We start from the raw sequence: 54,396 nt of genomic DNA on the forward strand, positions 1-54,396 counted from the left end.
ATTTGAAGGGGCGGGGGCACCCCGTAGGCTCGGGACATGCAGAGCCTGCGGATGATCGAGAACTGGCCGGTGCCCACCGCTGCGGCCGCCGTCGTGGAAGAGCACCGTCGGCCCGTTGGTCAGCTCCCCGCGCACCGTCGCCTCGATCGCCGCGACGCTGCCGCTCTCGAAGTCCTTGCTGTCGATGTTCCAGCCCAGCGGGCGCATGCCGTGGTCGGCGGCGAGCTGCCGGCTGTAGGGCGTGAAGGCGCCGCCGGGCGCGCGGTAGTACGCCACCTTGGCTCCGCCCGCCGCCTTCTCGATCATCTTCTGGGCGCCGAGTATCTGCTGCGACTGGTAGCTCTGCGGGCGGTGGTCCATGGCCGTGTTGTGGGCGACGGTGTGGTTGCAGAGCCGGTGTCCGGCGGCCACCACCTGCCGGACGATGTCGGGGTGGGCCGCGGCCTGCGGGCCGATCATGCAGAAGGTGGCCTTGACGCCGTGCTTCTTGAGGACCTCGAGCACCTTGGGGGTCCAGACCGGGTCGGGGCCGTCGTCGATGGTGATGTTGAGGCTGCGGCCGGGGCGGTCCGAGGCGTGCACGATCGACGACTTCACCTTGACGGTACGGGCCGCCTGCCGGCCGTCCTTGCCGGCCGAGTCGGCGCTGGCCTGTTCGGAGCCACCGAACTGGACGAACGCGAGAATCCCCGCGGCGGTCAGCGACACGGCCGCCGCTGCGACCACTCCGATGATCCCGCCCTCGATGCCGAAGCGCCGCCGTGCCATGTGAATCCCGTCCCTCACCCGATGCTCATGTGCGTACCGAAGACGGCGGTGCCGTCGCACACGCCGCCTTGCACCACGACAGATGCAGGGGACCGGGGGCAGGCTGCTCCTGTTACGGATCCATCATGAAACTCTTTGATACTGGACCCATGCCACGTGTACTTCTGATCGAGGACGACGCCGCCGTACGGGACGGAGTGACCCTCGCACTACGGCGGCGCGGCCACGAGGTGGCGGCCGCGGCCAGCGGCGAGGAAGGCCTGGACGTGCTGCCGGGCTTCCGCCCGGACATCGTCCTGCTCGATCTGATGCTGCCCGGCAAGGACGGCTTCGAGATCTGCCGGCTGATCCGTGCCGACCGGCAGCTGCCGATCATCATGCTCACCGCCCGCGGCGACGATCTGGACGTGGTGCTCGGACTGGAGGCCGGCGCGGACGACTACATCGTCAAGCCCGCCCGCGGCGAGGTCCTCGAGGCACGGATCCGTGCGGTGCTACGCCGTACCGCGCTGCCCGCCAACGGGGACTCGCCCGGTACGGAGCCGGGCCCGACGCCCGTGGAGACGTACGGCGAGCTGGCCATCGACCGGGCCGGCCTGGTCGTCGGCAAGGGCGGCCAGGACCTGGCGCTGGCCCCCTCGGAGATGAAGCTGCTGCTGTTCCTGTCGGCCACGCCGGGGCAGGTCTTCAGCCGCCAGCAGTTGCTGGAGCATGTCTGGGAGCACAGCTACCACGGCGATGCCCGGCTGGTCGATGCGTGTGTGATGCGGCTGCGGACGAAGATAGAGGACACCCCGCGCAGCCCCCGTTACGTCCAGACCGTGCGGGGCTTCGGCTACCGCTTCGGGCCCCTGTGAGCCGCCTGGGCCGGCTGGTCCCCACCCGTCTGCGCGGGCTGCGCGCCCGGCTCGTCGTCGTGTTCGTGCTGGTGGCCGCCGTGAGCGCGCTGACCACCGCGGGCCTGACCTACCGCGAGGCCCGTAACGCCATCCTCCAGCGCTCCCAGGACATCGCCGTCAACGACCTGCGGGCGCAGATCAATTCGCTGGCGCCGGAACTCACGGTGCCGCCCTCCCAGTCGGACCTGGACTTCTTCCGGGTCCAGCTGGAGCGCTCGGGCACCTCCCGGGACTGGGACATCTCGGTGCACTACAACGGTGTCCCGGACAGCGAGGACAGCGGGCTGCGCGGCGGTGTGGTGGTTCCGCCCGGTCTGCGGGAGTCGGTGGAGAAGCGCCATGTGCCGGTCTTCCAGCGCACCGACCACAGCGGTGCCCCCTGGCTGGTGATCGGGATGCCGGTGCGGCAGTCCGACGGCAAGGCCTCCGCGCTGACCGTCTACGCGCAGCTGCCGCTGAACGCCGAGGAGGCCAATGTCGAAGCGCTGGTGAGCGCGGCGCGGGGCGGCGCGGTGCCGGTGCTGGCGCTGGCTGTGATCCCGGCGCTGCTGGCCGCCGGCGGGGTGCTGCGGCCCGTACGGCGACTGCGGCAGGCAGCCGGGCGGCTCGCCGAGGGCAAGCTGGACACCCGGCTGGACGTGAAGGGCACCGACGAACTCTCCGAGCTGTCCCGGACGTTCAACGACATGGCCGCCGAGCTGGAGGAGAGCGTCGCGGAGCTGCGCCGGCTGGAGGCCAACGCCCGGCGCTTCGCCGCCGATGTCTCGCACGAGCTGCGCACGCCGCTGGCGGCGATGTCCGCGGTCACCGAGATCCTCGACGAGGACGCCGAATCCCTCGACCCCGACACCGCCTCCGCGGTCCGGCTGATCAGCCAGGAGACCGGCAAGCTGGCGCGGATGGTGGAGGACCTGATGGAGGTCTCTCGGTTCGACGCGGGGGCCGCCGCGCTGCATCTGGACGAGGTGGACGTCGCCGAGACCATCCGCAAGACGCTGCAGGCCAGGGCCTGGCAGCAGCGGGTGACGGCGGAGCTTGCGCAGGACGTACGGGCCCGGCTCGACCCGCGGCGGCTGGATGTGGTGGTCGCCAACCTGGTCGGCAATGCCCTGCACCACGGCGGCGAGCCGGTCCGGGTACGGCTGCCCGCCCCGGAGCCGGAATCCGGGCGGCTGCTGATCGAGATCGCCGACAGCGGCCCCGGCATCGATCCCGAGGTCCTGCCGCATGTCTTCGACCGCTTCTACAAGGCGGACTCCGCCCGCGCCCGCTCGGAGGGCAGCGGTCTGGGTCTGGCCATCGCGCTGGAGAACGTACGGCTGCACGGCGGCACCCTGCGCGCCGCCAACTCTCCCGACGGCGGCGCGGTCTTCACCGTGGAGCTGCCGCTGCGGCGGGCCCCGGAGCACACCGCCGCGGACGGCGACGGCCCGGACGCCGGCTGTCCCGACGCGGGGAAAGAGAACGACGCATGAACGCCCTCAATGCCCTCAATACCCTGCTCGGTGCACGGGTCCGGCGGACCGTGGCGGGCGGCCTGGCGGGCGGCCTGCTGGCCGGTGCGCTGGCCGGTGCGCTGACCGGCTGCGGTATCGAGTCCACCGACGTGATCGACGCCGGCGAGCCCGCCACCGGCGTGAAGTCCCCCGGCGAGCCCGCCGCCGACGTCCAGCTGTTCTTCTACGGCCCGAACGGGCTGCGCTCGGCGACCCGCCCCGCCAAGGCACCGGTCGATCCGCAGGAGGCCATCGAGCTGCTGATGGACGGCCCGAACCACGCCGAACGCCAGCGCGGTCTCTCCAGCGTGCTGCCGAAGTTCCCCGGGCGGCTGACCGCCACCACCGGCCAGGGCAGGGTCGCCCTCACGCTCCCGATGAATGCGAAGCTGCTGGACTCCCCCTCGCTCAACCAGCTGGTGTGCACGGCGGCCAACGCCCGCGTCCCGGGGGACAAGCCGCCGGGCGAGGTCACCGTCACGGTCGTGGGCGAGGGCGTCCGCGTCGGCCCCATGGTCTGCGGCGGCAACAACGCCTTCCCGGTGGTCCAGCCGAGCCCGAACACCGCGACGCCGAGGTCCGCGGGCTGAGACCCGCGCCGGGGTACGCGCGCGTTACGGTGAAGGCAGGCACCCGTGTGCCACGAGGACCGGCCGCCGGCGAACCCCGGGAGGCCCCGCGATGACCGAGCGCGAACCCCCTGGCCCCGCCTACGAGACCTGGGTCGACCGGCAGATCCGCGAGGCGACCGAGCGCGGCGAGTTCGCCGACCTGCCCGGCGCCGGGAAGCCGCTGCCCCACCTCGACCGGCCGTACGACGAGCTGTGGTGGATCAAGGAGAAGATGGCGCGCGAGAACGTCTCGTATCTGCCGCCGTCGCTGGTACTGCGCAAGGAGGCCGAGGACGCCCTGGAGGCCGCGTCCAAGGCCCCCACCGAGGCGGCCCTGCGCCGCATCCTGACGGACGTCAACGAGCGGATCCGCGCGGCCCTGCGTACGCCGCTCGAGGGGCCGCCACTGAATCTCACACCGTTCAATGTCGACGAGGCGGCGCGTAACTGGCGTGCTCGGCACGGGAGTTGAGCGCTGCAGCGGTCGATCACCGCAGCGCCGCCGAGCGCCGTCACGGCCGCAGCCGCACCCGCAGGAACCGCGGCCGGTAGAGCTCCACATTGCCGTTGAGGCGCGGGTCAGCCGGGGCCGGGCCCAGCCAGTTGATGTCATAGCTGAGCAGCAGCCGCCGTCCGGACGCGGTGAAACCGGGGTGCACCTGGGGGTTGTACGCGGCCACGTACTGCGGGTCGGCGTCGGCGGGCCGGGGCGGGGTGATGCGGCCGTTCGGGCCGTGCCAGGGGCCGCGGGGCGAGCAGGACCAGTAGCTGGTGGCCGTCCGCATCCCTGCCGTGCCCGCTCCCCCGGTGTCCATGGTGAACAGCACCCAGGTGTCCCCCACTCTGGGCTTCGCTCGAGAGGGGGTACCCCCATGCGCGGGGGCGCCCCCATCATCACGGACGACGGTGAAGGCGCTGCCGACGCTGCGCCGCCCGCCCGCGCGCAGCACCGGCCGGGCGCTCCCGGCCCGCCGCTGCCAGTGGGCGCCGTCCCAGAACCGCCATCGGCCGCGGTCGCCGAGCCGGCCGGCCGGGACCCGCGCGAGGTAGGCGCTGGAGGCCGGCGACGACGGCGGGTCGTCGCCACCGAAGACATACGTCCAGGCACCTTCGGTGACCGCCGCCGTCCCGTACAGGACCCGCCGTCCAGGATCCGCGACGGACGCCTGGCCCACGGTCTCCGTGATCCCCTCCAGGCGCAGGCCCGGCAGCGAGAGCGTGGCGACCTCGGTGCCGCGCGGCACGCCGAAGATCCACGGGCCGGTACCGGGGGCGCGGTTCCACAGCAGGACGCGGACGACCTTCTCCCGGCTCCCGGGCGTACGGGGTTCCACGCTCGCGTGGACCGGCCAGCGCCAGCCGCCGCCCGGTGGGTCCGGGAAGAAGGGGCCGGGTGCGGCCGCGGTGCCGCCGGTCAGGGTGCGCTCCGGCCGTCCCGAACGGGACATCAGGACAAGGGAGTTGTGCCTGAGGTAGGGCGTGCCGCCGCGGTCCGCCGTGCGCCAACGGTGCTGCTGTCCCTGGGGGTTGGGCGGCGGCTGCACCCGGTCCAGGAAGGTGTCGGAGAAGAGCCAGAGGCTACGGCCGTCGGGCAGCCGGACCGAGTGGGTGCCGTCGCCGCCGGTCCAGTCGTCGACCCGGGTGTTGTCGTCGCCGTAGCGGGCGAATGCGACGGTGTGTCCGGTATCGGTGGACCAGGAGGCGATGCGGCGGCCGGTGCAGGACGGGGTGCCGTCCGGGGCGGCGCCCCTTGGCAGCACCCAGAGGAGTAAGGACACGGTCAGGAGCAGGGCCGCGACGGCCGCGGTGCGGGTGATCGGCAGCCTGGACATCGCGCTCCTCTGGGGGGTCCCCCTGCTCCCTATGAGCTTGGGGGAGGGTGCCGCACCCACCGTACTGAGCCGGAAGATCACCTCCCGGCAACCCGGGCCCGCTGATCGATCAGGGCGGGACGGCGGTCGGATGTCTGCGCAATGCCGGTCCGATACGGACAAACGCCAGGCCAAAGAGGGCAAGGTCACAGCGGGAGCCCTGCTCCAGCGAACGGTCGTTCGCCTAGCCTGCTGCCATGACCGCCGAGTCCCCCGAACTCCCCCTGGCCGCCGCATTCCCGGACGTGGACCGAGAGCAGTGGCAGCGCCTTGTCGAAGGCGTGCTGCGCAAATCGGGCGTCACGCAAGCCGCCGGTGCCGCCGCCGAGGACGCGCTTGCCACAGATCTCCAGGACGGGATCCGCATCCGCCCGCTGTACACCGCCGAGGACACGTCGGCCGCCGCCGGCCACCCCGGTTTCCCGCCCTTCGTACGGGCCGGCCGCCCCGAGGGCACGGCCGCCGCCGGGTGGGACGTACGCCAGCGCCATGCGGACACCGATCCCGAGCGCGCCCATGCCTGCCTCCTGGCCGACCTGGAGAACGGCGTCACCTCTCTGTGGCTGACCGTCGGGGACGGCGGGATCCCGGTGGCGGGGCTGGCGCAGGCACTCCAGGGCGTCTATCTGGACCTGGCCGCCGTGGCCCTGGACCCCGGCGCCGATTTCGCCGCGGCCGCCGAGGAACTGCTGCGGCTGTACGACGCCGGTGGCGTGGCGCTGTCCGAGGCGTCCGGCAACCTGGGCGCCGACCCGCTCGGCCTGCTGGCCCGTACCGGCGACGACGGCTCGCTGCCCGACCAGTTGGCCGCGGCCGCCCGGCTCGCCGAGCGCTGCACCACCGATGCGCCGCGGCTGCGGGCGCTGGTCGTGGACGCGCTGCCGTACCACGAGGCGGGCGGCTCCACCGCCGAGGAACTGGGCGCCTCGCTGGCCACCGGCGTCGCCTACCTCCGGGAGCTGACGGGGGCCGGTCTCGCCATCGACGACGCCTGCCGGCAGCTGGAGTTCCGCTACGCCGCCACCGCCGACCAGTTCCTGACCATCGCCAAGCTGCGCGCCGCCCGCCGGCTGTGGGCGCGGGTCGCCGAGGTGTGCGGGGCCTCGTCCGAGGCGTCCGCGCAGCGCCAGCACGCGGTCACCTCCACGGTGATGATGACCCGTCGGGACCCCTGGGTGAACATGCTGCGCACCACCGTCGCCGGGCTGTCCGCGGGCGTGGGCGGCGCGGACGCGGTGACGGTGCTGCCGTTCGACGCGGCGCTGGGCCTGCCCGATGCCTTCGCCCGCCGTATCGCCCGCAACACCCAGTCCGTGCTGCTGGAGGAGTCCCACCTGTCGAAGGTGATCGACCCCGCGGGCGGCTCCTGGTACGTGGAGCGTCTCACCGACGAACTGGCGCACGCGGCCTGGGCGTTCTTCCAGGAGATCGAGGGCGCGGGCGGTCAGGCCGCGGCGCTGCGCTCCGGGATGCTCGGCGAGCGGCTGGCGCGCACCTGGGCACACCGCAGCGAAGACCTCGCCCACCGCCGCGAACCGATCACCGGCGTCAGCGAGTTCCCGCATCTCGCCGAGCCGCCCGTCCACCGCGACCCGGCTCCCGCGCCGGTGGGCGGGGGGCTGCCGCGGGTGCGCAGGGACGATGCGTACGAGAGGCTGCGGTCCCGGTCCGACGCGCATCTGGCGGCCGGCGGGGAACGCCCGAAGGTCTTCCTGGCGGCACTCGGTCCGGTCGCGGCGCACACCGCGCGGGCGACCTTCGCCGCCAACCTCTTCCAGGCGGGCGGTATCGAGACCCTCCAGGAGAGCGTGGACGCGGAGTCGGTGGCCGAGGCGTTCGCCCGCAGCGGCGCGCGGACCGCCTGTCTGTGTGCGAGCGATGCGGTGTACGGCGAGCAAGCGGCGGCCGTGGCGGCCGCGCTGAAGTCGGCGGGGGCGCTGCGGGTGCACCTGGCGGGTAGGCCGGGCGAGCGCCGCGAGGAATTCGTAGAGGCCGGTGTGGACGCGTTCGTCTTCGCGGGCTGCGACGCGGTCGAGGTGCTGTCCTCGGCCCTGGATGTCATGGAGGTGGCGTGATGGGTGAGTCGACGCAACAGGCGGGCGCCATCCCGGACTTCAGCACGGTGGAGCTGGGTGGCCCGGCCGCGGCGGCCGACGCCGGGCAGTGGGCGGACGCCGTCCAGCAGGCCACCGGCAAGGGCGTCGAGGACCTGACCTGGGAGACCCCGGAGGGCATCGACGTCAAGCCGCTCTACACCGAGGCGGACCTGGCGGGCCTGGACTTCCTGGGCACATACCCGGGCGTCACGCCGTATCTGCGGGGCCCGTACCCGACGATGTACGTCAACCAGCCCTGGACGATCCGGCAGTACGCGGGCTTTTCCACCGCCGAGGAGTCCAACGCCTTCTACCGCCGTAACCTCGCGGCCGGACAGAAGGGCCTGTCGGTCGCCTTCGACCTGCCGACCCACCGCGGCTACGACAGCGACCACCCGCGCGTCACCGGCGACGTCGGCATGGCGGGCGTCGCCATCGACTCGATCTACGACATGCGGCAGCTCTTCGAGGGCATCCCGCTGGACAAGATGACCGTGTCGATGACGATGAACGGCGCGGTGCTGCCCGTACTCGCCCTCTACATCGTGGCCGCCGAGGAACAGGGCGTACCGCCCGAGAAGCTGGCCGGGACCATCCAGAACGACATCCTCAAGGAGTTCATGGTCCGCAACACCTACATCTATCCGCCGCAGCCCTCGATGCGGATCATCTCCGACATCTTCTCGTACACCTCGCAGAAGATGCCGCGCTACAACTCCATCTCCATCTCCGGCTATCACATCCAGGAGGCGGGCGCGACGGCCGACCTGGAGCTGGCCTACACCCTCGCCGACGGGGTGGAGTATCTGCGCGCGGGCATCGAGGCCGGCATGGACGTGGACTCCTTCGCCCCGCGTCTGTCCTTCTTCTGGGCGATCGGCATGAACTTCTTCATGGAGATCGCCAAGCTGCGGGCGGCCCGGCTGCTGTGGGCGCGCCTCGTCCAGCGCTTCGACCCGAAGAACCCCAAGTCCCTTTCCCTGCGCACCCATTCGCAGACCTCGGGCTGGTCGCTCACCGCTCAGGACGTCTTCAACAACGTCACGCGGACGTGTGTGGAGGCGATGGCCGCCACCCAGGGCCACACCCAGTCCCTGCACACCAACGCCCTCGACGAGGCGCTCGCCCTGCCCACCGACTTCTCGGCGCGGATCGCCCGTAACACCCAGCTCTTCCTCCAGCAGGAGTCGGGGACCTGCCGGGTCATCGACCCGTGGGGCGGCAGCGCGTACGTCGAGAAGCTCACTCACGATCTGGCGCGGCGGGCCTGGCAGCACATCGAGGAGGTCGAGGAGGCCGGCGGCATGGCCAAGGCCATCGACGCGGGCATCCCCAAGCTGCGCGTCGAGGAGGCCGCGGCCCGTACCCAGGCGCGGATCGACTCGGGGCGGCAGGCGCTGATCGGCGTCAACAAGTACCCGGTGGAGACGGATGAGGAGATCGAGGTCCTCAAGGTCGACAACTCCGCGGTGCGCGCCCAGCAGATCGAGAAGCTGAAGCGGTTGCGCGCGGAGCGCGACGAGGTGGCCTGCCAGGACGCGCTGCGGGCGCTGACGGAGGCGGCAAAGTCCGGTCCCGGTGCGGGACTTGAGGGCAATCTCCTCGCACTGGCCGTGAACGCGGCGCGCGCGATGGCGACCGTCGGCGAGATCTCCGACGCCCTGGAGACGGTCTACGGACGTCACTCCGGGCAGATCCGTACCATCTCCGGTGTGTACCGAGACGAAGCGGGCCCTTCCTCCGGGGTCGAGCGCACCCGCGACCTGGTGGCCGGGTTCGAGCGCGCCGAGGGACGCCGGCCGCGCATCCTGGTGGCCAAGATGGGCCAGGACGGCCATGACCGCGGCCAGAAGGTGATCGCCACGGCCTTTGCCGACCTGGGCTTCGACGTCGATGTCGGCCCGCTGTTCCAGACGCCGGCCGAGGTGGCCCGTCAGGCGGTCGAGGCCGACGTCCACATCGTCGGGGTGTCGTCCCTCGCCGCCGGCCACCTCACGCTGGTGCCGGCGCTGCGGGAGGCGCTGGCCGCCGAGGACCGGGAGGACATCACGATCGTGGTGGGCGGGGTGATCCCGCCGCAGGACGTCCAGCCGCTGCGCGACATGGGCGCGGCCGCCGTCTTCCTGCCCGGCACGGTCATCCCCGATGCCGCCCACGACCTGGTCAAGGACCTGGCCTCGGTCCTCGGCCACGAGCTCTGAGCGGGGGGTCATGCCTGCGACGATCGATGTCGAACGGTACGCCGAGGGGGTACGGGCCGGCTCGCGGGCCTGGATCGCCCGGGCCGTCACCCTGGTCGAGTCCAGCCGGGCCGACCACCGCGCGGCGGCCCAGCAACTGCTCGTCCGGCTGCTGCCGTACGCAGGACAGGCCCGCCGGGTGGGCATCAGCGGGGTGCCGGGCGTCGGCAAGTCGACCTTCATCGACGCCCTCGGCACGCTGCTGACCGGTATGGGGCACCGGGTGGCGGTGCTCGCCGTCGACCCGTCCTCCAGCCGTACCGGCGGCTCCATCCTGGGCGACAAGACCCGGATGGAGCGGCTGGCGACGGACCCGGCGGCGTTCGTCCGCCCCTCGCCCACGTCCGGGACGCTGGGCGGGGTGGCCCGGGCCACCCGCGAGTCCATCGTCGTCATGGAAGCGGCGGGCTATGACGTCGTCCTGGTGGAGACGGTCGGCGTCGGCCAGTCCGAAACCACCGTCGCCAACATGGTCGACACCTTCCTCCTGCTGACGCTGGCCCGTACCGGCGACCAGCTCCAGGGCATCAAGAAGGGCGTCCTGGAGCTGGCGGACCTGGTGTCCGTCAACAAGGCCGACGGGCCGCACGAGCGGGACGCCCGCTCGGCGGCCCGCGAACTGGCCGGTGCGCTACGGCTGTTGCAGCCTGCCGACGCCGTCTGGACGCCTCCGGTCCTGACGTGCAGCGCCCGCGAGGGCACCGGCCTGAAGACGGTCTGGGAGCGGATCGAGCAGCACCGCACCCTGCTGGACTCCACCGGCGCCCTGGCCGAGCGCCGCCGCACCCAGCAGGTCGACTGGACCTGGTCGATGGTGCGCGAGCGGCTCATCGACCGCCTCCAGGAGCACCCGGAGGTGCGCCGTCTCGGCCCCGGTATCGAGCACGAGGTACGCGAGGGCGCGATCACGGCGACGCTGGCGGCCGAGCGGCTGCTGGACGCCTTCGGCCTCCCGGACGGTGCTCAAGCCCCGTACGACGAGGACTGACGGGCACTCCGGCGCGTCACACCGTTGGCCGGACGGGCCCGCCGGCCGCGATGCGGGACCGGTGGGCCGTCCTTGGATGCGCCAGGGGCATCACGCCGGGAACCACAGCTCGTGGAGGTGAGCGTCCTGGCCGCGGTAGACCACGTGCTGGGTCCTGTCCACGTCCCAGGTGTACCCGGCCGGGGTGCCGACAGCCTGCACGGAGCTGCCGGACGCGACGGTCAGGTCGTTGTGGTGCCAGGCGCCGTTGAACCACAGCTCATGGATATGACTGTCCTGGCCGCGGTAGATCACGTGCTGGGTGCCGTCCACGTCCCAGGTGTAGCCGACCGGATCGGAATCCGCCGCAACCTGGCTGCCCGACGCGGTGATCAGGTCGTTGTGGTGCCATCCGCCGTTGAACCACAGCTCATGGATGCGGCTGTCGTGGCCGCGGAAGACCACATGCTGGGTCTTGTCCACGTCCCAGGTGTACCCGGCGGGGTCGCCGGCGGCCTCCGCGGGGCTGCCGGACGCGACGGTCAGGTCATTGTGGTGCCAGGCGCCGTTGAACCACAGCTCATGGATGTGACTGTCGTGGCCGCGGTAGACCACGTGCTGGGTGCCGTCCACGTCCCAGGTGTAGCCGTCCGGGAATCCCGCCACCTTCGCGGGGCTGCCGGAGGCAATGTTCAGGTCGTTGTGGTGCCAGGTGCCGTTGAACCACACCTCCTGGACGTTGCTGTCCTCATTGCAGAACACGACGTGCTGGGTCTTGTCCACGTCCCAGGTGTAACCCGCGGGGTCGCCGTTGGGATGGGCGGGTTTCGGGAGGCCCGATGCGGCGTGGAGGTCGTTGTGGTGCCATGCGCCGTTGAACCACAGCTCCTGTATGTGGGTGTTCAGGCCGCAGTACACGACGTGCTGGGTGCCGTCCACGTCCCAGGTGTAACCAGAGGGGTCGCCGTTCGCCAGAACCTGACTGCCCGACGCGGCGATCAGGTCGTTGTGATGCCATCCGCCGTTGAACCACAGCTCGTGGATGCGATTGTCCTGGCCCCGGTAAACCACGTGCTGGGTCTTGTCCACGTCCCAGGTGTAGCCGTCCGGGTTCCCGGCAGCGGGCGCGGGGCTGCCCGAAGCGGCGGTCAGATCATTGCGGTTCCATCCCATTGCGCTCTCCTTCGCGACTCGTGACGTACTCGGCCGGAGTGCGGTCACCAGCCAGTCAGACATCAGGGAGGCAACTTGGCATTCCGTGCTGCAGGGAGTAGCGCCCCAGGGCAGGGAGCGGCGGCAGGCGGTCGAAGCGACTTCCCTCCGGCAAGGCACGCCAGATGGCCGTCTCCTTGCCTCTGCACACGGACCGTTACGCGCGGGAAACCGTAAGGTTTCACCCGAATGCCCCAAATCAGTCACTTTCTGTCGTGCGCGCCGAGCGGCCCCAGCCAGGGCACGCGCGCACTAGCTGCGACTGCGGATCACCGACATCAGCCGCTCGTGGGTGTCGGCGTCGGCGGCCACCACAAGTCCGCGGCCCGCCTGCCCGATCGGGGCGCCGTCGATCCCGGTGACCACGCAGCCGGCGGCCCGGCACACGGCGATACCGGCGGCGAAATGCACGCTCCCTGACAGGTCGCCGCCATCGGTGACATACGCGGCGCGCTTGCCGGCGGCGACCCAGGCCAACGCCAGCGTCGTGGACACGACCCGCGGCCGGAACCGCGCAACGAACTCGGGGTGGGCCAGCAGGTCCACGGCCCGGAATCCGGGCGCGCTCGGGAACGGCGGATCCAGGTTGACGTCCACCAGCCGGCCGGCAGGCGTGGGCGCCGGCCGCGCATCGGCCCCGTCGTGCCGCACCCAGGCGGCCTCACCGTCGGTGAAGAAGACCTCGCCGCTGAACGGATCGGCCACCGCCGCCGCCCCGTTGCGCAGCGCCACGTTGACGGCCACCAGCATGTTGCCGACGGCGTAGTTGAGCGTGCCGCACAAGGGATCCACCAGCCACTGGCGTACAGCGCCGGCCGTACCCTGCGGCCCGCTTTCCTCACCGAGCACCGCATCATCGGGCCGAGCCGCACGGATGACGCCGAGGATCGTCCGCTCGGCCTCCACATCGGCGGCGGTGGCGAAGTCTCCGGCGCCCTTGTCGATGCGGGCGAGCCGCAGGCCGTACATGCTGCGCACCACGTCCGCGCCCGCGCGGGCCGCAGCTATCGCCACGCCGGCATCGTCACGGCCCGTATACGAGTTGATCACGTCGGGCAGAGTATCGGGCGAAGCCGGCCCCCTGGACGTCCGGGATACTCACGCGCAGAACTGAGTAGCCGAGCTCATGACGCCTCCAGGCCCGGCCCCGAGGATGTCGGTGACACACCGCATCGATCGGGTCTGGGGGATCTCGCATCATGGGTACACCCGCGCGGCAGTGGTTGCTGCGCGCCGTCACCGCGGCGCTCACCTCGCTCTACCGTCTGTACGGCGTGCGGCCCGTGACCTGGCGGCTGATGGCCCGTAACTACCGGCCCTGGATGGGGCGGTTCGCGCATCTGCACGCCTGGATGACCTGTCAGTTCGCGGCGCTCGACGTGCCCGCGTACGCCGCCCATCTCGACCGCCACGGCTGGCGCTTCCGCTGGTTTCGTACGACGTCCTATCCGCCCACCGACAAGGAGTCGTACGTCACGGCGTACCCCGAGCACGAACGGTGCTGGAAGGGGAGGCCGGAGATCGCCGGCAGCGTCGTCGACGAGTCCTCCGGCTCCTCCGGCACCCCGTACAACTGGATCCGCGGGCGCCGCGAGCTGAAGACCGTGCACCGCAATGTCGCGGGGTACACCTCCCTCGTCTTTCCCTCCAAGAAGCTGTTCGTGATCAACGCGTACTCGATGGGCGCCTGGGCCACCGGCACCAACACCGGCATCGCGATGGCCCGGATCGCCACCGTCAAGAACACCGGTCCCGACCTCGACAAGATCGTCGATACGCTGCGCCACTTCGGACCGCGCTACGACTACCTCGTCACCGCCTACCCGCCCTTCCTCAAGCATCTGCGGGACCGACTGGCCACCGAGGAGTGGTTCGCCGCCGCCCGCAAGGACTACCGCCTGGCGGCGATGGTCGGCGGCGAAGGCATGACGGAGGCGCTGCGCGACTACGTCGGCGACATCTTCGGCAAGGTCCGCTCCGGATACGGCGCCTCCGACCTGACCATCGGCATGGGCGGCGAGACCACGTTCACCGTCTGGCTGCGCCGGCTGATCCGCGAGGACCCGGCGGCGCGGGCGGCCTTCCTCGGTGCGGACGAACAGCGCCTGCCGATGGTCTTCCAGTACAACCCACTCGAGACCTATCTGGAGACCACCGGCGACGCCCGCACCGGCGAGGTGCTGTGCACCATCAATTCCACCGCCGTGATGGCACCGAAGCTGCGCTACAACATCGGCGACGAGGGAACGCTGACCACGTTCCCCCAGGCCTGGCGGAAGCTGGAGCAACTGGCCGTGTCCCGGCCCGAGTTGCTCGACCGCGCACAGGCGGCCGCGGGCCGCGAGCGGATGCGGCTGCCGCTGCTGTTCCTGTACGGACGGGCCGATTCGACCATCTCTTACATGGGGGCCAACATCTATCCGCAGGACGTCGAATACGGACTCTATGCAGGAAACCCGCTGGCCGAACTGATCGAGGGGTTCTGCCTGGCACTCGGCGCGGGCGACGATCTGGAGGCACGGCCGGTCGTGCATGTCCAGCTGCGGCGCGGGGCAACGCTGTCGGCCGCCGAGGCGGACCGGCTGGCCAAGTCCTGCCAGTACGGTGTGCTGCGCCATCTCGCCGCCACCAGCAGGGACTTCGCCCAGTCGGTGGAGGAGGACCCCTCGGCGCGCGAGATCGCGATCGAGCTGCATGCGTACGGCACCGGCCCGTTCGCCGGCGCCTCGTCCATCAAGAACCGCTATCTGATCCGCGGCGGGGCCTGACGTGCGCAGCACCGACTTCTCCCGCACCCCCGCCCCCGGCCCGGCCGGCGCCCTGTTCGTCGGCGCCACCTCCTACTCCGGCCTGCGCGCCATCGTGGCCCTGACGCCCCGCTGGCTGCGCATGGTCCGCGAGATGCGGCGGATGCGCGGCTATGTCTGGCACAAGGTGTACTGGCGCTTCCCGTACACCCTGGGCACCATCGCCTTCTTCACCGAGCGCGACGACCTGTTGAAATTCGCCCGCGGCAAGGCCCATCACGAGCTGATGTGCTGGCTGACGGACGAGGGCTCCGGCCGGGCCACCGGCGGCTACATCCGTATCTACACCGCCGAGGAGTCCGGCTACACCAACGGCATCTGGCGCGCCGAGGACGGCCGCCTGGGCCATATCGACACCTTCACCCCGCTGTCATACGAGCACACCCCGCGCACCGTCTCCCACCGCACCCCGGACGCCGACCGCTGACCATGTCTGCCACGCCGCTCACCCTCTCCCCCGTCACCGACCGCCGCTCCCTGCGCGCCTTCTGCGAGCTGCCGCTCCGGCTGCATCCGCCCGGCAGGCACGTCCCCACCCTCGCGGCCACGATCGCCGACTGGCACCGCACCGGCGCCACCGCCCTGCATCTCGCCACCGAGACCCGTACGGGCCGCCCGGTCGGCCGGATCTGCCTGCACCGCTCGGATGCCATGGACCGCCAACTCGGCCGCCCCACCCAGCTGTTCGGACTGACCGAGTTCACCGACACGGAGGTCGCCGGACGCCTCTTCGACCTCGCGGAACACACCGGGCGCAAGGCCGGGGCGACGGGCCTCTTCGGCCCGGTGAGTCTGCTGCCCAACCAGTCCGGCGGCGTGATCACCTCGGGCTTCGAGGAGCGCGGCTTCATCGACTCGGCCTGGAATCCCCCGCACTACCCGGCCGCATACGAGCACCACGGCTTCACCCGACGCTTTCCCTCCGACACCTGGATCTGCCCGGACCTGGACACCCTCGACCCCGACACGACATTCCGCTTCGACGACAGCCGCATCGCCGCCGAAGACCTCCGCATCCACCACGGCTCCCGCCGCCGCCTCGCCGAGCAGCTGCCACTGCTGCGCACCATGCTCAATGCGGCCTTCGCCCCACTCCCGTACTACACCGAGATTTCCGCCGACCAGCTCGCCGCCCAGACGGATGGTCTGGCCCACCTCCTGGACGAGCGGCTGCTCCTCCATCTCACCAAGGCGGGCCGCCCGATCGCCTTCGTCCTGGCCGTCCCGGACATCTCCCCGTTCGTGATGCGCGCACGGGGCCGCCTGCCCCTCCCCCGTCAGCTCCAGCTGCTGGCCACCTGCGCCCGCTACCGCAAGGAGGCCGTACTGATCATCAAGGGCACCGTCCCGGACGAACAGGACAACGGCTATCTCACCCTGCTCTCCCGGGAGCTGCACCGAGGCCTGCGCACCGGCGGCTACCACACCCTGCGCAGCACCTTCGTCGAGCACACCAACCCGGCCTCCGCCGCCTCCTACCGCCGCGCCGGCGGCCGCCCGCTGCACGGCTACACCTTCTACGAGCGGGAGCTGTGATGCCCGGCACCGAGCAGCCATGGGTACGGGCCCTGCGCGAGCGCGAGGCACTGTGCCGCCGGGCCCCCAGCGCCCACAACACCCAGCCCTGGACACTGCGTTACGGCCCCGGCGCGATCACCATCGGCTGGTCCGCCGACCGCGAACTCCCGGCCGGCGACCCGACCCGCCGCGATCTGCATCTCGCCCTGGGCGCGTTCGTGGAGACCTGCCTGACCGTGGCGGCCGACGCCGGCCTGTCCGTACGCGCGGAGATCGCCGTCGACACGGCCCGGCGGACCGCCGCCCGCCTGCTGCCCGCCCGCGCGCCGCACCCCACACCCTTCACCTCCACCACCGTCACCGACCGCACCTGCGCCCGCGGCCCCCACCTCCCCGGCCGCCTCACCCCGTCCCAACTCACCTCTGTGCGAGGCGCATTGACCGGCCCCCACACCCTCTTCGAACTCCCCGCCCGCGCCCTCACCGCTCTCGCCGTACGCGCCGATCGCCACCTGTTCGGCACCGCCCCCGTGGCCACGGAACTCCGCGCCTGGCTCCGGCTGCACCCCGGCCACCCCCGTTACCGCGCCGACGGACTCACCTACGAGGCCCTGGCCCTCTCCCGTACGGAAGCGGCCGGACTCCGCGCCGTACTGGCTCCTCGTCCGTATGCCCTGCTGCGGCGGCTCGGGCTGGCCAGGCTGCTGGCGGGCACCCAGCGCGGGCTGTTGCGCCACGACGGCAGCGTGCTGGTGTTCACCGGGCCACGGGACATGGGCGAGCGCGACCTCGTCCGGGCCGGCCAGGATCTCGTCCGCACTTGGTACGCGCTCACCGAACTCGGCCTGGCCGTCCATCCGTTGAGCCAGCTCATCGACAACCCGGACACCGCCGCCTCACTCGGCGCGCTGCTGCCGGCGGATGCCGGCCGGGTGCTGGCCGTCTTCCGGGCCGGGCGCCCGGCGGCCATGCCCGCCCGGTCGGCCCGACTGGCTGAGGGTACGGGCGCAGTCGGGGGCGTCACCCCGTAGCAGCACCTCCCGCCCGGAAGTGGCCCAGGGACAGCAGTCCCAGGGCGTCAGCCGCGCATCGACACCGTCGCCCAGACGGTCTTGCCCAGACGGTCCGGCGGTGTCCAGCCCCAGGCATCACTCAGCACATCGACGATGTGCAGTCCGCGCCCGGATTCGGCGAGCTCGTCGTGCACCTGGACGACCGGGGCGCTGGTACCGGGGTCCGAGACCGCGCACAGCACGGTGGCGTCCTGCCGGGTCAGGGCGAGCCAGGCGGGGCCGGCAGCGTCGAGCGCACCGTCCGTGGTGCCGTACCGCAGGGCGTTGGTGACGAGTTCGGAGACGACCGTCGCGGCGTCCTCGGCGACGCCGGCGCACATCTGCCAGCCCTCGAGGGTCGTCCGGGTGAAGCGGCGGGCCTCCGCCACGGTGCGCGCGGAGGGGCTCAGCGCGCAGGCGGCGAAGCTGTTGGGGCCGGGCATCCACCAGGTTTCGTCACATGGTTCCTCCCGCTCCTCCCGAAGGGCGTGCTGCACGGTCTCGGCCTGATGTGTGGTCATCACGATCTCCGCGAAGGGCTTTTCGGGTCTGGGCGTGGAGTGCTCTGGAGAGCTAATATCCTCGTCGTCCGCCCCCCGCTGCAAGTGCATCTGCAATTACATCGGTAAGGACGGTCACTCAGGAGCTCGTTCACGCCAACCTGATCGCGAGCCAGGAACGGTAGGAGGCACCGCCTCCAGCAAGGGAGCAGCTGTGATGGAGTCAGTCACCAATGGCATGCCGGCGACCCACATCGAAGGCGCCGTCTGGCGCAAGAGCCGCCGCAGCAACCCCAGCGGCAACTGCGTTGAGCTGGCGGTTCTTTCGGACGGCGGGGTCGCGGTGCGCAACTCCCGGTGCGCGTCGGGCCCGGCGCTGATCTACACCCACGACGAGATGGCGGCCTTCGTCCAGGGCGCCAAGGACGGCGACTTCGACGATCTGCTCGGCCGCGGCTGACGTCACTGGCGCATATGTCGGCCGGATAGTCGCCCCGACTGTACGTGCGTACGGGCCGATGGGACACTGGGCATTCGCCCGACCACTCAGGGGAGTCAGCATGATCGCCGCGAAGCCGAGCACCCAACCGTCTCTGCGCCGCTATCTGGAGCATCCGCGGGGCGGTCCCACCGTCCTGCGGATCGTGCTGGGCACCCAGCTCCGGCGGCTGCGTGAGGCGGCCGGCGTCACCCGGGAAGCCGCCGGGGACGCCATTCGCGGCTCCCATGCCAAGATCAGCCGCCTGGAGCTCGGCCGGGTGAGCTGCAAGGAGCGGGACGTCGCCGATCTGCTGACGCTCTACGGCGTCACGGACGAGGCGGACCGCTCCGACTTCCTCAAGCTGGCCCGCCGCACCAGCACGCCGGGCTGGTGGCACCAGTACGGCGATGTACTGCCCAACTGGTTCGAGACCCACATCGGCCTCGAGGAGGCCGCCTCCGTCATCCGCACCTACGAGGTCCAGTTCGTACCCGGCCTGCTCCAGACCGAGGGCTACGCCCATGCGGTGGCCCAGCTCGGCCATCCGCGGGCCTCCGCCGAGGAGATCGAGAGACGGGTCGCGCTGCGCGTACAGCGGCAGGCGCTGCTGACCGCGCCGGACGCGCCGCGGCTGTGGGCGGTGATCGACGAGGCATCACTGCGCCGCCCGCTCGGCGGGCCCGGTGTGATGACCGATCAGCTCAGGCATCTCCGCTCGATGGCGGAGCTGCCCAATGTCACGCTGCAGGTCGCGCCGTTCAGCCTCGGCGGCCTGGCGGCGGCCGGCGGTCCGATCACGATCCTGCGGTTCCTGGAGCCGGATCTGCCGGACATCGTGTATCTGGAGCAGCTGACCAGCGCGCTGTATCTGGACAAGCGCGACGACGTCGATCACTATCTCGCCGTGATGGACCGCCTCAGCGCCCAGTCCGAGTCGCCGCGGGCGTCACTGGCGCTCCTCGACCGTCTGATGACGCAGGAAAGCTGACGGAGGCAGGGCCCCGGCCGGGTCCCCGCCTCCGTTTTCCCTGGTCTTCCTGCGTTCTCCGGTTCCGCCGTGGCTCCCCTACCTCTTACGGGCCACTCCCCCGAACTCGATCCACTCCATGGTGAGTTGCTTGGGTCCGAGATCCGCGTCCGGCTTCCAGGTGGAGACCTCCACCAGTCCGGGCTCCTGGATCTCCAGCCCGTCCAGGAACGCCGCCAGCTCGTGCGCCTGCCGCACCCGGCCCCACTGGCCATGGGTGCTCTTGTCCATGAACTCCGTGACGAAGTCACGCGTCGCGGCGTCCTCGCTGACCAACTGGCACACCACCAGGAAGCTGCCGGGCGCCAGCCGGTCGGCGACCCGCTTGACCAGGCCGCCCGGATCGGCGGAGTCCGGGATGCAGTGCAGTACGGAGACGAACAGCGCGGCGACCGGCTGGTCGAAATCGATCAGCCGCTTCACCTCCGGGCTGCTGAAGATGCCGTCTGTATCCCGCATGTCCGCCTGGATGACGGCGGTGTTGGCGTTCTCCTCCAGCAGGGCGCGGCCGTGCGCCAGCACGATGGGGTCGTTGTCGACGTACACCACGCGCGACTGAGGGTCGATCTGCTGCGCGACCTGGTGGACGTTGTCCTGGGTCGGCAGGCCGGATCCATGGTCGATGAACTGCCGGATACCGTGCTCGCGGGCCAGCCAGCGCACCGCCCGCCGCAGAAAGCGCCGGTTGTTGATCGCCAGCACCTGAGTGCTCGGCACGACCTCGCTCAGCTTGTCGCACGCCTCGCGGTCGACGGCGTAGTTGTCCTTGCCGCCGAGGTAGTAGTCGTACATGCGCGCCACACTCGGGATGCTGACATCGACGGCACTGGACTGCGGTTGCGTTTCTTGGCTCATTCCACACTTTCCCGTCGCTTCGACAGCCACCAGCCATACGGCACCGACGCACCGTCCCTAGCGGATCCACACCGGATCCGCGCCGGATCCGTGTCGTATCTGTGAGGGAACGACTACGCCGTGCGCCGTCCAACATACCCATCGGACGCCGACTGTTGCAGACAACAGACGTGCGAATAACGCCCGTTCCCTCCGCCGCATCCGCCCCACCCCCACCACACCGCAGCCGCCGCTACCCGTCTGCCGCGGCGGGCGGACGGGCGGTGACCCAGCGGTGGTTCACCTCCCAGGTGCCGCCTCCGGTGGACGCGCCGCGCAGGCCGTGGAGCGTGTCCGGGCCGGTCAGGGCGGGCAGCCGGGAGTCCTGGAGGGCGGCGAAGGCCACGGTGCGGGCCGGGTCCCAGTCGGTGCTGTGCCGCAGGCGGCGGGCAAGTTGGGCGAAGCCGAGCGGGGCGGCGGCGATGACCCAGGCGTCAGGCTGTTCGGCCGTCAGGCGCTTGGCCGGGCGCAGCCAGGAGGCGGCCGACTCGGGCCAGTCGACGACGGCGAGGACCGTACCGCCGCGGGCCTGCCAGGCGGCGGTGAAGGCCTCGGCGGCCGCGCGGGAGGCGGGATCACGGCTGTGGCCGACGGTGACGGTCTCGACGCGGGCCTTGGGGCGGGCCAACAGGCCGATGAGGGCGGCGAGTTCGGCCTGGGTGTGGGGGGCGGGCCGGGGCAGGTCGCCGTACTCGGCGAGGGACTCGGCCAGGTCCGCGGCGCCGATGAGCGGGGAAGCGGGCGCGTCGATCAGCCGGATGTCAGTGGGCCCGTCGGCCGGTACGTGGGTGTTCATCAGGCGGCATCGTGGAAGACCAGCCCGAGGGCGTGGCGGCGGCCCGAGCGGACGGTGCTGACGCCGTGCCGCATGGCGCCGGCCGACCAGCCGCGTTTGGTGGCCACCGGGCGGTCCCGGGTGGTGAAGATGAGGCCGTGGCCCTGTTGGAGGACGTTGGTGGTGCCGCGTGACTGCGCCCGTGGGCGCTGTTCGACGAGGAGAAACTCGCCGCCGGTGTAGTCCGTGCCGTGCTCGTCCAGGCCGATGACGACCTGGAGCGGGAAGAGCATGTCGCCGACGACATCGCGGTGCAGGGCGTTCCAGTCGCCCGTCCCGTAGCGGAGCAGGATCTGGGCGGAGCGGTCCTGGCCCGCCTCATGGCACATGGCCAGCCACTCGTCCAGGGTGTCCGGCCACGGGGCCGGGCGGCGGAGCCGGACGGCCCAGTCGCGGGCGATGGTGAGCAGATGGGGGTAGAAGGCCCTGCGCAGTGCGGCAACCGGCTCCGGGAGTTCGTGGTGGAAGTAGCGGTACTGGCCGGAGCCGAAGCGGTAACGGGCCATGTCGATGGTGGTCCGGAACAGCTCCTCCTTCTCGTACAGTGCGGCGATGTCGGCGCACTGGGCCGGGGTGAGGAGCTGCGGGGTGAGGGCGCCGCCGTAAGTGTCCAGCTCCGCAGCCAGGGCGTCCCAGTCGGCCGCATCGACGTGTCGGGTGGCCTGGGCGGTGGCGTTCTTGCCGGCCACGTGGGGCTTGGGGGTCATGTGGGTCTCCGGGAAGGGGTGCGGTCAGGCCGCCGGGGTGATGCCTTCGAGCTGCAGGAGCTGCTCTTTGCGCTCGAGTCCGCCGGCGTAGCCGGTGAGCGAGCCGTTGGCGCCGATCACGCGGTGGCAGGGGCGGACGACAAGCAGCGGGTTGCGGCCGATGGCGGTGCCGACCGCGCGTACCGCGGCCCGCGAGGCGCCGATCTGCGCGGCGATTTCGCCATAGCTGAAGGTCTTGCCGTACGGGATACCGTCCAGGGCGGTCCAGACGCGCCGCTGGAAGTCGGAGCCACCGGTGACGTACTCGATGTCGAAGCGGGTGCGCTCGCCCGCGAAGTACGCGGCGAGCTGGGCGGCGATCTCCGTGAAGGCGGCCGCGTCCTCGGTCCAGCCGTCCTGGACGGTGGCGCCGCCCTTCTGACCGGGGAGGGACAGCGAGGCGAGCGCGGTGCCGCCGGCGGCGGTGCCGGACTCCTCACCGACCAGCAGGAGTTCGCCCAGGGGGCTGTCGATGGTGGTGTAGACCGTCATCGGTCCGTTCCTCTCGATTGTTCGGGGTTCTGCTTTCGGGTGGTGGGTTCGCTTCGGCGCTCATGTCCGCGTCGATACGTCCATCCTGTTGCCTCGCACGGTGTTTCGCTGGCGGAATTCGGACGTCGCATTTCCGCTGCGGGTGACGTCCGGACGGCGATCAGGCGGCGCGCGCCGGGGGCTGGGCCCTGGCGTTCCAGAAGTGGTGCATGGCGTAGGAGCGCCAGGGGCGCCAGTCGTCCGAATCGGCCATCCGTGCACCGGAGTTGCGCATGCCGGCGAGGACCGCGACGTCGCCCTCCAGCAGTACGTCCGGGTCGCCGAGGGCGCGCATCCGGATGTAGCCGGCGGTCCAGGGGCCGATGCCGCGGAGGTTCAGCAGCTCCTTCTCGGCCTGGTCGCGGTCGGCTCCGGCGTCCAGCGGTACGGTGCCGTCGGCGAGGGCGGCGGCCAGTGTGCGCAGGGTGGCGCGGCGGGAGTCGGGCATGCCGAGTTGCGTCAGGGAGGCCTCGGCGAGGTCGTCGGTGGCGGGGAAGAGGTGGGTCAGGCCGCCGCTGGGTTCGGCGAGGGGTTCGCCGTGGGCGGCGACGACGGCGCTGCCGAGTTTGCGGCCGGCGGGGACCGATACCTGCTGGCCGAGCACGGCGCGCACGGCGAGTTCATGGCCGTCGCAGGTGCCCGGGGAGCGCAGTCCGCGGCGCTGCGCCACGAGTGTGGCGAGCAGCGGGTCCTGGCTGAGGTGGTCGGCCACGGCGTACGGGTCGGCGTCGAGGTCGAGGAGGCGGCGCATCCGCTGGGTGGCGGTGGTCAGGTCGCGCAGTTCGCTCAGGTGCAGCCTGCATTCCAGCCAGCCGCCGCCGTTCCCGTCGGATCCGCCGCCCGGCCGCTCGTCGACCTCGGCGATCCCGGAGCCGTTGGGCAGCCGCAGGGTGCGGCGGTAGGTGCGGGCGCCGGGCTCGCCGATGGTCTCCTCGATGCCGGTCAGTGCGCGGCGTTCGAGGTAGTTGAAGACTTCGGCGGCGGCGTACGGTCCGCGGAAGGCGAGCCGCAGCGCTATGCCGCCGGCGCCGGCCTGCTGTGCCACCGGGCCGAACCGGGCGGTCTTGCCGGGCCGGGCGGCGCGCAGCCCGGTGGGGGTGAGGGCGTAGATCTCGCGGATGGTGTCGTTGAACTGCCGGACGCTGGCGAATCCGGAGGCGAAGGCGATTTCGGCGATGGGCAGCGGGGTGGTCTGGAGCAGTATCCGCGCGGTGTGGGAGCGCTGGGCGCGGGCGAGTGCCACCGGGCCGGCGCCGAGTTCGGCGTTCAGCTGGCGTTGTACCTGGCGGGCGCTGTAGCCGAGCCGCTGGGCGAGGCCGGCGACGCCTTCGCGGTCGACGACGCCGTCGCCGATGAGCCGCATGGCGCGGCCGACCATGTCGGCGCGTACGTTCCACTCGGCGGAGCCGGGTACCGCGTCGGGGCGGCAGCGGCGGCAGGCCCGGAAGCCGGAGCCCTGGGCCGCGGCGGCGGTGGGGAAGAAGCGGACGTTCTTCTGTTTGGGGGTGGTGGCCGGGCAGCTCGGCCGGCAGTAGATCCCGGTTGTGGTGACGGCGAAGAAGAAGTCTCCGTCGAACCGCGCGTCGCGGCTGCACACCGCCTCGTATTTGCTGCCATCGCTCATCACCCTTCCACTGTGCGGCATGCCGGCGATGCGGCGCTGGCGGAAATCGGACGGGGCGTTCGGGTGGCGTTCGGAGGTGGGTAGGAGGGGCGGATGACCACTGAGCAGAGCGATCCGATGTACGGGGCGGGTGTGGCGGGGACCGTCGAGGAGATGGTGCGGGCCAATCGGGCGAACTGGGATGCCCGTACCCCCGTCCATGTGGCCAGCGAGTTCTACGGGGTGGACGGTACGCGGACGGCGGAGGACTGGTTCGCGCCGTTCGAGTGGGCGGATCTGGGCGGTCTGGCGGGGCGGGAGGTGCTGCATCTGCAGTGTCATCTGGGCACTGAGACGGCGGCCTTCGCGGAGCGGGGCGCGGCGCACACGGTGGGGCTGGATTTCTCCGCGGCGTCCGTTGCGCAGGCGCGGCGTCTGGCGGCGGAGGCGGGCCGGGAGGTGGAGTTCGTCGAGTCCGATGTGCATGACGCCGTACGGGCACTTGGCGGCCGGCGCTTCGACGTCGTCTACACGGGCAAGGGGGCGCTGTGCTATCTGCCGGATCTGGCGGCCTGGGCCCAGACGGTTGCCTCGTTGCTGCGGCCGGGTGGCACGTTCTACCTGGTGGAGTTCCATCCGTTGCTCAACGCCCTGGGGCCGACGCCCGGCCCGGAAGGTGATCGGCTCGTGCTCCGGCACGACTATTTGGCGGGCCGCGGGCCCATCCGGAGCGATTCGCCGCACACGTATACCGATGGCCCGCCGGTGCAGGGCGCGACGACCAGCTACGAGTGGCGGCACGGCCTCGGCGAGGTCGTCTCCGCCGTCGTCGCCGCCGGTCTGCGGGTCGAGCTGGTGCGGGAGACCGAGCTGCTGCCGTGGAAGCGGTTCGAGGCGATGGTGCCGGCCGGGAACGGATGGTGGCGGCTGCCGGAGTCGGAGCCGATCGTTCCGTTGTTGTTCGCCGTGCGGGCGGTCAAGGGGTGACGGGGGCGCGCCGGTACACGGACCGCAGCAGCTGCTCCTTCGCCGGGCCGCCGACACGCCATTCCAGGTGCCATTCGTCCGCCGCGATGACGGTGAAGATTCCCTCGTAGCGGTCGTCGGCGCAGGGGTGTACGGCGGTCCAGCGGCCGGTGCGCAGGTCGAGGTCGTGGAAGGGGCGGCCGTCGGCGAAGGTGATCCGGGCGGTGCCGTCCGGCAGGGGCCGCAGGCGCAGTGTGCGGCTCGCCGGGTGGACGGTTCCGGCCCAGGTCAGCTCGCCCTCCTCGATGTGCAGCAGTCCGGCGCCGGCCGCGTCGGGCCGGAACTGGGCCGTGCCGTGGAAGCTGCCCTCGGCACCGGTGCACAGGTCCCGGACGGTGCGCGCGATGCGCCAGCCGCCCGCCAGGTAGGTCGCGGCGTCGGGGACGGGGTAGCGGGCGGGGCCGATGGGGCGGCGCTGATGCTCCTGGGCTGGCATGACCTGATTGTCGCGCCCCGGGCGCCGGGTCCACGCTCCCGGCCCCGCGTGCCGTGCGAACGAACGGCACCCGCCTTACCCTCGGTGCAGAGTTCGCCACCGTACGCGACCGAGACCGGAGGCATGCCCATGCCGGAGCTGTTCATCGGCGGTCAGTGGACCGCAGCGGCCGACGGGCAGGTGCGGGAGATCCGCTGTCCGGCGGACGGCAGGCTGGTCGCGACGGTCGATGAGGGCGGGCCGAAGGATGCGGCCGCGGCGGTCGGCGCCGCCCGGCTGGCCTTTGACGACGGGCCCTGGCCGCGGACTCCGGCCGCCGAGCGGGGCCGGCTGGTACTGCGGGTCGCGGAGCTGCTGGAGCGCGACAAGGATGCGCTGGCCAAGGAAGAGTCCCTGGACACGGGGAAGCGGCTGGTCGAGAGCGCATACGACATGGACGACATCGCCAACTGTTTCCGTTACTTCGGCAATCTCGGCGCGGCGGGCGGTACGGACCGGGTCGTCGATACGGGGGTGGCGGAGGCGGACAGCACGGTGCGGCATGAGCCGGTGGGTGTCTGTGCGCTGATCACCCCGTGGAACTATCCGCTGCTCCAGACGGCCTGGAAGGTCGCTCCCGCGCTGGTCACCGGCAATACCTTCGTGCTGAAGCCGAGTGAGCTGACCCCGCACACGGCGATTCATCTGATGCGGCTGCTGGCCGAGGCGGGGCTGCCGGACGGGGCGGCCAATCTGGTGCTGGGCACCGGTGCTCTGGTCGGAGGGCCGCTGACGGAGGATCCGCGGGTGGACATGGTGTCGTTCACCGGAGGGCTGGTGACCGGGCGCCGGATCATGGCGGCGGCCGCGCCCACGGTGAAGAAGATCGCCCTGGAGCTGGGCGGCAAGAACCCGAACATCGTCTTCGCCGACGCGGATTTCGACACCGCCATCGACTACGCGCTGATGGCGGTCTTTCTGCACTCGGGGCAGGTCTGTTCGGCGGGCGCCCGGCTGCTCGTGCAGGACTCCCTGCACGATGCGTTCGTCGATGAGCTGGTCTCCCGTGCGCAGCGGATCCGGCTCGGCGGGCCGTTCGACGAGGACGCCCGGACGGGACCGCTGATCTCCGCCGCGCATCGCGCGAAGGTGGAGGCGTATGTGGCGGCGGGGCTCGACGAGGGTGCGGTACTGCTCTGCGGCGGCTCGGCGCCGGACGATCCGGCGCTCGCGGACGGCTTCTACTACCTGCCGACGGTGCTGGACGAGTGCACCCCGGACATGTCCGTCGTGCGGGACGAGTCGTTCGGTCCGGTGCTGACGGTGGAACGGTTCCGGGACGAGGACGAGGCGGTGTCGCTGGCCAATGACACGGTGTACGGCCTGGCCGGGGCGGTGTGGACGCAGGACAGCGAGCGGGCGCACCGGGTGGCGGCGCGGATGCGGGCGGGGACGGTGTGGATCAACGACTTCCATCCGTATGTGCCGCAGGCGGAGTGGGGCGGGATGAAGCAGTCCGGTGTGGGGCGGGAGCTGGGGCCGGCGGGGCTGGGGGAGTATCAGGAGGCCAAGCACGTCTGGCGTAATACGGCGCCGCGTCCGCAGAGGTGGTTCGAGTGACCGACGGTTCGCACGGGGCCGCCGGGTCGCACGACGACGAGTCGCTGGCGGAACTCGGCTACAAGCCCGAACTCAAGCGCACCCTGGGCAACTTCCATACCTTTGCCGCCGGGATCAGCTATATCTCCATCCTCACCGGCACCTTCCAGCTGTTCTACTTCGGGGTGAGCAACGGCGGCCCGGCGTACTGGTGGTCGTGGCCGATGGTCTTCGTCGGTCAGCTGATGGTGGCGCTGTGCTTCTGTGAGCTCGCCGCCCGGTATCCGGTGGCGGGTTCGATCTACAACTGGGCGAAGCAGCTGGGCGGCCCCCATGTCGGCTGGCTGGGCGGCTGGATGATGCTGACGGCCAGCATGGTGTCGCTGTCGGCCGTGGCCCTGGCGTATCAGGTGACGCTGCCGCAGATCTCGTCGTGGTTCCAGTTCGTCGGCGACGGCACGGGGAAGACCGACGCGGCCGCCAACGCGGTACTGCTCGGCACCGTACTGGTCGCCTTCACCACGCTGGTCAACGCCTTCGGTGTGAAGCTGATGGCGCGGATCAACTCGGCGGGTGTGGCGATCGAGCTGATCGCCGCCATCGTGCTGATCATCCTGCTCGCCGCCCATGTCACCCGCGGCCCCAGCGCGGTGACCGAGACCTTCGGCCTGGGCGCCGGCCAGGATCTGGGGTACCTCGGCGCGTTCCTGACGGCGTCGCTGGCCTCGGCGTATGTGATGTACGGCTTCGATACGGCCTCGTCGCTCGGCGAGGAGTCCAAGGACCCGGGCCGCAACGCGCCCCGCGCGATTCTGCGCGCCCTGGTGGCGTCGTTCCTCATCGGCGGGCTGATTCTGCTGTTCGCGCTGCTGGCGGTGCCCGATCTGCACGCCAAGGAGCTGTCCGTGGACGGCCTGCAGTACGTCGTGCTCTCCACTCTCGGCTCGACCATCGGGCAGATCGTGCTGTGGTGTGTGGTCGTTGCGATCACGGTGTGCGAGCTGGCGGTGCACACGGCCAGCATCCGGCTGGCGTATGCCATGGCCCGGGACAACAACCTGCCCGCGTCGTCGCAGCTCGCCAAGGTCAGCCCGCGGTTCCAGACTCCGGTGCTGCCGGCCGTCATCATCGGTCTGGTGGCGGTCGCCATCCTTGTCATCAACGTCAATCAGCCGCAGATCTTCTCCGTGATCACCAGCATCGCGATCATCATGATCTATCTGGCGTATCTGCTGGTCACCCTGCCGATGCTGATCCAGCGGCTGCGCGGGAGATGGAAGCCGCTCGAAGGACGGTTCTCGCTGGGGAAGTTCGGCCTCCCGGTGAATGTCGTCGCCGTGCTCTGGGGCGCCGCCATGTCCCTCAACCTCGCCTGGCCGCGCGCCGCGGTCTACAACGCGACCGGCCCGCAGCACTGGTATCTGCGCTGGGGAGCCTTCCTGTTCATCGGCATCGTGGGGCTCGGTGGCTTCGCGTACTACTGGTTCGTCCAGCGCAAGCACACCGGAGTGCTGGCCGCGCACGCAGCACAGACGCCGGACAGCCCCCCGCCCCCCAACCCCTGATCCGGAGGACGCCGCCATGCCCGAAGAGCCCCAGGTGGATGCGTTCGACTATGTCGTGGTCGGCGGCGGTACGGCCGGCGCGGTCGTGGCCGCGCGGCTCAGCGAGGATCCGGGCGCCAGTGTCTGCCTACTGGAGGCCGGGCCCTCCGACGTCGACGACCCCCATATCCTCCGCCTCGACCAGTGGATGGCCCTGCTGGAGTCGGGCTACGACTGGGACTATCCCGTCGAACCGCAGGAGAACGGCAACAGCTTCATGCGGCATGCCCGCGCCAAGGTGCTGGGCGGCTGCTCGTCCCACAACTCCTGTATCGCGTTCTGGGCCCCGGCCGAGGACCTCGACGAGTGGGCCGCGCTGGGCTGTACGGGCTGGAGCGCGGCCGAGTGCTTCCCGCTCTACCAGCGTCTGGAGACCAACGACGCGCCCGGTGGCCACCACGGCCGCAGCGGCCCGGTCACCCTGCGGAGCGTGCCGCCCAACGACCCCTGCGGTGTCGCCCTCCTGGAGGCCTGCGCGGCGGCCGGCATCCCCACCACCCCGTTCAATTCCGGCACCACCGTCGTACGCGGCGCGAACTGGTTCCAGATCAACTGCCGGCCCGACGGGACCCGTTCCTCCGCCTCGGTCTCCTACCTGCACCCCGTCATGGGCAAGCGCCGCAACCTCGACGTCCGCACCGGCGTCCAGGCCAGACGCCTCCGGTTCGACCCCTCCCTGCGCTGTACAGGCGTCGACTACCTCTCCCCCGACCTGATCCACACCCGCACCGTCAACGCCCGCCGCGAGGTCATCGTCTCCTGCGGCGCCATCGACACTCCGAAGCTGCTGATGCTCTCGGGCATCGGGCCCGCCGCCCACCTCCGCGCCACCGGGATCGAACCCCTCGTCGACTCCCCCGGTGTGGGCGAAAACCTCCAGGACCACCCGGAGGGCGTGATCATGTGGGAGGCCAAGCAGCCCATGGTCACGACCTCCACCCAGTGGTGGGAAATCGGCATCTTCGCCAATACGGAACCCGGGCTGGACCGGCCGGACCTGATGTTCCACTACGGTTCGGTGCCCTTCGACATGAACACCTACCGCCGCGGCTACCCCACCTCCGAGAACGCCTTCTGTCTGACCCCCAACGTCACCCGCGCCCGCTCCCTGGGGACCGTACGGCTGCGCACCCGCGACTTCCGCGACAAGCCCAAGGTCGACCCGCGCTACTTCACCCATGAGCACGACGTACGCGTCATGACCTACGGCCTGCGCCTGGCCCGCGAGATCATCTCCCAGTCCCCCATGGCGAGCTGGGCCGGCACCGAACTCGCCCCCGGCCCCGCCGCCCGCTCCGACGCCGACCTCCTCGACTACATCCGCACCACCCACAACACCGTCTACCACCCCGCCTGTACGGTCCGGATGGGGGCCGACGACGACCCGGCCGCCCCGCTGGACCCACAGCTGCGCGTCAAGGGCGTCACCGGGCTGCGGGTGGCCGACGGCTCGGCGATGCCGTTCCTGCCGGCGGTGAATCCCTGCGTCACGACGATGATGATCGGGGAGAAGTGCGCGGACCTGATCCGCGGCTGAGCACTCCGGGCCGGGCCCTGAGCACTCCGGGCCGGGCGGGTCCCGCACCCCCCTACCCGTAGTACTCCAGAGCTACCCCGCAAGTGCACCCCCTGGTGTGACGCCAACCATGAGGCCCGCTTCATACCTTCCGTACCGCACGCACACATGACATCCGGTACGGACAGAAGGGCCACTCTCCATGGCATCCCGTCCGCGCAGCAGCCGCCTGCGCCGCACCCTGCTCGCCGCGCTGGTCGCCGCTTCGGTGGCAGTGCCGGTGTCGGGTGCGGCCCGCCCCGCGGCCGTCCCGGCGCCCGTCCCCGCTGCCCTGGGCCCGCTGAGCGCCACCCCCGCGGCCCTCGACGCACGCTATGCCGTGGGCCGCGCCGGCATCCGGGCGGCCGAACGGATGGCCGCCGGTCACGGTGACCACAGGCGGGCCGACGCGCTGCGCACGATGGCCGGCCCGGCGCGCCACTTCCTCTCCTTCGACGGCCGGGACGGCGGCCGCACCGCTGAGGTCTTCGGGGACCTGGCGCACGCCGGGCGGATCGCCGTACTGGTGCCGGGCTCGGACACCAGCCTCGATACGTACGAGCGCTTCCGGGCCGGTGCCGTGGCGCTCCAGCACGAGATGGGCGGCCGGTCCGCCGTCATCGCCTGGCTCGGCTACCGGACGCCGGCCACGGTGAGCCCCGCGGTACTGACGCCGAGGTCGGCCGAGGAGGCTGCCCCTCAACTCCGTTCATTCATAGCTGAGTTGAGCAAGGCGATACGCGACGGGGCGTCGAGCGGATCCAGGCCGACCGCCGCCCCCCGCATCTCCCTCGTCTGCCACTCCTACGGCTCGGTCGTCTGCGGCCGCGCCGTCTCGGGCCTGCGGGTCGCCGACCTCGTCCTCTACGGCAGCCCCGGCACCGGCGCCGACACCGTCGGCCAGTTGCACACCAGGGCCACCGTCTGGGCGGGCCGCGGCACCCAGGACTGGGTGGCCGACATACCGCACGGACGCCTGCACCTCCCCTCCGTCACCGTCGGATTCGGGACCGACCCGATGGCAGAGGACTTCGGCGCCCGGATCTTCGACGCGGGGGACACCGACCACAGCCACTACCTCACTCCCGGTTCCCTCTCCCTGACGAACATCGCCCGGATCGCGTCCGGAGCCACGCCCTCCGGAGGCCGTCATGCGTGACCTCGTCCGCCGTATCGACGCCGCGACCCCGCCCCACCGCGACCGGGCCGTCGATGCCCTGCGCGCCCTCGCCATCCTGGGCGTGATGCTCGGCCACTGGCTGGTGACCGCCCTGATCTCCGACAGCGGCACGGTGCGCGCCGCCAGCCCGCTGCAGTCCCTGCCCCAACTCACCCCGGTGACCTGGGTGTTGCAGAGCCTCGCCGTGTTCTTCCTGGTGGGCGGGCAGGTGGGCGCGAAGAGTTACGCCGCGGCCCGCGCGGGTGGTGCGACGTACGGTCGGTGGCTCGGCACGCGGCTGGCCCGGCTGTTCCGGCCGGTCGCCGCCGTACTGGTGGTGTGGGTCGTGGCGGCGGCCGGGATGCTCGCCTCCGGGGTGGGCCCCGAAACCCTGCACACCCTCCTCAAGCTGGTGCTCTCGCCCCTCTGGTTCCTTCTGGTCTTCGCCGGACTGACCGCGGCAACCCCCCTGGTGGCCAGGCTGCACCCCCTCTGGCCCCTCGCCCTCGTCCTGCACATCGACCTGGTCCGCTTCGGCCTCGACGGCCCGGCCTGGCTCGGCTGGATCAATGTGGCGGCGGGCTGGCTGGTGCCGTACTGCCTGGGCGCGGCCTGGGCACGGGGCGGGCTGCGGGACCGTACGACCGGCTGGGTACTGCTGCTCGGGGGCGCCGCCGCCACCGCCCTCCTGGTCCTCTTCGCCGGCTACCCCGCCTCCATGGTCGGCGTCCCCGGCGCCGCGATCTCCAACCTCAATCCGCCCACGCTGGCCGCCGTCACCTTCGGCCTCGCCCAGTGCGGCGCGGCCCTGCTCCTCCTCGGCCCGCTGCGCCGCCTTCTCCAACGCCCGGCCGCCTGGGCCGCAGTGGCACTGCTGAACCTCTCCGCGATGACCCTCTTCCTGTGGCACCAGACCGCGATGATGGCCGTGACGGCCGTCGGCCTGCTCACGGGCGTTCCGCTGCCGGGCCTGCACACCGTCCCCGACGGCCCCGGCTGGGTACTCGTCCGGCTGGCCTGGCTGCCGGTCTTCGCCGCGGCGCTCGTCATCTGCTGGGCCGCGTTCCATCCGTACGAACAGCGACGGGCGCGGCAGCACAGCCGGGTCGTACGGAAGGGTCTACAAGGCCGGCAAGGTCCGCCCGCTCGTTCGGAGATGGCGGGGCGTGCCTAAGGTGGCGCTTATGAAACGGGGGGAGATGGCGCGGGGGCCGGCCGCGCACCCCGCCGGCTGGGGGCTGCCGTGCGGGCGGTTCCGGGGAATCTGCGCGAGGACCTGTGGACGGTCCGGTGCCCGCCTGCGCCGTGTATCTGCTCGGCAAGCCGCCGCCCCCGTCACCCTGGGAAGTCCGGTGGCTGCGCTGGCCGGACTTCAAGCTGCCCAGCAGTCACACGGAGGCCCAAGCCGTCCTCGGCGAGGCATGGGCCCGCGCCGACGCCGAACGTGTGGAGATCGCCTGCGCCGGCGGCCGCGGCCGAACCGGAACGGCCCTGGCCTGCCTCGCTGTTCTGGACGGCGTACCCGCCGACCGGGCGGTGGACTTCGTGCGCCGGAACTATGACCCCCGCGCCGTCGAGACCCCCTGGCAGAAGCGCTACGTCCGACGCTTCACCGGCTGACGGCAAAGAGAGACGAAGAGGCGTCAGTCTGGGGGCGTCGGAGCCGAGTCCGTTGTCTTCGAGGTCGAGCGAGCGCTGCAGGCGACGACGGGTGGCGTCGCTGGTGCGGTGGCCCGCGAACAGGCACTGGAGTTGACCGGTCTCGGCGGCGATGACCGTGGTGACGCCGGAGGTGTGCGCGTCCTCGGCGAGGACGTCTGCCGCGTACGGGTGACCAGCACCCTCACCGTCTCCAGCACGGGGCCTCGGTACGCGGCAGGATCAGCGCCACCACACCGGCACCGGCCTCCCCTCACCTCAGTGCTGGTGCCCAGGGGTCGCTTCGGGCTCCGCCCCCTTGCCTGCATCTCCGCCGCCGTCCGCCCGCACCGTGAAGGCGGCGGTGCGGACCGTGCCCTTGTGCCGGAAGTCCAGGAAGAGGCGATAGGCACCGGCGCTCGGGGCCGTGGCCGTGAAGGAGATCTCGGGTCCGGACTTGGTTTCCCCGTCACCGGGCTCGCCGTTGGGGTGGACGTGCAAGTAGGCCAGGTCGCCTGAGCGCAGGGCGACCAGGTGGCCGTACGCACCGAGGTACGGGTCGAGGTCGGTGACCGGACGGCCGTCCTTGGTGACCTTCACCGTCAGCGCGCCCGGAGTCCCGGGGCGCAGTCGGCCGTCGAGGGTGACGGTGTAGCCGTCGACCTCCGCGACGGCGGAGGTGGCGGGGAGCGGGGCGGGCCGGTAGTCGCCGGAGACGGCGAGGTCCGCCCCCAGGGTGAGGTTGTTGGCGCCCTTGCCGGCGGGGGTGAAGTCGGCGAAGAGCCGGTAGGCACCGGCCTCGGGGAGAGTGGCCGGAATGCTCCAGGTGCCATCGGCGGCCCGAGTGGGGTGCAGGTGCCGGAAGGTGCGCAAGTCCCGGGAGGCGAGGATCAGATGGAGCTCCTTGTCGTGCTCGCGCTGGTAGGAGGTGACCTGCCGGCCCGCGCGATCGCGGATGGCGAAGCGCAGTTCACTCGTGCGGTCCGCTGCAATACGGAGCGTCTGGAGGTCGAGGGTGTAGCCGCCCTCGGAGATCTCGAGTCCGCCGGCGGGTGCGCCATGACCGCCCGCCGCCCCTCCCCCGCCAGCATGGCGCTCGCCTCCGCCGCCTGGTGTGTCGCCGTGGTTGGCCCCATGCCCGGCATGGGCGGCCGGTGCGTCGGCGGCGACGGGGGCGGGGGCGACGGTGCTTCCCACCCCGTAAGCGGCGGCGAAGGACGCGGCGAGCGCTGCGGTGTAGGCGGTGATCTTCAGCGTGCTCTTCATGGTGCTCTCCTCGGGTCGCCAGGCAGCCGAACTGCCCTGCCGCGCAGTGCCATTGACGGCATCATATACCCCCTGGGGGTATATGGATACGAGAGTGCCGGCGCTGTGATCGATGGCCGACATGACGGCGAACGCGGGGACGGAACTGCGGGCTTGGCTGAAGGAGTTCAGCGACCTGGGCTTCCGCCTGACCCTGAGCAGGGGCAGGAGCGCCGAGGAAAGTTCGGGGCATGCCCTGACGCGGCTGCACTCTCCGGGCCGCCGCTCACCGCCTTCCTCCCCGACGCGGACCGTCCCCGCTCCGGCCGCGCCACCGGCTTCCCCGCCTCCGCCGGCGGGCCCCGGCTCAGGAGCCTCGGGACGGTATTCGCCACCCCGAATCCCTGACGGGCACCGAGCACCGATGAGTCACGTGACGGGGGTGGCGGCGGCGCAGGGCGGGTAAGGCGAGACGGCCCGCCGCTCATCAAGGGGCAGTGTGGTGTCCCCGCAGGGGCAGCGAGCCGTCCGGAACAGGTGGCGTCAGGCCTTGTAGAGCGCCTCATCGAGGCGCATCTTCACCATCTCCTCGAACTCGCGGCCCCTGCGCTTGTCTCCGTGCCGATTGGCACCCAAAGCCCGCTTGGCGCAGTCCTCGGACTGCTTCAGGAGATCCCTGACCCGCTCCCGGTTGTGTGCGTTCCGACAGGCGGGCACGGCGGGACCGATCCCCTTGACGGTGGCGTGGTTGTACCTCGCGGCCTCGTCCGTATTGCCTCGCTTGCTGGACTGCATGGCGTAATGGTTTCGTGAATTGGCGTAGTCAATCCTGCCCTTGCATTCCGATGCGGCAGCGGCGGGCTGGGCCGAAGCGAGAGGAATGACAAAGGTGGCAGCGGTCAGCGCGAGCGTCACGGCCGTCCCTGCCGTCCTGAAGTTCCCCGTTTTCCCATGCACGGTGTTTCTCCCTGGATTTCGGGGCGCCTGCCGGGCCCCATAACTGTCGGCCAGTGGCCCTCTACAGCCACCCACAATGCCGATCTCGGTGAATCCGTCACATCCTCTTCAGGTCGGACACCACTCCGCCGCGAGGGGGAACAAAGCCGACGGCCAGGCGTATGCACGGGTACCTGATTGATGCAGGCCATGACCGCAAATAATCTCATATGACAGATGTCCGGGAGTAGATGACGCTGCTCGACGCCAATTCCAGGCATGCGCGTTGGGGCGGGGATTCGGCGCGTCGCTGATTGGTTGTCAGAGCTTTCAATATTACCCTCCCGTAACTGTATGAAGTTGATCTGCTACAGATCACATCCATTCAATCAACGGAGAAGACATGTACACGCTTCGCAAGGCTGCCGTCGTGGTCGCCGTCCTCGGCAGCGTCGGCCTCCTGGGCGCCGGTACCGCCTACGCCGGCAGCGGAACGGGCGGCGACTACCGCCAGGAGAAGTCGACCGGCAACGAGTCCAGCTACGGCAAGTCGAAGGGCAGCGACTCCAGCTACGACAAGTCGAGCGGCGGCGACCACGGCAAGTCGAAGGGCGGCGACAAGATCGTCATCAGCCAGGGCACCTCATGTAGATCGGAAGACACGAACGTCGATGTGCTCGGCGAGGTCGGCGTCGCGAACGGCCTGGCGGGCAACCTGGGCGGCGGCCTGGGCAGCCCCGGCGTGCAGTCCACCACGATGGGCTCGTCCATGGGATGCAACAACAGCGTCGGCGAGTAACGGATAAACGGAAATGGGTCCCGGCGGCCGGTCACAGGTCCGGCGCCGGGGCCCATTTTTCTGCTCTTCGGTAGCGCCCGGACGCGGGCGCCCACCCCATCCCGCAGTCGGGCCGCAAGACCGCTGGCGTCTTGGTGGCACAGGAGCACCCGGCCGACACCAGACGCTCGACCATCACCACGCTGCGAGGCTATTGGCTCCCCACACGAGGCGGCCTCTTACTTGCCGACGGTGTTGTTGCACCCCATGGACGCGCCCATCGTGGTGAGCTGCGCGCCGTTGACGACCCCGACCTCGCCGAGGACGTCAGCACCCAGACCATGCAAGCGGCACGAGCTGCCCGACCAGACGCTCCATGTCTCACCGCCCGTCCCTCCGTGGGCGTATGCGGTGCCGGCACCAAGGAGGCCGACGCCGCCGAGCGCGGCGACCACGACGGCAGCCTTACGAAACTTGCGCATTTCATCTCCGGTAGATCGATCGGATGCGGTCTGCGATTGTCCAGCTCCGTACAGTTATCAAAGGTTAATGCGAAATATTGCATAATCGCCCGGCGGCGTGTCGAATTCCATGACCGTCACGAACCGGCGTCGGCCCGGGAGATGCCCCTGATTCCCCCTCCGCACCCTGAGCAGGCCGCGGCGTCGCCCGGCCGCAAGTTCGACCAGAAGGCCGGTGTCGAGCAGCGTTGTCCGCCGCCGCAGACCCGCCACACGAGATGGCCTCTCACAACGCCTGACACCATGACGTGAGTTGTCGGTCGGTGATCAGGAGTGCGGGGGTCCGGCAGCCGTACGGTCCGGCTGCTCATGGACTCGGCCACGCTCGGCCGGCGCGGGCGGCGAGCCGGACATCGCGTACCCCAACGGTGGGGCATTGCCGGAACAGGCCGGCGTCCCGGCCCCCGCGGGGAGAGGGAGGGCGCGTACCGCCCCTGGCCGGGTCGGGGATGCGCACCGCCCCCGCCGTGCCCGGGTCGGCGAGGACCCATGGTCGGCCCAGTCCGGCCCCTCCCCGAAGGCAGGGCTACGGCCTGGCCGCTAGGGGACGGTGAGGACGACCTTGCCGGTGACGCGGCCGGTGTCGCCCCGTTCGTGGCCCTTCGCGGCCTGGTCGAGGGGGAAGGTGGCCTCGATGACGGGCTTGAGCTTGCCCGCGGTGACCAGGTCGCCGATCGCGCGCATGCCCTCCTGGTCGGCTTCGACCAGAAGAGGGTCGGCCCGGACCCCCAGGGCGGCGGCCCGGTCCAGAAGGTCCTTGGGAAGCATCGGGGGCGCGAGGGAAATCAACTGGCCACCGGGCTTCAGGGTGTTGAGGGAGCGGAGGGCCGTATCGCCGCCAAGGGTGTCCAGAACGAGATCGACCGGGGCGATCTCGGTGAAGTCCTCGGTGCGGTAGTCGATCAGTTCGTCGGCGCCGAGCTCGCGCAGGAGCGCATGCTTGGGGGCACTGGCGGTGCCGATCACATACGCGCCGAGCTCCTTGGCGATCTGCACGGCGAAGTGGCCCACGCCGCCCGCCGCGGCATGGATCAGCACGCGCTGGCCGGGCTGCAGTTTTGCGGCGTCCACGAGGACCTGCCAGGCGGTCAGGGCGGCCAGGGGGATCGCACCCGCCTGGACGTGATCGACGTTCTTCGGCTTGCGGACCAGCGCGCGTGCCGGGGCCACCACGAACTCGGCGAACGAGCCGACGCCGTGCGGGTAAGGGAGCATGCCGAAAACCTCGTCGCCCACCTTGTGGAGGGTGACGCCGATGCCCACGGCTTCGACGACGCCGGAGACGTCCCAGCCGAGCACCAGGGGGAGACGGTGGAGGAAGCCGTCGAACTGACGGTGCTTCCAGTCCGTCGGGTTCATACCCGCCGCGCGGACGCGGACGAGCACCTCGGACGGACCGGGCGACGGGCGGTCGAGTTCGACCTCGTGCAGGACTTCGGGGCCGCCGTACGCGTTCTGGCTGATCGCCTTCATTTTGGTCATGCGTTCAGAATGAACCGCACTGACCTGCATCGATAGTGGCCCAGAGGCCATGATGTGCAAATATTGGGCCATGCATCGTGTCGTGGTCCTGGCCCTGGACGGGGTCATACCGTTCGAGTTGAGTCTGGCGTCCCGGCTGTTCGGGGCCGCCACCGATCCCGACCTCCGGCCGCTCTACGAGGTGATCACCTGCTCGCTCGACGGGAAGCCGGTCCGGACGGCCGCCGACTTCGGCGTCACCGTGGAGCGCGACGCATCGGCGCTGGCCGACGCGGACACCGTGGTGATCCCCGCGTCCGAGACGTTCGGCGAGATCGTCGACGGGGATGCGCTGCCGCGCCGTACGGCCGAGGCCCTGGCGCGGATCGGCCCCGACACCCGGATCGTGGGGATCTGCCTGGCCACGTACGTGCTGGCGGCGGCGGGACTGCTGGACGGCAAGGCCGCGGCCACGCACTGGTACCACGCCGCCCGGTTCCAGCGGCTGTATCCCCAGGTCCGGCTCGCGGGCGATGTGCTGTTCGTGGACGCGGGGCGCGTGCTGACGTCGGCCGGTGCGGCGTCGGGCATCGACCTGCTGCTGCACCTGATCCGGCTGGACCACGGCAGCGCGGTCGCCAATCACGTGGCACGGCGTTGCGTTGTCCCTCCGCAGCGGGAGGGCGGTCAGGCGCAGTACGTGGAGCGGCCGGTGCCGCAGAGCTCGGATGCCGGGACGTCCGCGACCCGCGCCTGGGCGCTCGACCGGCTGCACGAGGCCCTCCAGCTGAGCGACCTGGCGCAGCACGCGGGTATGAGCCGCCGCACGTTCACCCGGCGCTTCCGGGCCGAGGTGGGGCTGAGCCCCGGGCAGTGGCTCACTCAGCAACGCGTCGACCTGGCCCGGCAGTTGCTCGAGAGCAGCGACCTGCCGGTGAACCGCATCGCCGAACGGGTGGGCTTCGGTACGGGCGCCACACTGCGGCACCATCTGCACAGCGCGATCGGGGTCTCCCCGGGTGCATACCGGCGTACGTTCCAGACGTCGGCCCCGTCCGATCAGCCCGTCTGATCAGCCCGTCCGAGGAACCCGTTTGATCAGCCCGTCCAAGGAGAGACCGGCCCTCAGCCGTCCGGACCGCTCCGCAGGGGCATCCGCGTGGGCATGGGCATGGTCATGGGCATCCGCCTGGAGGAGTTGCTGCTTCTGCCGGCTCCGGAGGCTGCGGACGGAGCGCCCGGTCGTCCAACCAGCGGCGCAACACGGTGCGGTCCACCTTCCCGTTCGCGTTGACCGGCATGATCTCGACGGTGTGCAGCGCGCTGGGCACCATGTAGGGCGGCAGGCTGTCCGCGGACGCATCGGCCACGGCGGTCGGATCCGTCACACCGGAGATCACGGCAGTGATCGTCCCTGGGTCCGGCCACATCAGGCACACCGCCTCCACCGCTCCGGACCGGCGCAGCGCCGCTTCGATCTCACCCAGTTCGATCCGGTAACCGTCGACCTTGACCTGCTGGTCGTTGCGGCCGATGCAGATCAGCTGGCCGTGATGCATACGCACCAGGTCGCCCGTGCGGTAGTACGTCCTGCCCTCGCGTGCGAAGAAGCGCTCGGCGGTCAGCTCGGGCGCCTGCCAGTAGCCGGGCGTGGTCTGGGGACCGGCCACGCACAGTTCACCGGTGGCCCCCTCTGCGACGGGAGCCAGGTCCTCGTCCACGATCAGCGTATGCAGGCCGGGGTACGGCTGCCCAATCGGCGCGTTGTCGTGCACGCACTGCGCCGGACTCGTTGACGGGTCCCAGCGGTGGACCGTGCAGGCAATGGTCAGCTCGGTCGGGCCGTACAGGTTCTCCACGGTCGATCCGGGCGCGGCAGCCTGCCAGGCCTCGGCGGTGGCCCTGGGCAGCGCCTCGCCGCAGAACAGGCTCCAGCGCAGGGTGGGCATCGATCCGGGCGTGAGCACGCCCCGCATGCGCAGCGCCGCGGCCACCGAGGGCACCGAGAACCAGACGGTGATCCCGTTGCGCTCCAGGTAGGACAAGGGCGCCGGCAGCTCCAGGGGGTCCATCGGGCAGACCCGCGCCCCGTTCTCCCAGGCCATGAAGAGGTCGAAGACCGACAGGTCGAAGGTCTGGTCGCCGATCTGCGTCAGCCGGTCGTCGGGTGTCAGCCGATAGCGGTCCTGATTCGCGTCGAGAAAGGACCGGACGTTGGAGTGGGTGACGGGGACTCCCTTGGGGTCACCGGTGCTGCCCGAGGTGAAGAGCAGATACGCCGGGTCATCGTGGCCGGCCTCGGGCAGCCGCTGCAGCGGAGCGGCAGCCGCGAGATCGGCCGCGTCCAGGACGGGGCCGTCGCCGGGACCCCGGCCGCCGCCGAGATCCGGGACGTCGGCGCGCAGGGTGTCGGCCAGCAGCACAGCCGGCCGCCGCGGCAGGCCTCGAAGCAGTTCGGGCAATTGGGGCAGCGACGCCTCGTCGACGATCAGCGCGTCGACCTCGGACTGTTCCAGCATGGTCCGGGTCCGCCGTACGGGGAGCTCCCGGTTCAGCGGGACGAAGGCCGCTCCGGCGAACAGCGCGGCGGCCACCCCCAGGTACGCGGCCTCACTGCGGGAGGCCAGGACACCGACCCGCCGCGGCCGGGGTCCTGCTGCCTCGACAATCAAAGCCGCCCACCGCCGGGCGGTGTGCGCAACCTCCTGGTAGGTGTAATCACGCCTGCCGATGGTCAGCGCAATGTGATCGGGAAGGGTGTCCGCATGGTGCAGGAGTCCGGCGCCCAGGCGTCGGTTCAGCGCCGTGTTCATCTCAATGCCCTGGCAGCGACGTGGCCCAGGACCTGGTGGGGGCCTGGCAGCGGCGGACGGGGACAACGTGGCGGCGGCCGGCGGGTGCCGGAGGACATACCACGATGCGGGGCCAGGGTGAGTCGCTCATGCCTCCACCCTGCCGACCGCGGGCGCTCGGCGCCTGTTGACGAGCTGCGGTCGGGGGATGCCCTGCGGAGGACATGGTTCCCCGGTTCCCGGGTTCCCGGGTTCCCGGGTTCCCGGGTTCCCGGGTTCCCGGGTTCCCGGGTTCCCGGGTTCGCCGTGGCTCACGTCTTGACGGCTTCCGAGAGCTCCACCGCGGGCTCCTTGCGCCACATGCCGGCCCTGATCAGCTGAAGGACTCCGATGGCGGCAAAGGCCAGCGCGAACAGGCAGAATGCCAAACCGGCCGTGGTCAGACCGAAACTTTTCTCGATAAAGGCCAGACCGATGACGGGCACCGCTGCACCTGTGTAGAGCGCCACGTAAAAGAGATTCACTGCGCTCACCCGCTCAGAAAGCGACGTCTTGAGCGAGATCTCCTGAATGGACCGGGCGATCGACAGGCCCTGGCCAAGGCCGGCGAGCAATGCCGCGCAGGCATACAGGACTCTGCTGCCGAAGAAGATTGCCGCGATCAGAACCAGCAGGCCAAGGCTCATCACACAGACTCCGGACACCAGGCCGCGGGTGATGGTGAGTCGGCGGAAGGCGAACTGCGCGAGCGCGGAGCCGCCGAAGCCGCAGCCGACGACAAGCCCGGCGGCGAGACCGCTCGCATGGGGAGAGAAACTGCTCAGGAAGTGCGGAGTCAGACCCGCCAGCATGCCGAGTGTGGCCATCCCGGAAACGCCGACCATCGTCAGCCCGGCGTACGTGAGCCGGTTCCCGGAAGGCGGCTTCGGCCCCTTCCAGGAGAACGGCACCCGATCGGACCTGGCCAGCGGCTCCCGGGTCATCAGCAGGAGGACGACGAGGACGGCTATCACGGCAAGGTGACCGAGGAAAAGATCATCCTGCGGCCTGTCGAGGAACTGCGTGCCGAGTCCCCCGATCACGGGCCCGAGCCCCAGGCCGAAGATATTGGCCGCCGTGGCCCACACGGCGGAATGCTGCGCGATTCCCTGCGGCGCCACCTCGACCGCCGCGACGGTCGCGGTTCCCATGAATATTCCCGCCGCGAGTCCGGTCAGCAGCCGGGCGGCAAAGAGAAAGGCGATCGAACTGGCATTGAGGAAGACGAGGTTGGAAGCGACGCTGCAGATCAGCCCGATCATCAGCAGGGGCCGCCGGCCGGTGGTGTTGGAGAGGGAGTTGAATGCCACCAGCGCCGCGATCACGCCCAGAGCGTAGATCGCATACACCTCGGTCACCTGAAGCGTGGTGAGCCCGAACTCTTTGCTGTAGATCGAGTAGATCGGCGTGGGCATCGCGGTGTGCGCCATGATGGCGACGACACCGGCCAGGATCACAAAAAAGGAAAAGCTGCGAACTCTGCTACTGGCAAAAATAGCGTGTTCACCCCTCTCGACAAATCGCCACTCAGTAAAGTTGCCGCTCGGTAAATTGCCACTGAATTGCCAATCGGTAATTTCCGTCACCCGCTGGGCGAGGAACATCGACCGGAATGCCCAGGCGCACTCGTCTTCACGGTCACGCATCGTGGAATGACTCGCTCCGGCCCCGCCCGGCGTCATCACCGTCGAACCGTCAGGGCGGAGACATTCGCCCGTCGCAGGCAAGCACGGACGTCTCAACCGTGAGCTCTGCCACGGGAATCTGTCCGAGCAGATCGAGCGTCACCCGCGCCGGGTGCAAGCCCTTTCGGCCGCATGGAACCGCAGTGAATGAACTGCCGACGAACTTCGCCTCGTCCAGGCGCTCGTAGAACGATGCGCAGAGCACGGGTGCTCCCCCGCTCGGCCCTGTCGCCATCCCCCACCCGTTTCCTTCAGATCCCCCGACGGTGGCATTCGTCGCAGTCCGAAATACCGGACCAGACAACGGAGTTCATCCACCTGGAAGCCGAGTGCAATGCCCGTCGGCAACCGTGATCACCATAGGAGACCGCCACACCACCACACTGTGGCATAACTCACGGTAATGTCAGGGAGGCTTGATTCTTACCCTTCCGTTGTCTCGATTCGTCAGCGCAGCGGCAGTGAACTTCGAGGGCCCGCGCCCTTGGAGTGCTCGCCACACCGAATCCGCGCCCCGATCCAAGGGCGGCGCCCAGGACCGCACCCGCCCGGGCGAGCGACCACGCCCCTCAGGTCGCCCGAATTCGCCTCTGACGCACGTAGGCTGCCCGCGCTGACCATTCGTCACGAAAGGAGCAAGTTGTGGCCTCTCGTCTCAACCCGTACATCAGCTTCTCCGGTGAAGCGAAGCAAGCCATGGAGTTCTACAAGGAGGTCCTCGGCGGCAATCTGGCCGTCAACACCTACGGCAACTTCGGCTCCGAGATGCCCCCCGGATACGCCGACAAGATCATGCACAGCCTGCTCGAGACCACCAGCGGATTCACACTGATGGGTGCCGACACTCCGCCCGGTATGGAACACACACCCGGGAACAACTTCGCGGTGAGCCTGAGCGGCGACGACTCGGACGAACTGCGTGGCTACTGGGAGAAGCTGTCCGACGGCGGCACCGTGACCGTGCCCTTGGAAAAGCAGATGTGGGGCGACGTGTTCGGCATGTGCACGGACAAGTTCGGCATCACGTGGATGGTCAACATCAGCGAGCAGCAGAGCTGATCCGGACGTCGGCGCGTCGGCGCCCAACGGGTCGCCGACGCGTTGTCCATGCGAGGGTCGCTGTTCGCGACGGCCGGTGGTGTGGCTGCACGAGCGTCACACCCAGATGTGGTGATCGGCAACCGCCTCGACCCCAACTCATCGACTGGCGTGGGCAGTTCCTCCTCGACGAGCCGGTCGAAGCGGCGAGTGGCACCACCCCCTTCCGATCCGTCCCGGCACGTAGCCGGAATCAGTCGGTGGGGCCACTCCAGTAGGCGTCCTTCCACCGCATCGCGTCGGGACTGAACTCGACCTCGATCCGGTCGGCGGCATCGTGCGGCAGCGAGAAGGCGTACTTCCCGACGGCCCGCTTGCCGGGGAGGACATAGCCGGTGATGACCTTCTGCCGCCCGCTCCCGTCGATCACCAACTCCGTCGAGGCTCCGTTGGCGTCGCTCACATCGGGCAGCCCGGTCTCGACCTCGACCCGCTCGGTGCCGGTATTGACCACGGTGACCGTCACCTGGACGGCCTTGTTGCCCTTTGCGTGACCATGGGCGTAGGCGTCCGGGGCGAACGGCCGCGGCTTGGCGACCGTGACCTTCAGACCGTTCTCGAACGTGTACGGCTCGCCGAATGGCACGTGCCGGGCCTTTTCCGCCGCCGACGCCGAGGCCTTCGCCTCCTTGACCTCCGCGCGTACCTCGTCGACGGCCTTCTTCACCACTGCGATCATGAAGATTCCACCGCCGACCGCCGTCAGCAGGCCGACTCCGCCCAGGACCACACCGGCCAGCGCCATGCCCTTGTTCGTCGCCACACCCTTGCGCGCCTGACTCAGCCCGACGAAGCCGAAGATCACGGCCAGCAGGGCCGGCAGCCAGGACATCCAGAACAAGACGACGAGCAGGCCGAGAACTACGCCGACGATGCCGAGCACCAGGGCCGTGATGCCCATGCCGTTGCGAGGCTGCGACACCGATATCGGCGCCATCGGGTGCGGCGCCCCGTAGGCACGGGCCGGTCCGGGCGGCGGCGGGCTCCACGGGTCGTGGTCCTCCGGCGCCTCGCGACCGGGCTTCTGGCCGTCGGGCGGAGTGGGGACGCTCATGCACAGTCCTCGAAATAGGTCGAAATGGACGAGCTGACGACACTATCAGTCGCTTTACTCATTCATTACGGGCCATGGGACCCCGGCCGGCACCGGAACGATGCATCGACCACGACCACTGGCCGCCCGTGCCTCTCCTCCGAAATGGCCGGTCAGAAGGCGGAGTTGGCGACCCAGTGCACCAGCAGGTCCTGGTCGCCCTCGTGCTCGACGGCCTCGATGTGGTGGTGCCGACGGCCGTAGAGGTGCAACAGGAGGTCGGCTGCGGTTGCCTGGACGGTCGCGTCCGCGGCGGTGTCTGCTGTTGCGCCGGCTCGGTCGATCCCGAAGCCGTCGGGGCGCAGCCGGACGAGCCAGTCGGCGTTCGCGTCGGTGGTGCGGAAGCGGAGGGTCTCGCCGGTCCCGCGCAGGTTGGCCACCTTGGGTGCGAAAGAGGTGGCGAAGGGGAGGTTGACGAGGAATTCGTCGATGCCGTCGACCGCGAGCGCGCGGTCGATCGCGGGCCGGAGTCCGAGGGCCAGTTCGGCGTCGGTCCGGTGCAGCAGGGTCTCGAAGAGCATTCTGCGCGCCCAGAAGCGGGCGTGCTGGTCGGCGCCCCACGCCCACATGGGCAGGTCCGGCTCGGTGACTGCAAACGCGTCGGCGGCCACGGACGCGCTCTCGTCCAGCCATTCGGGGTAGGCGTCCGTCCTCGTCGGGAGCCGAAGGTCTACCTCGCGGCTCTGCGGGGGGCTTTGGACGCGTGCGTGCAGCAGGGCCGAGAACCAGCGCTGCACGCTGCCGGCGTGCTTGACCAGGTCGGTCAGGGTCCATTCGGGGCAGGTGGGCACGGGGGTTGCCAGGTCGGCCCCTTTGAGCACGGCGGTGAACTTGGTGGTCTCGGCCGCCACGGCGGCGCGGTGGTCGATGGGGTGCTGGGTGGTCATGGTGTGGTCGTCATTCCTTTGAGCGGGTTGGGCGGGTTGGCCGGTGGCGGTCAGTTCAGCGGCTTGTCGAGGATTGCCTTGGTGTGGCTGAACGTGTCGATGGAGTACTCACCGTGGTAGCGGCCCATGCCGCTCTCCCCTACGCCGCCGAACGGCAGCTCGGGCACGGCCAGATGGGAGACGGGCAGGCCGAAGGTGAGGGCACCGGAGGAGGTTTCCTCCGTCAGCCGCTGCTTGGTCCGCTCCGAGCCGGTGAAGGCGTACAGCGCGAGCGGCTTGTCGCGTTCGTTGATGAAGGCGAGCGCGCCATCGAGGTCGGGCACGGTGATGATCGGCAGGATCGGGCCGAAGATCTCCTCCTGCATCACGGGGGCTTCTGGGGAGACATCGGCGAGAACGGTGGGGGCGAGGTAGCGACCCGCGCGGTCGTGGTCGCCGCCGGTGACGACGCGTCCGGAGCCGAGCAGGGCGGTGAGCCGGTCGAAGTGCCGCTCGTTGACGATCCGTCCGTACTCGGGGTCGGCCGCCGGGTCGTCGCCGTACGCCGCGCGGACTGCGAGGGCCAGCTGCGCTTCGAGTTCGGCGGCGGTGTCGCCGATGGCGAGGACGTAGTCGGGGGCGACGCAGGTCTGGCCGGCATTGAGGAACTTGCCGCGGACGATCCGCTGCGCAGTGGCGGTCAGGTCGGCACCCGGCTCGACCACGACCGGACTCTTGCCGCCGAGTTCGAGGGTGACGGGGGTGAGGTGCTGAGCCGCGGCCGTCATGACGATCCGTCCGACCGTTCCGTTGCCCGTGTAGAAGATGTGGTCGAAACGCTGCTCCAACAGCGCGGTGGTCTCGGGGACGGCGCCCTCGACGACGGCCACGGCGTCCCGGCCGAGGTAGCGGGGCAGTAGCCGGGCCAGCGCGGCCGAGGTGGCCGGGGCCAGTTCGCTGGGCTTGACCACGGCGGTGTTGCCGGCCGCAAGGGCACCCACCAGCGGGGCGAGGGCCAGCTGAAGCGGGTAGTTCCACGGAGCGATGATCAGCACGACGCCGAGCGGATCGCGGACCACCCGGGCATCGGCGGGGCGGAAGGTCTCCGGAACCGCGGTCGGCTTCGGCCGCAGCCACTCCTCCAGGTGCCGCACCGTGTGGTCGAGCTCGTTGAGGGTGAAGCCGATCTCGGTCCGGTACGCCTCGGTGGGGCCCTTGCCGAGGTCGGCGTGCAGCGCGGCGAGGAGGACGTCGGACTGCTCGGTGAGCAGTGCGCGCAGGGCGCTCAGCCGGCCGAGGCGCCAGGCGAGCGGCTTGGTGCGGCCGGAGTCGAAGCTGGTCCGCAGGCGTGCCGCCACCGTCGCGGGGTCGGTGGAGAGGGCGTCGAGGAGCGCATGGGCCAGGGCCGCGGAGGAGCCCGGGTTCTGACCGGTGTACAGGTTGCGGTCGGTCACGGTGTGCGGGGTGAAGGGGGCGGCCTCGACGAAGTCGGCGCCGAGCTCGACCAGGCGGTCCTGGACCAGCCACGGGGCCTTGGCAGCCAGGCCGACGGCGGCCTCCTCCGCGTTGGTGAAGGACGTCATCCGGTAGCCGGCGAAAGGCCAGCTGCCGTCCTCGCGGCGGGCGGCGAGCAATGCGGCGGGGGCGTGGCAGACCACACCCAGCGGCTGGCCCGAGTCGAGCGTACGGGTGAGGATCCGGCCGGAGGCCTCGTTGACCGCGAGGTCCTCCATCGGGCCGTGGCCGCCGGGGTAGAAGACCAGGTCGTAGGCGTCGGGGTCGATGTCCTCCAGCGTGGCCGGAGCGTCGAGTCCGTCGCGGATCACGTCGAGGTACGCGCCGATGGCGGCGGCGCGCTCCGTGCCGCCGTTGGCCGCCGCGCTCAGGCTGCCCTGATCGACGGGGGCGGGGACACCGCCGGGGGTGGCGAGGGTGATCTCGTAGCCCGCCTCGCGGAAGATCCGGTGCGGCTCGGCGAGCTCCTCGGCCCAGTAGCCGGTCGGGTGCGGGGTGCCGTCGGCGAGAGTCCAGTGGTCGGCACCGGTGACGACGAAGAGGGCGGAGGGCATGGTGGTGCTCCTGAATGACGTGGGGCGATGTGTGGTGACGTGGTGCGAGGTGGATCCGCGGGCGGTCAGACCTCGGCGCGAACAGCCTCGGCCACCGGCTGACGGGGCTCACCGGCGGTGACCGGGAGGGGGGCGGTGGCGAGCGTCCGGTGCAGGGGGACGTGACGCAGGTGTGGGGGGACGTGACGCATACGGGCGGCTCACCCTCCAGGGAGATTGAAGCCTTACATGGTTGAAGTCCTCAAGCAATGAGATGAAGGTAAACCTCAATGGTTGAGAAAGTCAAGCAATCTCGCCTACGCTGGTGCCATGACTCGCCCGAACCCGCCCGCACCACCACCGGTCCCGTCGGTCCCGCCGACGGCTCCCGCGCCCACGCCCCTGCAGCTGATGGACCAGCTCGCACAGGCCGCGGCCCTCTACTACCGGAACTTCGCGGCCGTGGCGGCGGAACGTGATCTCACCCTGATGCAGGGCAAGATGCTCGGCCTGTTGCGGAGGCCGATGCCGATGAGGACCCTCGCCGACCTGCTGGCCTGCGATGCCTCGAACGTCACCGGCATCGTCGACCGCTTGGCGGCACGTGGTCTGGTACGCCGCGAGGCCGACCCCGCCGACCGGCGGGTCAAGAGGGTGACACTGACCGAGGAGGGCGAGGAGACCGTTCGGCAGATCCGCTCGGAGCTGATGTCCAACCTCACGGGACTGGAAAGCCTCGGAGAGGAGGACCGGCACTCCTTCCAGCGCCTGCTGAGCCAGGTCCTTCCTGCCGTCTCCACCTGACAGCCACCGCCGGCCTCCCGCGCGGCCGAGATCTTTCCCGGCCCGTTGCGCGGCGTCGTTGATGCGGAAGGTGCTCGAGCCGACGGATGCCGGGGAGGCTTCGCGAGCGGGGCGAGCACGGCCGGGGCACCGACAGGAGAGCACCTCTCCGTAATGTCTTCGTGGATTCGCCCTTCTGGTCGCACGCTGCGGGGCCGGGCCGCATCCTGGGGCCTGGCCCCGATCCCGTTGAATGGACGAGCCCCATGGCCCAGCTGATCCGTCGCGCCACCAACCCGCGCGTGTTCATCGATGCCTCCACCGTGGACCTGGTCGACGAGGACCTGGTCGCGGAGTTCGAGCCGGAATGGACCGGCAACGGCCTGGTCGAAGCGGCACCGACCGACGGCAGCGGTATCAAGATTCTGTGCGGCCAGGAGATCGGCACCGTGTCCGTGACCGCCGAACTGTGGGACGCCGCGCCCCCGATGGACCTCGACACCTGGCAGGACGCGGCAGAGATCCACGTCGTGTGGCCGTCGGCCACAATGGACTTCGGCACCACAGGAGCAGACGGTGAAGACGTCCTCCCGCTGCCCGGCTCCGGCGACTACCGAGTCCGCGTCTACGGAAGGAACCGCGACGACGGCGACCCCCGCGACGACACCGCCCCGGTCGAGGAGTATGTGATCCAGGTGTGGCCGGTGTCCGGCAGCGCCGCCTCGCACGAACCCGTCAACGGGTCCGTGACGTACAAACAGACCAGCAGCCTCGGCGCGCGGTACCGGCTGGGACCGGCCCGGGGCCTGGAGCTGTGACTGCCCACGGCTGCCGGGTCAGGCCGGCCGCTGCCCAGCAGTCGGCATCTCCCTCACGGGGCCGGCGGGCGCGGTTGTGGGTGCTTGTTGATGTGTACCCACTGGGGCCAGAGGCGGGCTGCGGCCTCCATCTGCCGGACGACCGGGCCGAGGGCCTTGGCCGACTGGCTGTAGCCCTGGAAGAGTCTGTTGAGCATGGTGTCGTTCTCGGCCGGGTTGTTGCGGTTGCTGTCCACCAGCCTCACGCAGTTCCGGCCTGCGCCGAGGGTGGTCTTGAGCCACGACGACCAGGGGGCCTGCAGGTCGCGGTCCGGGATCGGAAGGCGGCGCGCGGTGGTCGCGTCCTTGGCGAGCGCGGCGCATGTCTTACGGAGCCGCTTCGAGTCGAAGCGGACCATGTCGTGCGGCCGGTCCTTCGCGGCCTGCACCATTTCGTCGAGTTGCTTGCGGAACGCGCCGTAGTCCGAGGTCAGTTGCGCAATGCTGCGCTGCCCGTCCACCTTGTACCAGGCGAGCAACTGGAAGGTCCGGATCCGTTCGGATGCTTTCGGCGGTTGCGGTGGTGTCATCGCGGACGATGTCTGCGCCGCCGCGGGCCGTTGACTGGCGACCGCCGCCGGACCGACTGCCGCGACGACGAGCAGCAGGGCCAGGCCGCCCGGCGCGGCCAAGGAGCGCCTGCGGGAAGGGCGCACGGGTGCCGCGGGGACGGCTGGGGCCGGCCGGGGCTGTCGCGTCGCGGTCCGCCGGCGCAGCGCGGCCGCCGCGCCTCTGGTGATCACGGCCAGCAGTGCGGCGCCGACGACGGAGGGCAGCGCCACGCCGGCCAGGCCCTGGGTGAACAGCCAGCTCGCGCTGGGCACCCAGTGGCAGCTGTGGCCCAGGGTCCGCAGCGGCCCCAGACACCCGTCCACCGATCCGAGCGCGAACTGCCCCACCACCGCAACGGATTGAGCCACTCCCGCCGCGATGAGCGCGCGCGGCAGCCACCGGTGCCGGGAGGTGACCGCAACCACCGCACCGGTCAGTGCCACCCCCGCCCAGATCGCGGTGGCCGCCCACCACAGGTACAGGATCGAGAAGGCGCCGAGGGGCGCTCCGAGCGGCGGCTGCCAGGTGTGCATACTGGCCATGACGCCGGCCAGCCCCGCCAGACAGACGACACCGCCGAGGAGCCCGGCCGTCACCGCCGACCGCAGCCCGGCGGCCGGGCCGTACACCCGGGTCCGTCGTAGCCAGAGAGCCAGGGGATACGCCCACAGCACCATCGTCGCGCCGAGGAACAGTGCGCTCGTGCCCAGCATCGCCGCCTGGGGCATGGTGGCGGTGAACCAGTCGAGTTCCGCCGCGTGTTCGCTCCACTGCCCGGGAAAAGTCCGGGTCATCTGCTGCTGTAGGCCACCCCCGGTAAGGATGTCTCCCGCCAGGTACAGAAAGCCGAACCGCAGCCACCAGTTCAAGCCGGCCGCGGCCAGCAGGCAGGAGGCGAGCAGCGGCAGCCAGATCGCCGTACGCAACGAGGCGCCGCCCAGCGTCCGCAGCCGCAGCCGTGCGCAGGCCACGGTCCACAGCGTGAACACCACGGCACAGGCCAGCAGCCCCAGCAAGACCTCGGGGTGCTCGGGCAGCCACCCGGCGCCGCTGGTGATGCCGGTCGTCAGCTCACCGCAGGCCAGGCCGGTTCCCAGCGCGAGGCCCGAGCGCAGACCGTCGGGCCCGCGCAGACCGTGATGCTCGGCATAGGCGAGCGACCGCCAGGCGGCGAGGGTGACAAGTGCCGTGAGGGGCAGGGCGGTTGCCCAGGTCGCCACCGTATTGCCCCACAGGCCGGACAGGGTGTGTGCGGAGACGAGGGCGGCCCAGCCGATCAGGAACATCTGCTCCGCGCCCAGGGAGAACAGCGCCGCCGGATCGGCCAGCGACCGTCTGCGCACGGCCCAGGAAGGATGGGTGCTCCACCACGCGGAAACCCCACTGCGCACCCTTTGAAGGTATGTGGGGATCTGAAGGGATGCGGGGAAACGGACACTGCTCCCGCGATCCCGGGCACCGTCCCAGACCCCGCGCGCCGCCCCCAGGGCGACGGCGTCCGCGTCGGCGTACAACTCACGGTGGCGCAGGGCGTCGGCGCGGGCCAGCACCACGAGGAGCACCATGAACAGCGCATGCGCCACCGCCCGCAGCACACCGGCACGCCCGGCGGGCCAGAACAGGGCGTCGGCCCCGTAGAACGCGCCGAAGAACTGCGCCGCGACGAAGCTGCCCCCGTACAGCACCGTGAACGGCACGACGACCAGTGCCAGAAAGACCCGCCACAGCGCCGTGACGGCGTAGGCGAGGTCCACGTCCCGGTTGCGGAGGTGGGCCAGCTCGTGCAGCACGACGGCGTGGAATCCGGCCCGCCCGTCGGCGCTGCCGCGACGCGCGACCAGTAGCCCGGCGTGCAGACAGACCGTGTGCCGACCGGCCCGGCCGAACGCCTCGGCACCGGCATCGAAGGAGGCCGGGTCCACCACGAAGGCCGGTACGGTACGCAGCCGCGCCATGGCCACCAGGCGCATCAGCTCGGCCCGCAACTCCTCTCCGGGATCCGCTTCGTCGACGGAGATCACCCGTCCGCGCCTGGACTTCCAGCGCGGCAGCCAGACGTAGAGCGCGGCGGCCGACACCAGCACCAGCACGGCGCCGGCGATGCCGGGCAAGTCGGTGAGCACGGCGCCGGGGGCCACACAGTCCTTGAGTTCCCGCAGCCCTTGGGTGTTGAGCTGCATCGAGTCCAGCATCCGGACGTTCGGATCGAAGCCCGCCGCGAAGTTGCATGTGATCGCTTTGTCGCCCCAAGGGGCCAGTGCAAACATCGAGTTGACCATCTTGATGGTCGCCACCACCATCACGAGCACCAAGAGGGCGAAGCGCAGGGTGGTGCCCATCGGCAGGACTCGTGGGTCGATCCTGCCGTGCTGGTCGTCGTCCGGGCCGGGCGGGGCGCCGCCCTGAGCAGGTGGTGCGCCACCGGCCTTCAGGACGCGCCCCCGACATGCGGCCCGGCTTCGGGTTCCGGCTCGGCAGGCGGCGAAACCGCCGGCAACGCGTCCCGTTCAAGGGCCAGGCGGGCCACCACGCAGTCCGCGAGTGCCTCCACGGCGGCCCCCTCCAGTCCGGCCCGCGCCGCCCCCTCGCACACCCGGCGATGTACGGAATTCAGCTGCTCGGCGGTGAGCGCGGGCACTTCGGGCGACGGCGCCGGAGGTCTGCGCAGCATCCGGCGCCCCAGGGCCGCAAGCCTCGGCGTGACCCGGCCCATCAGCCTCCCGACGGAGGCGCGGCAGGCCTCGTCCACCGCGATCCACACCACCGGCGTGATCACCGCGGCGATCTCGGAGAGTCCGAAGCCGAGCGGCGCGCTGGTGTTGCGGCGTTTCAGCAGCCGCACCGCTTCGTCGTGATCGAGCCGGGCCAGGCCGTCGACCAGCGGCAGCTCCTCCGGCGCCTGTTGGGCAACAACGTCGGACACCACATCCCGTACATCCACACTCACCGGCGTCGCCTCCGCGCGTCCTGATCACGATTACAACTGCCCTGGGAACCAATGTAGTTCGTGGCCCTCGCTTGTCTGCAGGAATTTCGTCACCGGAGTGTGGGCGCAGCCCGCCCCGTCACCTGACCCGCACCGCCGGCACCGGTCACGCCACCTGGCCGTAGCGATACGAGGACACGGCCAACAGGGCCACCCCGAAGCCGCAGTTCAGGCAGTGCCGTAGAGTCCGGCCGACTCGGCGATGGCGCGGGTCATCTCCGCGCGGGCCTCGGAAGGGCCGATGACCTGGACGTCGGTGCCGAACTGCGGCAGGTGACGGACCGTGCCAGACCTGGGTCAGCGCCACGCCGGGCCGGCGGCGCGCTTCGGGCTCGAGGACTCTGACCTGCGACAACCGGTCGGTGCGGAAGAGCCGCGGCTTGCTCTTGTGGTCGGCGACCAGGTACCAGGTGCCGGCCTTGGCCACCAGCCCCTAGGGGTCGACGGTGTGGGACGCGGTCCCCGAGCCCTGGCGCCGCCTGCCCGAACCGGTGTCCGGTGCCGCACCCGCCCCGTCGGTGGATCTGGCGCTGCTGGAGCGGACGCTGCGCGAGCGGGCCCCCGATGCCATCGGCGCGGCCGAGGCAGAGATCGCCACCGCGGAAGCGCGTCTCGGCGTCGCGTTGCCCGATGAGCTCAAGGTGCTCTACCGGGTCACGCGCGCGCGGTGGGAGGACTGGGGCGACGATGACGAGGCGGCGGAGCGCGTCTTCGCGGCGGTCGGCGTCGAGCTCTTCCCACTGGATGACCTGCACATCGCCGACGCCCCGTCCCGTCCGTGCCGCTGGGAGTCCGCGGCGTTGGAGGCGGTTGTCACCCCGCCGGATGCCGCGGTGCAGGGGCTGGTCGGCTCGCCCGGCTGGATCGTTTTCGGCGACAACGGCGGCGGCGACCGGATCGCCGTCGACCTGACACCGGGCCCGCGCGGACGCGCAGGGCAGATCATCATCGTCAGCCATGAGGAGAGCACCGGCGCCGGCCTGGTCGCCGACTCCCTCACCGACCTGGTGAGGAACGGGCGCAAGCAGGAACGCGGCGGCCGGTCCGGGGACCAGCCGCCGGCCGTGGCCTGGGTCAACATCCGAAGTCTCAGTAGTGTTCAGGCCGCCGCCCACGCCGGGCTGGAGGCGCTGAGCATCGGCGTGCGGGAGGGTGAGCCGCTCAGCCTCGCCCCGGTCACCGGGCTGCCCCGCCTACGGACCTTCAGCGCCTGCCCCGGTACGCTCGCCGACCCGGTGGAGATCGCCAAGCTGACCGGACTGGAGTTCCTCGGGCTCGGGCCGGAGGACTGGCGCGTCCTCCTCGACGCCGGGGCCGTCCCGCGCAGCCTGTCGGCTGCCGCCATCCACGTGCGCGGCGATCGGCACCCGCTCGAGATCGTGGCCCTCGCCAATGAACTCCTCGCCCTCTAACTGATCGTTTCAGAATGCGGTTCGTAGTCGTCGCAAGCAGATGATGGAGCAGGCGAGTTCGAGTAGTGCCTGGTGGAGGTCTGCGCGTATCTCG

48 protein-coding genes and 2 pseudogenes are annotated in these 54,396 nt (G+C 70.7%); 26 read left to right on the top strand and 24 right to left on the bottom strand.

All coding sequences use genetic code 11. The annotated features are described in order from the left end of the window. Window positions 1-768: polysaccharide deacetylase family protein (locus tag AB0D04_RS24850; RefSeq protein WP_362707177.1), on the bottom strand; the 768-nt coding region annotated here is incomplete at its 3' end. A 149-nt stretch (window positions 769-917) separates the two neighbouring features. Between AB0D04_RS24850 and AB0D04_RS24855 the strand changes: the two genes are divergently transcribed. From AB0D04_RS24855 to AB0D04_RS24870, 4 genes are all read left to right on the top strand, one after another. Beyond that, the gene (locus tag AB0D04_RS24855; RefSeq protein WP_362707180.1) at window positions 918-1,625 is read left to right on the top strand and encodes a response regulator transcription factor; all 708 of its coding nucleotides are present in this window, start codon (window positions 918-920) and stop codon (window positions 1,623-1,625) included. Then, the gene (locus AB0D04_RS24860) at window positions 1,622-3,142 is read left to right on the top strand and encodes an ATP-binding protein (RefSeq protein WP_362707183.1); all 1,521 of its coding nucleotides are present in this window, start codon (window positions 1,622-1,624) and stop codon (window positions 3,140-3,142) included. Before AB0D04_RS24855 ends, AB0D04_RS24860 begins: the two co-directional genes overlap by 4 nt. Further along, window positions 3,139-3,753 (top strand): hypothetical protein, encoded by a 615-nt coding sequence (locus AB0D04_RS24865; RefSeq protein ID WP_362707186.1) that lies wholly within the window; start codon window positions 3,139-3,141, stop codon window positions 3,751-3,753. The genes AB0D04_RS24860 and AB0D04_RS24865 overlap by 4 nt, the downstream gene beginning before the upstream one ends. Before the next feature lie 91 nt (window positions 3,754-3,844). After that, entirely contained in the window at window positions 3,845-4,246 is a 402-nt protein-coding gene (locus AB0D04_RS24870; protein ID WP_362707189.1) for a DUF1992 domain-containing protein, read from the top strand. A 40-nt stretch (window positions 4,247-4,286) separates the two neighbouring features. Here AB0D04_RS24870 and AB0D04_RS24875 read toward each other — a convergent pair whose 3' ends face one another. Continuing rightward, complete coding sequence (locus tag AB0D04_RS24875) at window positions 4,287-5,606, bottom strand: hypothetical protein (RefSeq protein WP_362707191.1); 1,320 nt, start codon at window positions 5,604-5,606, stop codon at window positions 4,287-4,289. Between the two features lie 236 nt (window positions 5,607-5,842). Here AB0D04_RS24875 and AB0D04_RS24880 point away from each other — a divergent pair, with 236 nt between their 5' ends. Genes AB0D04_RS24880 through meaB form a run of 3 tightly spaced genes read left to right on the top strand, consistent with a single transcriptional unit; the run spans window position 5,843 to window position 10,969 of the window. Continuing rightward, window positions 5,843-7,720 (top strand): methylmalonyl-CoA mutase subunit beta, encoded by a 1,878-nt coding sequence (locus AB0D04_RS24880; protein ID WP_362707194.1) that lies wholly within the window; start codon window positions 5,843-5,845, stop codon window positions 7,718-7,720. Next, window positions 7,720-9,942 carry a methylmalonyl-CoA mutase gene (gene scpA / locus AB0D04_RS24885; protein ID WP_362707197.1) on the top strand — a complete coding sequence of 741 codons (2,223 nt, stop codon included), beginning with the start codon at window positions 7,720-7,722 and terminating at the stop codon, window positions 9,940-9,942. The genes AB0D04_RS24880 and scpA overlap by 1 nt, the downstream gene beginning before the upstream one ends. Before the next feature lie 10 nt (window positions 9,943-9,952). Next, a complete protein-coding gene (gene meaB, locus AB0D04_RS24890; protein ID WP_362707200.1) occupies window positions 9,953-10,969 on the top strand; it encodes a methylmalonyl Co-A mutase-associated GTPase MeaB in 1,017 nt (338 codons plus the stop codon). Window positions 10,970-11,059: 90 nt separating this feature from the next. On the opposite strand, the gene AB0D04_RS24895 is transcribed toward meaB, so the two are convergent. Both AB0D04_RS24895 and AB0D04_RS24900 read right to left on the bottom strand, forming a co-directional pair. Continuing rightward, window positions 11,060-12,121 (bottom strand): WD40 repeat domain-containing protein, encoded by a 1,062-nt coding sequence (locus tag AB0D04_RS24895; RefSeq protein ID WP_362707203.1) that lies wholly within the window; start codon window positions 12,119-12,121, stop codon window positions 11,060-11,062. A gap of 291 nt (window positions 12,122-12,412) precedes the next feature. Continuing rightward, window positions 12,413-13,210, bottom strand: coding sequence for an inositol monophosphatase family protein (locus AB0D04_RS24900; protein ID WP_362707206.1), 798 nt, complete (start codon window positions 13,208-13,210; stop codon window positions 12,413-12,415). A gap of 149 nt (window positions 13,211-13,359) precedes the next feature. Between AB0D04_RS24900 and AB0D04_RS24905 the strand changes: the two genes are divergently transcribed. Genes AB0D04_RS24905 through AB0D04_RS24920 form a run of 4 tightly spaced genes read left to right on the top strand, consistent with a single transcriptional unit; the run spans window position 13,360 to window position 17,516 of the window. After that, window positions 13,360-14,928, top strand: a complete 1,569-nt coding sequence (locus tag AB0D04_RS24905) for a phenylacetate--CoA ligase family protein (RefSeq protein WP_362707209.1) — start codon at window positions 13,360-13,362, stop codon at window positions 14,926-14,928. A 1-nt stretch (window position 14,929) separates the two neighbouring features. Next, a complete protein-coding gene (locus tag AB0D04_RS24910; RefSeq protein WP_362707211.1) occupies window positions 14,930-15,394 on the top strand; it encodes a DUF4188 domain-containing protein in 465 nt (154 codons plus the stop codon). A gap of 2 nt (window positions 15,395-15,396) precedes the next feature. Further along, window positions 15,397-16,503, top strand: a complete 1,107-nt coding sequence (locus AB0D04_RS24915) for a hypothetical protein (RefSeq protein WP_362707214.1) — start codon at window positions 15,397-15,399, stop codon at window positions 16,501-16,503. Beyond that, on the top strand, window positions 16,503-17,516 hold the full coding sequence (locus AB0D04_RS24920) for a hypothetical protein (RefSeq protein WP_362707217.1): 1,014 nt from the start codon (window positions 16,503-16,505) through the stop codon (window positions 17,514-17,516). The genes AB0D04_RS24915 and AB0D04_RS24920 overlap by 1 nt, the downstream gene beginning before the upstream one ends. 47 nt (window positions 17,517-17,563) lie before the next feature. Here AB0D04_RS24920 and AB0D04_RS24925 read toward each other — a convergent pair whose 3' ends face one another. Then, window positions 17,564-18,058 carry an ATP-binding protein gene (locus AB0D04_RS24925; RefSeq protein ID WP_362707220.1) on the bottom strand — a complete coding sequence of 165 codons (495 nt, stop codon included), beginning with the start codon at window positions 18,056-18,058 and terminating at the stop codon, window positions 17,564-17,566. A 196-nt stretch (window positions 18,059-18,254) separates the two neighbouring features. Here AB0D04_RS24925 and AB0D04_RS24930 point away from each other — a divergent pair, with 196 nt between their 5' ends. Further along, the gene (locus AB0D04_RS24930; RefSeq protein ID WP_362707223.1) at window positions 18,255-18,497 is read left to right on the top strand and encodes a DUF397 domain-containing protein; all 243 of its coding nucleotides are present in this window, start codon (window positions 18,255-18,257) and stop codon (window positions 18,495-18,497) included. Between the two features lie 100 nt (window positions 18,498-18,597). After that, a complete protein-coding gene (locus AB0D04_RS24935; RefSeq protein WP_362707226.1) occupies window positions 18,598-19,506 on the top strand; it encodes a helix-turn-helix transcriptional regulator in 909 nt (302 codons plus the stop codon). Between the two features lie 78 nt (window positions 19,507-19,584). Here the strand turns inward: AB0D04_RS24935 and AB0D04_RS24940 are convergent, their stop codons facing one another. The 5 genes from AB0D04_RS24940 to AB0D04_RS24960 form a co-directional block, all read right to left on the bottom strand. Next, entirely contained in the window at window positions 19,585-20,400 is an 816-nt protein-coding gene (locus AB0D04_RS24940; protein ID WP_362707229.1) for an SAM-dependent methyltransferase, read from the bottom strand. Between the two features lie 232 nt (window positions 20,401-20,632). Beyond that, complete coding sequence (locus tag AB0D04_RS24945) at window positions 20,633-21,235, bottom strand: ABC transporter substrate-binding protein (RefSeq protein ID WP_362707231.1); 603 nt, start codon at window positions 21,233-21,235, stop codon at window positions 20,633-20,635. After that, window positions 21,235-21,981 carry a 2OG-Fe(II) oxygenase gene (locus AB0D04_RS24950; protein ID WP_362707234.1) on the bottom strand — a complete coding sequence of 249 codons (747 nt, stop codon included), beginning with the start codon at window positions 21,979-21,981 and terminating at the stop codon, window positions 21,235-21,237. Before AB0D04_RS24950 ends, AB0D04_RS24945 begins: the two co-directional genes overlap by 1 nt. A gap of 24 nt (window positions 21,982-22,005) precedes the next feature. Then, window positions 22,006-22,512: a methylated-DNA--[protein]-cysteine S-methyltransferase gene (locus tag AB0D04_RS24955; RefSeq protein WP_362707237.1), complete on the bottom strand. Its 507-nt coding sequence runs from the start codon at window positions 22,510-22,512 to the stop codon at window positions 22,006-22,008. A 160-nt stretch (window positions 22,513-22,672) separates the two neighbouring features. Then, window positions 22,673-24,175, bottom strand: a complete 1,503-nt coding sequence (locus tag AB0D04_RS24960; protein WP_362707239.1) for an AlkA N-terminal domain-containing protein — start codon at window positions 24,173-24,175, stop codon at window positions 22,673-22,675. 93 nt (window positions 24,176-24,268) lie between these two features. Between AB0D04_RS24960 and AB0D04_RS24965 the strand changes: the two genes are divergently transcribed. Next, window positions 24,269-25,141, top strand: a complete 873-nt coding sequence (locus AB0D04_RS24965; RefSeq protein ID WP_362707241.1) for a class I SAM-dependent methyltransferase — start codon at window positions 24,269-24,271, stop codon at window positions 25,139-25,141. Here AB0D04_RS24965 and AB0D04_RS24970 read toward each other — a convergent pair. Continuing rightward, a complete protein-coding gene (locus AB0D04_RS24970) occupies window positions 25,131-25,616 on the bottom strand; it encodes a DUF6314 family protein (protein ID WP_362707242.1) in 486 nt (161 codons plus the stop codon). The two genes, AB0D04_RS24965 and AB0D04_RS24970, sit on opposite strands and share 11 nt — an antisense overlap. Window positions 25,617-25,745: 129 nt before the next feature. Between AB0D04_RS24970 and AB0D04_RS24975 the strand changes: the two genes are divergently transcribed. The 6 genes from AB0D04_RS24975 to AB0D04_RS25000 all read left to right on the top strand — a co-directional run bounded on the left by AB0D04_RS24975 (window position 25,746) and on the right by AB0D04_RS25000 (window position 33,132). Then, window positions 25,746-27,215: an aldehyde dehydrogenase family protein gene (locus AB0D04_RS24975; RefSeq protein WP_362707244.1), complete on the top strand. Its 1,470-nt coding sequence runs from the start codon at window positions 25,746-25,748 to the stop codon at window positions 27,213-27,215. Next, on the top strand, window positions 27,212-28,759 hold the full coding sequence (locus tag AB0D04_RS24980) for an amino acid permease (protein WP_362707247.1): 1,548 nt from the start codon (window positions 27,212-27,214) through the stop codon (window positions 28,757-28,759). Before AB0D04_RS24975 ends, AB0D04_RS24980 begins: the two co-directional genes overlap by 4 nt. Before the next feature lie 16 nt (window positions 28,760-28,775). Continuing rightward, window positions 28,776-30,335: a GMC family oxidoreductase N-terminal domain-containing protein gene (locus tag AB0D04_RS24985; RefSeq protein WP_362707250.1), complete on the top strand. Its 1,560-nt coding sequence runs from the start codon at window positions 28,776-28,778 to the stop codon at window positions 30,333-30,335. 181 nt (window positions 30,336-30,516) lie between these two features. Continuing rightward, entirely contained in the window at window positions 30,517-31,512 is a 996-nt protein-coding gene (locus AB0D04_RS24990; RefSeq protein ID WP_362707253.1) for an alpha/beta hydrolase, read from the top strand. After that, the gene (locus tag AB0D04_RS24995; RefSeq protein ID WP_362707255.1) at window positions 31,505-32,686 is read left to right on the top strand and encodes an acyltransferase; all 1,182 of its coding nucleotides are present in this window, start codon (window positions 31,505-31,507) and stop codon (window positions 32,684-32,686) included. Before AB0D04_RS24990 ends, AB0D04_RS24995 begins: the two co-directional genes overlap by 8 nt. A 104-nt stretch (window positions 32,687-32,790) precedes the next feature. Continuing rightward, window positions 32,791-33,132, top strand: a complete 342-nt coding sequence (locus tag AB0D04_RS25000; RefSeq protein WP_362707257.1) for a protein-tyrosine phosphatase family protein — start codon at window positions 32,791-32,793, stop codon at window positions 33,130-33,132. Window positions 33,133-33,429: 297 nt separating this feature from the next. Here AB0D04_RS25000 and AB0D04_RS25005 read toward each other — a convergent pair whose 3' ends face one another. Both AB0D04_RS25005 and AB0D04_RS25010 read right to left on the bottom strand, forming a co-directional pair. After that, window positions 33,430-34,416 (bottom strand): hypothetical protein, encoded by a 987-nt coding sequence (locus AB0D04_RS25005; protein WP_362707259.1) that lies wholly within the window; start codon window positions 34,414-34,416, stop codon window positions 33,430-33,432. Window positions 34,417-34,938: 522 nt separating this feature from the next. After that, window positions 34,939-35,310, bottom strand: coding sequence for a hypothetical protein (locus tag AB0D04_RS25010; RefSeq protein ID WP_362707262.1), 372 nt, complete (start codon window positions 35,308-35,310; stop codon window positions 34,939-34,941). A 424-nt stretch (window positions 35,311-35,734) separates the two neighbouring features. Between AB0D04_RS25010 and AB0D04_RS25015 the strand changes: the two genes are divergently transcribed. After that, window positions 35,735-36,130 carry a hypothetical protein gene (locus tag AB0D04_RS25015; protein ID WP_362707265.1) on the top strand — a complete coding sequence of 132 codons (396 nt, stop codon included), beginning with the start codon at window positions 35,735-35,737 and terminating at the stop codon, window positions 36,128-36,130. Between the two features lie 218 nt (window positions 36,131-36,348). Here the strand turns inward: AB0D04_RS25015 and AB0D04_RS25020 are convergent, their stop codons facing one another. Further along, entirely contained in the window at window positions 36,349-36,591 is a 243-nt protein-coding gene (locus AB0D04_RS25020) for a hypothetical protein (RefSeq protein WP_362707268.1), read from the bottom strand. Window positions 36,592-37,170: 579 nt separating this feature from the next. Continuing rightward, entirely contained in the window at window positions 37,171-38,103 is a 933-nt protein-coding gene (locus AB0D04_RS25025) for an NADP-dependent oxidoreductase (RefSeq protein WP_362707297.1), read from the bottom strand. Window positions 38,104-38,182: 79 nt separating this feature from the next. Between AB0D04_RS25025 and AB0D04_RS25030 the strand changes: the two genes are divergently transcribed. Continuing rightward, the gene (locus AB0D04_RS25030) at window positions 38,183-39,163 is read left to right on the top strand and encodes a helix-turn-helix domain-containing protein (RefSeq protein ID WP_362707271.1); all 981 of its coding nucleotides are present in this window, start codon (window positions 38,183-38,185) and stop codon (window positions 39,161-39,163) included. 103 nt (window positions 39,164-39,266) lie between these two features. Here AB0D04_RS25030 and AB0D04_RS25035 read toward each other — a convergent pair whose 3' ends face one another. Continuing rightward, on the bottom strand, window positions 39,267-40,904 hold the full coding sequence (locus AB0D04_RS25035; protein WP_362707273.1) for an amino acid adenylation domain-containing protein: 1,638 nt from the start codon (window positions 40,902-40,904) through the stop codon (window positions 39,267-39,269). 290 nt (window positions 40,905-41,194) lie between these two features. Then, on the bottom strand, window positions 41,195-42,568 hold the full coding sequence (locus AB0D04_RS25040) for an MFS transporter (protein WP_362707276.1): 1,374 nt from the start codon (window positions 42,566-42,568) through the stop codon (window positions 41,195-41,197). A gap of 681 nt (window positions 42,569-43,249) precedes the next feature. Between AB0D04_RS25040 and AB0D04_RS25045 the strand changes: the two genes are divergently transcribed. Further along, window positions 43,250-43,666: a VOC family protein gene (locus AB0D04_RS25045; RefSeq protein ID WP_362707279.1), complete on the top strand. Its 417-nt coding sequence runs from the start codon at window positions 43,250-43,252 to the stop codon at window positions 43,664-43,666. A 232-nt stretch (window positions 43,667-43,898) separates the two neighbouring features. Here the strand turns inward: AB0D04_RS25045 and AB0D04_RS25050 are convergent, their stop codons facing one another. The 4 genes and pseudogenes from AB0D04_RS25050 to AB0D04_RS25065 form a co-directional block, all read right to left on the bottom strand. Then, entirely contained in the window at window positions 43,899-44,759 is an 861-nt protein-coding gene (locus AB0D04_RS25050) for a DUF4190 domain-containing protein (RefSeq protein ID WP_362707281.1), read from the bottom strand. A gap of 152 nt (window positions 44,760-44,911) precedes the next feature. Next, window positions 44,912-45,685: a maleylpyruvate isomerase family mycothiol-dependent enzyme gene (locus tag AB0D04_RS25055; RefSeq protein ID WP_362707284.1), complete on the bottom strand. Its 774-nt coding sequence runs from the start codon at window positions 45,683-45,685 to the stop codon at window positions 44,912-44,914. 50 nt (window positions 45,686-45,735) lie between these two features. After that, window positions 45,736-47,067: an aldehyde dehydrogenase family protein gene (locus AB0D04_RS25060; RefSeq protein WP_362707300.1), complete on the bottom strand. Its 1,332-nt coding sequence runs from the start codon at window positions 47,065-47,067 to the stop codon at window positions 45,736-45,738. Beyond that, a pseudogene (locus tag AB0D04_RS25065) lies at window positions 47,041-47,733 on the bottom strand (type 1 glutamine amidotransferase domain-containing protein); the annotation flags it as partial. The gene AB0D04_RS25060 and the pseudogene AB0D04_RS25065, both read right to left, overlap by 27 nt. 309 nt (window positions 47,734-48,042) lie before the next feature. On the opposite strand from AB0D04_RS25065, the gene AB0D04_RS25070 reads away from it, so the two are divergent. Both AB0D04_RS25070 and AB0D04_RS25075 read left to right on the top strand, forming a co-directional pair. Further along, window positions 48,043-48,516, top strand: a complete 474-nt coding sequence (locus AB0D04_RS25070; RefSeq protein ID WP_362707286.1) for a MarR family transcriptional regulator — start codon at window positions 48,043-48,045, stop codon at window positions 48,514-48,516. A gap of 245 nt (window positions 48,517-48,761) precedes the next feature. Then, window positions 48,762-49,313 (top strand): hypothetical protein, encoded by a 552-nt coding sequence (locus tag AB0D04_RS25075; protein ID WP_362707289.1) that lies wholly within the window; start codon window positions 48,762-48,764, stop codon window positions 49,311-49,313. Between the two features lie 53 nt (window positions 49,314-49,366). On the opposite strand, the gene AB0D04_RS25080 is transcribed toward AB0D04_RS25075, so the two are convergent. From AB0D04_RS25080 to AB0D04_RS25090, 3 genes are all read right to left on the bottom strand, one after another. Beyond that, window positions 49,367-52,243 (bottom strand): M48 family metalloprotease, encoded by a 2,877-nt coding sequence (locus tag AB0D04_RS25080; RefSeq protein WP_362707292.1) that lies wholly within the window; start codon window positions 52,241-52,243, stop codon window positions 49,367-49,369. A gap of 89 nt (window positions 52,244-52,332) precedes the next feature. After that, entirely contained in the window at window positions 52,333-52,851 is a 519-nt protein-coding gene (locus AB0D04_RS25085) for a hypothetical protein (RefSeq protein WP_362707294.1), read from the bottom strand. 145 nt (window positions 52,852-52,996) lie between these two features. Beyond that, window positions 52,997-53,317 (bottom strand): WYL domain-containing protein, encoded by a 321-nt coding sequence (locus AB0D04_RS25090; RefSeq protein WP_362707296.1) that lies wholly within the window; start codon window positions 53,315-53,317, stop codon window positions 52,997-52,999. 28 nt (window positions 53,318-53,345) lie between these two features. On the opposite strand from AB0D04_RS25090, the pseudogene AB0D04_RS25095 reads away from it, so the two are divergent. Continuing rightward, window positions 53,346-54,302, top strand: a pseudogene (locus AB0D04_RS25095) (SMI1/KNR4 family protein); the annotation flags it as partial. Between the last annotated feature and the right edge of the window lie 94 nt (window positions 54,303-54,396).

It is taken from the genome of Streptomyces sp. NPDC048483 (assembly GCF_040651455.1).
Classification (GTDB): Bacteria; Actinomycetota; Actinomycetes; order Streptomycetales; family Streptomycetaceae; genus Streptomyces.

What these genes read in the sequence shown, in the direction of transcription:
- AB0D04_RS25050 (WP_362707281.1), bottom strand. Translation starts at nt 44,759, where the DNA reads ATGAGCGTCCCCACTCCGCCCGACGGCCAGAAGCCCGGTCGCGAGGCG.
- AB0D04_RS24985 (WP_362707250.1), top strand. Translation starts at nt 28,776, where the DNA reads ATGCCCGAAGAGCCCCAGGTGGATGCGTTCGACTATGTCGTGGTCGGC.
- AB0D04_RS24925 (WP_362707220.1), bottom strand. Translation starts at nt 18,058, where the DNA reads ATGACCACACATCAGGCCGAGACCGTGCAGCACGCCCTTCGGGAGGAG.
- AB0D04_RS24940 (WP_362707229.1), bottom strand. Translation starts at nt 20,400, where the DNA reads ATGAGCCAAGAAACGCAACCGCAGTCCAGTGCCGTCGATGTCAGCATC.
- AB0D04_RS24990 (WP_362707253.1), top strand. Translation starts at nt 30,517, where the DNA reads ATGGCATCCCGTCCGCGCAGCAGCCGCCTGCGCCGCACCCTGCTCGCC.
- AB0D04_RS24970 (WP_362707242.1), bottom strand. Translation starts at nt 25,616, where the DNA reads ATGCCAGCCCAGGAGCATCAGCGCCGCCCCATCGGCCCCGCCCGCTAC.
- AB0D04_RS24875 (WP_362707191.1), bottom strand. Translation starts at nt 5,606, where the DNA reads ATGTCCAGGCTGCCGATCACCCGCACCGCGGCCGTCGCGGCCCTGCTC.
- AB0D04_RS25015 (WP_362707265.1), top strand. Translation starts at nt 35,735, where the DNA reads ATGTACACGCTTCGCAAGGCTGCCGTCGTGGTCGCCGTCCTCGGCAGC.
- AB0D04_RS24955 (WP_362707237.1), bottom strand. Translation starts at nt 22,512, where the DNA reads ATGACGGTCTACACCACCATCGACAGCCCCCTGGGCGAACTCCTGCTG.
- meaB (WP_362707200.1), top strand. Translation starts at nt 9,953, where the DNA reads ATGCCTGCGACGATCGATGTCGAACGGTACGCCGAGGGGGTACGGGCC.
- scpA (WP_362707197.1), top strand. Translation starts at nt 7,720, where the DNA reads ATGGGTGAGTCGACGCAACAGGCGGGCGCCATCCCGGACTTCAGCACG.
- AB0D04_RS24870 (WP_362707189.1), top strand. Translation starts at nt 3,845, where the DNA reads ATGACCGAGCGCGAACCCCCTGGCCCCGCCTACGAGACCTGGGTCGAC.
- AB0D04_RS25030 (WP_362707271.1), top strand. Translation starts at nt 38,183, where the DNA reads ATGCATCGTGTCGTGGTCCTGGCCCTGGACGGGGTCATACCGTTCGAG.
- AB0D04_RS24965 (WP_362707241.1), top strand. Translation starts at nt 24,269, where the DNA reads ATGACCACTGAGCAGAGCGATCCGATGTACGGGGCGGGTGTGGCGGGG.
- AB0D04_RS25080 (WP_362707292.1), bottom strand. Translation starts at nt 52,243, where the DNA reads ATGGGCACCACCCTGCGCTTCGCCCTCTTGGTGCTCGTGATGGTGGTG.
- AB0D04_RS24865 (WP_362707186.1), top strand. Translation starts at nt 3,139, where the DNA reads ATGAACGCCCTCAATGCCCTCAATACCCTGCTCGGTGCACGGGTCCGG.
- AB0D04_RS24895 (WP_362707203.1), bottom strand. Translation starts at nt 12,121, where the DNA reads ATGGGATGGAACCGCAATGATCTGACCGCCGCTTCGGGCAGCCCCGCG.
- AB0D04_RS24930 (WP_362707223.1), top strand. Translation starts at nt 18,255, where the DNA reads ATGGAGTCAGTCACCAATGGCATGCCGGCGACCCACATCGAAGGCGCC.
- AB0D04_RS25020 (WP_362707268.1), bottom strand. Translation starts at nt 36,591, where the DNA reads ATGCGCAAGTTTCGTAAGGCTGCCGTCGTGGTCGCCGCGCTCGGCGGC.
- AB0D04_RS24975 (WP_362707244.1), top strand. Translation starts at nt 25,746, where the DNA reads ATGCCGGAGCTGTTCATCGGCGGTCAGTGGACCGCAGCGGCCGACGGG.
- AB0D04_RS24920 (WP_362707217.1), top strand. Translation starts at nt 16,503, where the DNA reads ATGCCCGGCACCGAGCAGCCATGGGTACGGGCCCTGCGCGAGCGCGAG.
- AB0D04_RS24995 (WP_362707255.1), top strand. Translation starts at nt 31,505, where the DNA reads ATGCGTGACCTCGTCCGCCGTATCGACGCCGCGACCCCGCCCCACCGC.
- AB0D04_RS25070 (WP_362707286.1), top strand. Translation starts at nt 48,043, where the DNA reads ATGACTCGCCCGAACCCGCCCGCACCACCACCGGTCCCGTCGGTCCCG.
- AB0D04_RS24905 (WP_362707209.1), top strand. Translation starts at nt 13,360, where the DNA reads ATGGGTACACCCGCGCGGCAGTGGTTGCTGCGCGCCGTCACCGCGGCG.
- AB0D04_RS24945 (WP_362707231.1), bottom strand. Translation starts at nt 21,235, where the DNA reads ATGAACACCCACGTACCGGCCGACGGGCCCACTGACATCCGGCTGATC.
- AB0D04_RS24880 (WP_362707194.1), top strand. Translation starts at nt 5,843, where the DNA reads ATGACCGCCGAGTCCCCCGAACTCCCCCTGGCCGCCGCATTCCCGGAC.
- AB0D04_RS25035 (WP_362707273.1), bottom strand. Translation starts at nt 40,904, where the DNA reads ATGAACACGGCGCTGAACCGACGCCTGGGCGCCGGACTCCTGCACCAT.
- AB0D04_RS24935 (WP_362707226.1), top strand. Translation starts at nt 18,598, where the DNA reads ATGATCGCCGCGAAGCCGAGCACCCAACCGTCTCTGCGCCGCTATCTG.
- AB0D04_RS24855 (WP_362707180.1), top strand. Translation starts at nt 918, where the DNA reads ATGCCACGTGTACTTCTGATCGAGGACGACGCCGCCGTACGGGACGGA.
- AB0D04_RS24960 (WP_362707239.1), bottom strand. Translation starts at nt 24,175, where the DNA reads ATGAGCGATGGCAGCAAATACGAGGCGGTGTGCAGCCGCGACGCGCGG.
- AB0D04_RS25075 (WP_362707289.1), top strand. Translation starts at nt 48,762, where the DNA reads ATGGCCCAGCTGATCCGTCGCGCCACCAACCCGCGCGTGTTCATCGAT.
- AB0D04_RS25040 (WP_362707276.1), bottom strand. Translation starts at nt 42,568, where the DNA reads ATGCGTGACCGTGAAGACGAGTGCGCCTGGGCATTCCGGTCGATGTTC.
- AB0D04_RS25055 (WP_362707284.1), bottom strand. Translation starts at nt 45,685, where the DNA reads ATGACCACCCAGCACCCCATCGACCACCGCGCCGCCGTGGCGGCCGAG.
- AB0D04_RS25005 (WP_362707259.1), bottom strand. Translation starts at nt 34,416, where the DNA reads ATGAAGAGCACGCTGAAGATCACCGCCTACACCGCAGCGCTCGCCGCG.
- AB0D04_RS24915 (WP_362707214.1), top strand. Translation starts at nt 15,397, where the DNA reads ATGTCTGCCACGCCGCTCACCCTCTCCCCCGTCACCGACCGCCGCTCC.
- AB0D04_RS25025 (WP_362707297.1), bottom strand. Translation starts at nt 38,103, where the DNA reads ATGAAGGCGATCAGCCAGAACGCGTACGGCGGCCCCGAAGTCCTGCAC.
- AB0D04_RS24950 (WP_362707234.1), bottom strand. Translation starts at nt 21,981, where the DNA reads ATGACCCCCAAGCCCCACGTGGCCGGCAAGAACGCCACCGCCCAGGCC.